General features: G+C 37.0%; 54 protein-coding genes and 1 riboswitch (2 of these 55 running past the window's edge). Of the genes, 47 read left to right on the top strand and 7 right to left on the bottom strand.

What is annotated here, in order from left to right; genetic code table 11:
• From AC2JF9_RS01625 to yihA, 6 genes are all read left to right on the top strand, one after another.
• Positions 1–1,185, top strand: the 3' portion of a protein-coding gene (locus tag AC2JF9_RS01625; protein ID WP_500724955.1) for a ribonuclease J. 600 nt of this gene lie to the left of the window's left edge; 1,185 of the gene's 1,785 nt are visible here — the last part of the coding sequence; its start codon lies beyond the left edge, outside the window; it ends in the stop codon at positions 1,183–1,185.
• 2 nt (positions 1,186–1,187) lie between these two features.
• Positions 1,188–2,021, top strand: a complete 834-nt coding sequence (locus AC2JF9_RS01620) for a tetratricopeptide repeat protein (protein WP_500724954.1) — start codon at positions 1,188–1,190, stop codon at positions 2,019–2,021.
• Positions 2,022–2,205: 184 nt separating this feature from the next.
• Positions 2,206–3,396: an elongation factor Tu gene (tuf, locus tag AC2JF9_RS01615; protein WP_500724953.1), complete on the top strand. Its 1,191-nt coding sequence runs from the start codon at positions 2,206–2,208 to the stop codon at positions 3,394–3,396.
• A 145-nt stretch (positions 3,397–3,541) separates the two neighbouring features.
• Positions 3,542–4,867 carry a trigger factor gene (tig, locus tag AC2JF9_RS01610; RefSeq protein ID WP_500724952.1) on the top strand — a complete coding sequence of 442 codons (1,326 nt, stop codon included), beginning with the start codon at positions 3,542–3,544 and terminating at the stop codon, positions 4,865–4,867.
• A 121-nt stretch (positions 4,868–4,988) separates the two neighbouring features.
• Positions 4,989–6,260, top strand: coding sequence for an ATP-dependent Clp protease ATP-binding subunit ClpX (gene clpX, locus AC2JF9_RS01605; protein ID WP_500724951.1), 1,272 nt, complete (start codon positions 4,989–4,991; stop codon positions 6,258–6,260).
• Complete coding sequence (gene yihA / locus AC2JF9_RS01600) at positions 6,250–6,834, top strand: ribosome biogenesis GTP-binding protein YihA/YsxC (RefSeq protein ID WP_500724950.1); 585 nt, start codon at positions 6,250–6,252, stop codon at positions 6,832–6,834. The genes clpX and yihA overlap by 11 nt, the downstream gene beginning before the upstream one ends.
• Before the next feature lie 29 nt (positions 6,835–6,863).
• On the opposite strand, the gene AC2JF9_RS01595 is transcribed toward yihA, so the two are convergent.
• The gene (locus tag AC2JF9_RS01595; protein WP_500724949.1) at positions 6,864–6,986 is read right to left on the bottom strand and encodes an SPJ_0845 family protein; all 123 of its coding nucleotides are present in this window, start codon (positions 6,984–6,986) and stop codon (positions 6,864–6,866) included.
• A gap of 187 nt (positions 6,987–7,173) precedes the next feature.
• Here AC2JF9_RS01595 and uvrC point away from each other — a divergent pair, with 187 nt between their 5' ends.
• The 8 genes from uvrC to AC2JF9_RS01555 all read left to right on the top strand — a co-directional run bounded on the left by uvrC (position 7,174) and on the right by AC2JF9_RS01555 (position 16,195).
• Positions 7,174–8,976, top strand: a complete 1,803-nt coding sequence (uvrC, locus tag AC2JF9_RS01590; RefSeq protein ID WP_500724948.1) for an excinuclease ABC subunit UvrC — start codon at positions 7,174–7,176, stop codon at positions 8,974–8,976.
• 76 nt (positions 8,977–9,052) lie between these two features.
• Complete coding sequence (obgE, locus tag AC2JF9_RS01585; RefSeq protein ID WP_500724947.1) at positions 9,053–10,357, top strand: GTPase ObgE; 1,305 nt, start codon at positions 9,053–9,055, stop codon at positions 10,355–10,357.
• A gap of 18 nt (positions 10,358–10,375) precedes the next feature.
• Complete coding sequence (locus AC2JF9_RS01580; RefSeq protein WP_500724945.1) at positions 10,376–12,295, top strand: acyltransferase family protein; 1,920 nt, start codon at positions 10,376–10,378, stop codon at positions 12,293–12,295.
• 12 nt (positions 12,296–12,307) lie between these two features.
• Positions 12,308–13,246 (top strand): ribonuclease Z, encoded by a 939-nt coding sequence (gene rnz / locus AC2JF9_RS01575; RefSeq protein ID WP_500724944.1) that lies wholly within the window; start codon positions 12,308–12,310, stop codon positions 13,244–13,246.
• Positions 13,243–14,037: an SDR family NAD(P)-dependent oxidoreductase gene (locus AC2JF9_RS01570; RefSeq protein ID WP_500724943.1), complete on the top strand. Its 795-nt coding sequence runs from the start codon at positions 13,243–13,245 to the stop codon at positions 14,035–14,037. The genes rnz and AC2JF9_RS01570 overlap by 4 nt, the downstream gene beginning before the upstream one ends.
• A gap of 9 nt (positions 14,038–14,046) precedes the next feature.
• Positions 14,047–14,268 (top strand): lipopolysaccharide assembly protein LapA domain-containing protein, encoded by a 222-nt coding sequence (locus tag AC2JF9_RS01565; protein ID WP_500724942.1) that lies wholly within the window; start codon positions 14,047–14,049, stop codon positions 14,266–14,268.
• Positions 14,269–14,382: 114 nt separating this feature from the next.
• On the top strand, positions 14,383–14,574 hold the full coding sequence (gene rpmF, locus AC2JF9_RS01560) for a 50S ribosomal protein L32 (protein WP_046306801.1): 192 nt from the start codon (positions 14,383–14,385) through the stop codon (positions 14,572–14,574).
• Between the two features lie 73 nt (positions 14,575–14,647).
• Entirely contained in the window at positions 14,648–16,195 is a 1,548-nt protein-coding gene (locus AC2JF9_RS01555; protein WP_500724941.1) for a bifunctional metallophosphatase/5'-nucleotidase, read from the top strand.
• Positions 16,196–16,256: 61 nt separating this feature from the next.
• Here AC2JF9_RS01555 and AC2JF9_RS01550 read toward each other — a convergent pair whose 3' ends face one another.
• Complete coding sequence (locus AC2JF9_RS01550; protein WP_500724940.1) at positions 16,257–16,463, bottom strand: YjzD family protein; 207 nt, start codon at positions 16,461–16,463, stop codon at positions 16,257–16,259.
• A gap of 104 nt (positions 16,464–16,567) precedes the next feature.
• Between AC2JF9_RS01550 and AC2JF9_RS01545 the strand changes: the two genes are divergently transcribed.
• The 16 genes from AC2JF9_RS01545 (at position 16,568) to AC2JF9_RS01470 (ending at position 33,728) form a co-directional block, all read left to right on the top strand.
• On the top strand, positions 16,568–19,696 hold the full coding sequence (locus AC2JF9_RS01545) for a DNA polymerase III subunit alpha (RefSeq protein ID WP_500724938.1): 3,129 nt from the start codon (positions 16,568–16,570) through the stop codon (positions 19,694–19,696).
• A 166-nt stretch (positions 19,697–19,862) separates the two neighbouring features.
• A complete protein-coding gene (pfkA, locus tag AC2JF9_RS01540) occupies positions 19,863–20,822 on the top strand; it encodes a 6-phosphofructokinase (RefSeq protein ID WP_500724937.1) in 960 nt (319 codons plus the stop codon).
• A gap of 29 nt (positions 20,823–20,851) precedes the next feature.
• Positions 20,852–22,621, top strand: coding sequence for a pyruvate kinase (gene pyk, locus AC2JF9_RS01535; protein ID WP_500724936.1), 1,770 nt, complete (start codon positions 20,852–20,854; stop codon positions 22,619–22,621).
• Between the two features lie 176 nt (positions 22,622–22,797).
• Positions 22,798–23,685 carry a CvfB family protein gene (locus AC2JF9_RS01530; protein ID WP_500724935.1) on the top strand — a complete coding sequence of 296 codons (888 nt, stop codon included), beginning with the start codon at positions 22,798–22,800 and terminating at the stop codon, positions 23,683–23,685.
• Positions 23,678–24,577: a site-specific tyrosine recombinase XerD gene (gene xerD, locus AC2JF9_RS01525; RefSeq protein ID WP_500724933.1), complete on the top strand. Its 900-nt coding sequence runs from the start codon at positions 23,678–23,680 to the stop codon at positions 24,575–24,577. Before AC2JF9_RS01530 ends, xerD begins: the two co-directional genes overlap by 8 nt.
• Before the next feature lie 12 nt (positions 24,578–24,589).
• Complete coding sequence (locus tag AC2JF9_RS01520) at positions 24,590–24,952, top strand: reductase (RefSeq protein ID WP_500724932.1); 363 nt, start codon at positions 24,590–24,592, stop codon at positions 24,950–24,952.
• A complete protein-coding gene (locus tag AC2JF9_RS01515) occupies positions 24,942–25,682 on the top strand; it encodes a segregation and condensation protein A (RefSeq protein ID WP_500725383.1) in 741 nt (246 codons plus the stop codon). Before AC2JF9_RS01520 ends, AC2JF9_RS01515 begins: the two co-directional genes overlap by 11 nt.
• The gene (scpB, locus tag AC2JF9_RS01510) at positions 25,672–26,277 is read left to right on the top strand and encodes an SMC-Scp complex subunit ScpB (protein WP_500724931.1); all 606 of its coding nucleotides are present in this window, start codon (positions 25,672–25,674) and stop codon (positions 26,275–26,277) included. Before AC2JF9_RS01515 ends, scpB begins: the two co-directional genes overlap by 11 nt.
• A complete protein-coding gene (locus tag AC2JF9_RS01505; RefSeq protein WP_500724930.1) occupies positions 26,277–26,996 on the top strand; it encodes a pseudouridine synthase in 720 nt (239 codons plus the stop codon). Before scpB ends, AC2JF9_RS01505 begins: the two co-directional genes overlap by 1 nt.
• A gap of 28 nt (positions 26,997–27,024) precedes the next feature.
• Positions 27,025–27,139, top strand: a riboswitch (FMN riboswitch).
• Positions 27,140–27,227: 88 nt separating this feature from the next.
• Positions 27,228–27,911, top strand: coding sequence for an ECF transporter S component (locus tag AC2JF9_RS01500; protein WP_500724929.1), 684 nt, complete (start codon positions 27,228–27,230; stop codon positions 27,909–27,911).
• Between the two features lie 122 nt (positions 27,912–28,033).
• Positions 28,034–28,510: a LysM peptidoglycan-binding domain-containing protein gene (locus AC2JF9_RS01495; protein WP_500724927.1), complete on the top strand. Its 477-nt coding sequence runs from the start codon at positions 28,034–28,036 to the stop codon at positions 28,508–28,510.
• 44 nt (positions 28,511–28,554) lie between these two features.
• On the top strand, positions 28,555–29,241 hold the full coding sequence (gene cmk / locus AC2JF9_RS01490; protein ID WP_500725382.1) for a (d)CMP kinase: 687 nt from the start codon (positions 28,555–28,557) through the stop codon (positions 29,239–29,241).
• A 60-nt stretch (positions 29,242–29,301) separates the two neighbouring features.
• Positions 29,302–30,510, top strand: a complete 1,209-nt coding sequence (gene rpsA / locus AC2JF9_RS01485) for a 30S ribosomal protein S1 (protein WP_500724926.1) — start codon at positions 29,302–29,304, stop codon at positions 30,508–30,510.
• A gap of 63 nt (positions 30,511–30,573) precedes the next feature.
• The gene (gene der / locus AC2JF9_RS01480; protein ID WP_500724925.1) at positions 30,574–31,884 is read left to right on the top strand and encodes a ribosome biogenesis GTPase Der; all 1,311 of its coding nucleotides are present in this window, start codon (positions 30,574–30,576) and stop codon (positions 31,882–31,884) included.
• A 181-nt stretch (positions 31,885–32,065) separates the two neighbouring features.
• Positions 32,066–32,341, top strand: a complete 276-nt coding sequence (gene hbs / locus AC2JF9_RS01475; RefSeq protein WP_500724924.1) for a non-specific DNA-binding protein Hbs — start codon at positions 32,066–32,068, stop codon at positions 32,339–32,341.
• A 121-nt stretch (positions 32,342–32,462) separates the two neighbouring features.
• Positions 32,463–33,728, top strand: a complete 1,266-nt coding sequence (locus AC2JF9_RS01470; RefSeq protein ID WP_500724923.1) for a tetratricopeptide repeat protein — start codon at positions 32,463–32,465, stop codon at positions 33,726–33,728.
• Positions 33,729–33,761: 33 nt separating this feature from the next.
• Here AC2JF9_RS01470 and AC2JF9_RS01465 read toward each other — a convergent pair whose 3' ends face one another.
• Complete coding sequence (locus AC2JF9_RS01465) at positions 33,762–34,658, bottom strand: YitT family protein (protein ID WP_500724922.1); 897 nt, start codon at positions 34,656–34,658, stop codon at positions 33,762–33,764.
• Positions 34,659–34,748: 90 nt separating this feature from the next.
• Here AC2JF9_RS01465 and AC2JF9_RS01460 point away from each other — a divergent pair, with 90 nt between their 5' ends.
• On the top strand, positions 34,749–35,948 hold the full coding sequence (locus tag AC2JF9_RS01460; RefSeq protein WP_500724920.1) for a CCA tRNA nucleotidyltransferase: 1,200 nt from the start codon (positions 34,749–34,751) through the stop codon (positions 35,946–35,948).
• Positions 35,949–35,950: 2 nt separating this feature from the next.
• Here the strand turns inward: AC2JF9_RS01460 and trhA are convergent, their stop codons facing one another.
• Complete coding sequence (gene trhA / locus AC2JF9_RS01455; RefSeq protein WP_500724918.1) at positions 35,951–36,616, bottom strand: PAQR family membrane homeostasis protein TrhA; 666 nt, start codon at positions 36,614–36,616, stop codon at positions 35,951–35,953.
• Between the two features lie 121 nt (positions 36,617–36,737).
• On the opposite strand from trhA, the gene AC2JF9_RS01450 reads away from it, so the two are divergent.
• The 11 genes from AC2JF9_RS01450 (at position 36,738) to AC2JF9_RS01400 (ending at position 47,732) form a co-directional block, all read left to right on the top strand.
• Entirely contained in the window at positions 36,738–37,598 is an 861-nt protein-coding gene (locus tag AC2JF9_RS01450) for a DegV family protein (protein ID WP_500724916.1), read from the top strand.
• Positions 37,599–37,600: 2 nt separating this feature from the next.
• Positions 37,601–37,831 carry a YozE family protein gene (locus AC2JF9_RS01445; protein ID WP_500724915.1) on the top strand — a complete coding sequence of 77 codons (231 nt, stop codon included), beginning with the start codon at positions 37,601–37,603 and terminating at the stop codon, positions 37,829–37,831.
• 46 nt (positions 37,832–37,877) lie between these two features.
• Positions 37,878–38,717 (top strand): ribosome biogenesis GTPase YlqF, encoded by an 840-nt coding sequence (ylqF, locus tag AC2JF9_RS01440; protein ID WP_500724914.1) that lies wholly within the window; start codon positions 37,878–37,880, stop codon positions 38,715–38,717.
• Positions 38,714–39,469 (top strand): ribonuclease HII, encoded by a 756-nt coding sequence (rnhB, locus tag AC2JF9_RS01435; protein ID WP_500724913.1) that lies wholly within the window; start codon positions 38,714–38,716, stop codon positions 39,467–39,469. The genes ylqF and rnhB overlap by 4 nt, the downstream gene beginning before the upstream one ends.
• Positions 39,470–39,520: 51 nt before the next feature.
• The gene (gene dprA, locus AC2JF9_RS01430) at positions 39,521–40,351 is read left to right on the top strand and encodes a DNA-processing protein DprA (protein ID WP_500724912.1); all 831 of its coding nucleotides are present in this window, start codon (positions 39,521–39,523) and stop codon (positions 40,349–40,351) included.
• 85 nt (positions 40,352–40,436) lie between these two features.
• Positions 40,437–42,542: a type I DNA topoisomerase gene (gene topA / locus AC2JF9_RS01425; RefSeq protein WP_500724911.1), complete on the top strand. Its 2,106-nt coding sequence runs from the start codon at positions 40,437–40,439 to the stop codon at positions 42,540–42,542.
• 90 nt (positions 42,543–42,632) lie between these two features.
• Positions 42,633–43,949, top strand: coding sequence for a methylenetetrahydrofolate--tRNA-(uracil(54)-C(5))-methyltransferase (FADH(2)-oxidizing) TrmFO (trmFO, locus tag AC2JF9_RS01420; protein WP_500724910.1), 1,317 nt, complete (start codon positions 42,633–42,635; stop codon positions 43,947–43,949).
• 1 nt (position 43,950) lies between these two features.
• Positions 43,951–44,880: a tyrosine recombinase XerC gene (gene xerC, locus AC2JF9_RS01415; protein WP_500724908.1), complete on the top strand. Its 930-nt coding sequence runs from the start codon at positions 43,951–43,953 to the stop codon at positions 44,878–44,880.
• Positions 44,880–45,404 (top strand): HslVU peptidase proteolytic subunit, encoded by a 525-nt coding sequence (gene hslV, locus AC2JF9_RS01410; RefSeq protein ID WP_500724907.1) that lies wholly within the window; start codon positions 44,880–44,882, stop codon positions 45,402–45,404. The genes xerC and hslV overlap by 1 nt, the downstream gene beginning before the upstream one ends.
• 18 nt (positions 45,405–45,422) lie before the next feature.
• Positions 45,423–46,832: an ATP-dependent protease ATPase subunit HslU gene (gene hslU, locus AC2JF9_RS01405; RefSeq protein ID WP_500724906.1), complete on the top strand. Its 1,410-nt coding sequence runs from the start codon at positions 45,423–45,425 to the stop codon at positions 46,830–46,832.
• Positions 46,833–46,850: 18 nt separating this feature from the next.
• Positions 46,851–47,732 (top strand): aldose 1-epimerase family protein, encoded by an 882-nt coding sequence (locus AC2JF9_RS01400; RefSeq protein WP_500724905.1) that lies wholly within the window; start codon positions 46,851–46,853, stop codon positions 47,730–47,732.
• Between the two features lie 186 nt (positions 47,733–47,918).
• Here the strand turns inward: AC2JF9_RS01400 and plsY are convergent, their stop codons facing one another.
• On the bottom strand, positions 47,919–48,554 hold the full coding sequence (gene plsY, locus AC2JF9_RS01395) for a glycerol-3-phosphate 1-O-acyltransferase PlsY (RefSeq protein ID WP_500724904.1): 636 nt from the start codon (positions 48,552–48,554) through the stop codon (positions 47,919–47,921).
• Positions 48,555–48,652: 98 nt separating this feature from the next.
• Here plsY and parE point away from each other — a divergent pair, with 98 nt between their 5' ends.
• From parE to AC2JF9_RS01375, 4 genes are all read left to right on the top strand, one after another.
• On the top strand, positions 48,653–50,611 hold the full coding sequence (gene parE, locus AC2JF9_RS01390; RefSeq protein ID WP_500724903.1) for a DNA topoisomerase IV subunit B: 1,959 nt from the start codon (positions 48,653–48,655) through the stop codon (positions 50,609–50,611).
• Between the two features lie 15 nt (positions 50,612–50,626).
• Complete coding sequence (parC, locus tag AC2JF9_RS01385) at positions 50,627–53,080, top strand: DNA topoisomerase IV subunit A (protein ID WP_500724902.1); 2,454 nt, start codon at positions 50,627–50,629, stop codon at positions 53,078–53,080.
• Between the two features lie 139 nt (positions 53,081–53,219).
• Complete coding sequence (locus AC2JF9_RS01380) at positions 53,220–54,161, top strand: LysR family transcriptional regulator (RefSeq protein WP_500724901.1); 942 nt, start codon at positions 53,220–53,222, stop codon at positions 54,159–54,161.
• A gap of 53 nt (positions 54,162–54,214) precedes the next feature.
• Positions 54,215–55,144 carry a manganese-dependent inorganic pyrophosphatase gene (locus AC2JF9_RS01375; RefSeq protein WP_500724899.1) on the top strand — a complete coding sequence of 310 codons (930 nt, stop codon included), beginning with the start codon at positions 54,215–54,217 and terminating at the stop codon, positions 55,142–55,144.
• 73 nt (positions 55,145–55,217) lie between these two features.
• Here the strand turns inward: AC2JF9_RS01375 and AC2JF9_RS01370 are convergent, their stop codons facing one another.
• Positions 55,218–55,577 (bottom strand): helix-turn-helix domain-containing protein, encoded by a 360-nt coding sequence (locus AC2JF9_RS01370; RefSeq protein WP_500724898.1) that lies wholly within the window; start codon positions 55,575–55,577, stop codon positions 55,218–55,220.
• Positions 55,578–56,543: 966 nt separating this feature from the next.
• Between AC2JF9_RS01370 and lepB the strand changes: the two genes are divergently transcribed.
• The gene (lepB, locus tag AC2JF9_RS01365; protein ID WP_500724897.1) at positions 56,544–57,290 is read left to right on the top strand and encodes a signal peptidase I; all 747 of its coding nucleotides are present in this window, start codon (positions 56,544–56,546) and stop codon (positions 57,288–57,290) included.
• A gap of 37 nt (positions 57,291–57,327) precedes the next feature.
• On the opposite strand, the gene AC2JF9_RS01360 is transcribed toward lepB, so the two are convergent.
• Positions 57,328–57,671: the 3' portion of an NUDIX hydrolase gene (locus AC2JF9_RS01360; RefSeq protein ID WP_500724896.1), read on the bottom strand. The gene runs 292 nt beyond the window's last position; 344 of the gene's 636 nt are visible here — the last part of the coding sequence; its start codon lies beyond the right edge, outside the window — the gene reads right to left on this strand; it ends in the stop codon at positions 57,328–57,330.

Below are 57,671 nucleotides of genomic sequence, written 5' to 3'. Positions count from 1 at the left end.
TTTCCTAATGTTTCGGAGCAAGACATTGGCGATTACGTAACGAATGTTTTTCGAAACGCAAAAGGTAGGGTTATTGTTGCAGCAAAAGCTTCTAATTTGATTAGAATTCAAGAAGTTTTAAATGCGGCTTATAAGACAGGTAGACATGTTCTTTTGACTGGGCGTGACGTTGCTAAAATCGTAAGAACTGCAATGGATTTAGGATACTTAAAAGCACCTAAGAATCTATTAATTCGGGTTAAAGACTTAAAGACTACGCCTGACAATAAAATTGTAATTCTTGAAACCGGTCAAATGGGTGAGCCCCTGAATTCCTTACAAAAAATGGCTAAAAAACGTCATAGTATGATAACTATTCAAGAAGGTGATCTTGTTTTTATTGCAACGACACCATCTCACTCGGTTGAAACGGTTGTGGCACAGACAAGTGATTTGGTTTATCGTGCTGGCGGAACTGTAGTTGAGCTAGGACGTGCTCAGCATACTAGTGGACATGCTACCGGACGAGATTTGCAAATGCTAATCGATATTTTAAAGCCAAAGTTTTTAGTTCCTGTCATTGGTGAATACCGTTTGATGGAAGTACACCGTGATTTAGCAATTCAGGCAGGTGTAGCAAAAGAGAATGTCTTAATCACTAAAAATGGTGAATGCTGGAATTATGATTTTGAGCAAGAGAAATTTTATCGCACTGATCCGGTTCCAGGTGAAGATATTATGATTGATGGTTCTGGTATTGGTGATGTTGGTAACATTGTACTGCGCGACCGTGAGGTCCTATCAGATGACGGAATTTTTATTGCGGTAGTAACAATCGATCGTCGTAAAAAGAAAATTATTGCTCAACCTCAAGTTACTAGCAGGGGTTTTGTTTATATTAAGGCTAATCATCAGTTAATGCATGATAGCATTGAGCTAATCAAAACTACTATTAATAATAACTTTGAGCATAAAAAATTTGATTGGACAGAAATAAAGCAGGATGTTAGGAATGATCTTGAAAAGTTCTTATACAAAAAAACCAATCGCCGTCCAGTTGTTTTACCCGTTGTAATGGAAGTTAATCAAAACCGACACCGTGCAATGCAAAAACGAAATGAAAAAAATGAGGCTGTTAATAATAGTGAATCACAGCATTCGGTTGATGTTCATAAAACTGGCCAAAAAATTATTAAGAAAGACTGATTATGACGTCTTTAAGTCAAAAAAACTTACTTAATTTAGCTCTAAAAAATGAAGCTGAGGGTAATCTAAATTTAGCTATTCAAAATGTCGAAGAAGCACTCCGTGGTGGTAGTAACAAGGAAGTGGTTCTTCGACTTTGCGATTTATACTTAAAAGATAATCAGGAATATTCGGCTTATGTCTTAATTAAAGAAGAAAAAGATCTTTTTTCTGATCAAGATATTTTTGAAATGTACAGTCGAGTTATCCAAGCAAATCACTTTTTGATTGAAGCTCTTGCAGTAAACAATTTGAGTAATCGTAAGTGGAATATTGAGGTATCACCGGTTGAAGTAAACGAACAGCAAAAAATAATGCAGACTTTTAAGCAAACAAAGCAACCGACTAAGTATGATTATGAACAGCTGTTTAAGTTGGACTTGGTCAATTTTAAAAGTTTTGCACAAAGCTTGTTAATCGATCCAAGTTTAAATTTTGCGGTTCGCATAGTGTTGTGCGAGGATTTATCGCGCCTAGGTCTTGATGAAAAATATCAGGTTTTGGTACTAGGTAACATGGAAGAATTTATTCCCAAAAAAGCTGGTTTGTTAGAAAAGGATCCAATTTATCAGGAAGTAGTTTCAGGAATTGGGTCTAAATATTACCACCGTCCAAGTCAATTGCCTGCTGTTTTAGGCGAGGTAAATCTAATTTTGGGCAGTCTTTACCCTAAATTATCAAAGTATGTCGATGAACCAGACAGTTTTGCTAGTGACATTGCATCATATATTGATAATCATGATGGACGAGGCAATCATGCTCTTTTTGAACAAATTGACCGCACCATCCCTAAATAATTTAGACAAAAGGGCTTTACTTTTTTTTCGTATTTAGTATAATATCAAAGGACGTTTTCATTAGGCATGGCTCTATGCATTAAAATACTAGGCATTTGCCAATGAAAGTAGTACAATATTCAACAGAGAACTATCCGTTACTTACTCAACGGACTTCTTGCAAATTTACAGGAGGGTCATTTTAATGGCAGAAAAAGAACATTACGTTAGAACAAAGCCACACGTAAACATTGGTACTATCGGTCACGTTGACCATGGTAAGACCACTTTAACAGCGGCTATTACTAAGGTTTTATCAGAAAAGGGTTTGGCAAAGGCTGAAGATTATTCAGACATCGATGCTGCTCCAGAAGAAAAAGAACGTGGTATTACTATCAATACCGCTCACGTAGAGTACGAAACTGAAAAGCGTCACTACGCTCACATGGATGCTCCAGGTCACGCTGACTACATCAAGAACATGATTACTGGTGCTGCTCAAATGGATGGTGCGATCTTAGTTGTTGCCGCAACTGATGGTCCAATGCCACAAACTCGTGAACATATTTTACTTGCTCGTCAAGTTGGTGTTGACTATATCGTTGTTTTCTTAAACAAGACTGATTTAGTTGACGATCCAGAATTAATTGACTTAGTTGAGATGGAAGTTCGTGACTTGTTATCTGAATATGATTATCCAGGTGATGATGTTCCTGTAATCCGTGGTTCAGCTTTGAAAGCTCTACAAGGCGACAAGGAACAAGAAGAAGTTATCATGAAGTTAATGGACACTGTCGACGAGTACATTCCAACTCCAGAACGTCAGACTGATAAGCCATTCTTAATGCCAGTTGAAGATGTATTTACTATTACTGGTCGTGGTACTGTTGCTTCTGGTCGTATTGACCGTGGTACTGTTAAAGTTGGCGACGAAGTTGAAGTTGTTGGTTTAGTTGAAAAAGTTCTTAAATCAGTTGTTACTGGTTTGGAAATGTTCCACAAGACTTTGGATTCTGGTGAAGCCGGCGATAACGTTGGTGTATTGCTTCGTGGTATTGACCGTGATCAAGTTGTTCGTGGACAAGTTTTAGCCGCACCTGGCTCTATTCAAACTCACCGCGAATTCAAGGGCCAAGTTTATGTTTTGAAGAAGGAAGAAGGCGGACGTCACACTCCATTCTTCTCAGACTACCGTCCTCAATTCTATTTCCACACTACTGATATTACTGGTGAAATTGAATTACCAGAGGGTACTGAAATGGTTATGCCTGGTGATAACACAGAATTTACTGTTAAGTTGATCAAACCAGCAGCCATTGAAAAAGGTACTAAGTTCACTATCCGTGAAGGTGGTCGTACTGTTGGTGCTGGTCAGGTTACTGAAATCCTCGACTAGTTCTTAAAAAAAACAGTTTAAAAAGATGTACTTCTTCATAGAAGTACATCTTTTTTTGCCTAAATTTGTTTTTTGCGAGCGTTTAATGTAAGATAATTTGGTATGTAACGATGCAGTTAAACTTGACATTGGAGGTATTTAATTAATGTCTGTAAATTGGAATAAAACCGGGAAAACAACCGGTGAACTTACTTTTGATATTTCTCAAGCAGAAGTAAAGCTTGGGTTAGATCAAGCTTTCAAGCGAATAAAGAAAAACTTGCGTGTTCCCGGCTTTAGAAAAGGTCACGTATCTCGCGTCATCTTTGATCAGTATTATGGTGAAGAAGCATTATACGAGGACGCCTTAAACATAGTTTTACCTAATGCATATGCAGCCGCCATTAAAGAAGCCGGCATTTCTGCTGTGGGCCAGCCACAAGTAGTTCCTGTTTCAATGGAGAAGGGTAAAGACTGGTCAGTTAAGGCAACTGTTAACGTTGAGCCTGAAGTTAAGTTAGGTGACTACAAAGGAATTGAAGTACCTAAACAAAATACGCGTGTTTATGCTAAGGACGTTGATGCTGAACTTACTCAGGAACGTGAAAAGAATGCTGAACTTGTACTTAAAAAGAGTGCTGCTACTAAAGGCGACACAGTAACCATTGATTACAAGGGTACTGTTGATGGTAAAGCCTTTGATGGTGGCTCGGCAGATGACTATGCTCTTGAGCTTGGTTCCAATACCTTCATTCCTGGCTTTGAAGATCAGTTAATTGGCCACAAAGCTGGTGACGAAGTTGATGTCGTTGTAACTTTCCCTGAAGATTATGGTGCAAAAGACTTAGCAGGCAAAGAGGCCCACTTTGCTACTACAGTTCATGAAGTTAAGACTAAACAATTACCTAAACTTGATGATGAATTTGCTAAAGACGTTGATGATTCTGTTGAAAATCTTGACGAACTAAAAGAAAAAATCAAAAAGGATTTGAAAGCTAAGAAGGAAGAAGCTGCTAAGGCTGCAATTGAACAAGCAGCTATCGAAGGTGCAGTTAAGAATGCATCTATCGATGAAATTCCAGATGCAATGATTCAGGAAGATGTTAATACACAGATGAATCAATATCTTGGCAATATGCAACGCCAAGGTATTAGTCCTGAAACATACTACAAGTTGACTAATACTACGGAAGATCAGCTGCGTGCGCAATTTAGCCAAGATGCTGCTGAAAGAGTTAAAACCAATTTGGTACTTGAAGCAATTGTTAAGAAAGAAAACATTAAAGCTTCTAAAGAAGAAATTGATAGTGAAATCAAAGATCTTGCTGGCGAATACAATATGGATGAAAAGACCGTTCGCAACACCTTGTCAGATGATATGCTTTCACATGATATCAATGTACGTAAGGCCATCGATCTTGTAGCTGATAGTGCAAAACAAGTTGCTAAGGCTAAGAGTAAAAAAGAAGCCGACAAGTCTGAAAAGAAATAATGTTTAACATAATTTAAAAGGTGGTAAAATAACCGCCTTTTTTATTTTATTTAAGCAAATTATTCTGGTACTGCTCACAATTTATGATACTCTTAAACTTGTAGATATGAGGAGGAAGAGAATGGCATCACAATTTACTGATCAGGAAGAAATTAAGTGTTCTTTTTGTGATAAAACGCAAGATCAAGTTAAAAAAATGATTGCTGGCAACGGGGTTTACATTTGTAATGAATGCGTTGATTTGTCAAAAAAAATTATTGATGATGAATTGAAGTCGGATTCATTAAAAAAGGCAAAAGACTTACCTAAGCCAATGGAAATTAAAAAGCAGCTTGATCAATACGTAATTGGCCAAGAAAGAGCAAAAAAAGTTTTGTCAGTAGCGGTTTATAATCACTATAAACGAATCAGTCAAATGGAGGTTGACTCTTCAACTGAGTTACAGAAGTCAAACATTGCTTTAATTGGACCTACAGGGTCAGGAAAAACTTATTTAGCGCAAACTTTGGCTCGTATTTTGGATGTACCGTTCGCAATTGCCGATGCAACAACCTTAACTGAAGCAGGATATGTTGGTGAAGACGTTGAGAACATTTTACTAAAGCTTTTGCAAAATGCGGACTACGACATAGAGCGTGCGGAGCGAGGAATTATTTATATTGATGAAATTGATAAGATTTCTAAAAAGTCGGAAAATGTTTCAATTACTCGCGATGTATCAGGAGAGGGCGTTCAGCAGGCTTTATTAAAGATTCTGGAAGGCACTATTGCTTCTGTGCCTCCACAAGGTGGACGTAAACATCCCCAACAAGAGCTGATTCAACTTGATACCACCAATATTTTGTTTATCGTTGGTGGTGCATTTGACGGTATCGAGCAAATTGTTAAAGATCGTATGGGCAAAAAGATCATTGGCTTTAGTGCAGAAAACAAACTGAACAGTACTTGGGATGATTCATGGACAAATCATCTTACTACTGGCGACTTGGTCAAATTTGGAATGATTCCAGAGTTTATTGGTCGTATTCCGATTGTCGCAACATTAGATAAATTAACTAATGAAGACTTAGTTAGAATTTTAACTGAACCCAAAAATGCGTTGGTTAAACAATATAAGAAGTTAATGTCGCTTGATGATGTTGAGTTAGATTTTTCTAAGGAGGCTTTATCAGCAATTGCTGATTTAGCTATTGAGCGAAATATGGGTGCTCGTGGATTGAGAACTATCATTGAAAACGCAATGATGGGGATTATGTATAAGACTCCGAGTGACCCTGATATTGAAAAGGTGGAAATTACGAAAGATGTGATTACAAATCAATCTGAGCCCACTGTAGTCCGCGCTAAAATAGAACCGGAAAATAAAGAAGTTAAGGCAGCAAATGATCATTAAAACAAGTGATTACGCAATTAGTGCGGTAAGAGAAGACCAATATCCAAAGGACGATTTACCTGAAATTGCTCTAGCTGGTCGTTCAAATGTTGGTAAGTCAAGTTTAATTAACTCTCTACTTAACCGAAAAAATCTTGCTCGTACATCTTCGCAACCTGGAAAAACCCAAACGTTGAATTTTTACATTATTAATCAAGAGTTTTACTTTGTTGATGTTCCGGGTTATGGCTATGCAAAAGTTTCGCGGGTACAAAGGCAAAAGTTTGGAGAGATGATTCAAGATTATCTTGAAACTAGAGAGAACTTAAGAGGCTTAATTTTGTTAACTGATTCTCGTCATGAGCCTACCAAAGATGATGTAGCGATGTACAATTATGCTCTTTACTTAAATGTACCAATCTTAATTGTTTGTACTAAAATTGACAAGGTAAAGAAAAGCCAAGAAAATAAGGTGCTAGCGAATTTAAAAAAGAACCTCGATTTAGGGCACGAAAATGTCAACGTGCTCACATATAGTTCGGTTAGAAAAACACACTTTAATGAAGTGTGGAATTGGATTGAAGATAAGTTGTAATAAAAATGACTCTCAAACGAGAGTCATTTTTATTTATTTTGTTTGTTTTTCTTTTTATCCTTACCAAGCTGCTTCTTTTTATCTTCAGGAACAGTGGCAAACTTATCAAACAATTTTTCTAATTCATCTTGTTTTTTGTACGTTAGACCCATATGTTAAGTTCCTTTCTTTTTGAATAATTATAATCGAAAATTGTTTTACCGGCTAGTAGTAAATTCACAATTCAGCATCAGACTCAACTAAACTGCTAGTGATGAGCATAAAGTACAGTTTAAAATCAAATCATTTGTTCGTATTTTATGTTAAAATTGATAAAGCAAAAATGGAGGGGGTGTGATTTTGACTTCAAAGCTAATTGAAAACAAATTAAAGCTTTTACCTGCTAAACCCGGTTGTTATCTGATGAAAGATGTTAACGGCAAAGTAATTTATGTTGGCAAGTCAAAAAATCTGCGAAGCCGGGTCCGCTCCTACTTTAAAAGCAAGCAAGTTGGTCGACGCGCGGAACTAGTCGAAGAAATTTACGATTATGATATTATTACGGTTTCAACTGATAAAGAATCTTTCTTGCTCGAAATTACTTTAATTAAAAAATACATGCCCTACTATAATGTTCAATTAAAGCAGGGAACGGGTTATCCCTATATTGAAATTACTAATGAAAGGGATCCCCAAACCAAGTTAACCAGTATTATTCGTAAAGATGGGGGTTATTATTTTGGTCCTTATCCTAATGTCTATGCAGCTCAAGCTACATTAAAATTTATTCAAAGAGTCTTCCCGTTGAGACGCTGCAATGGCAAACAAGGCAGACCTTGTCTTTATTACCACTTGGGACAGTGTCTGGGAGCTTGTTTTAAAACCGTACCTAAGTCTGAATATACTGCTCAAATCAAAAAAATAAAAAGCTTTTTAAACGGTGATATTGCTTGGGTTAAGCAAGACTTAAATCAAAAGATGGAACAAGCAGCTCAAAATCTTGAGTTTGAACGGGCTGCTGAAATTAGAGATCAGCTTAAATACATTGAAGAAACGGTCGAAAAACAAAAAATCATCTCAAACGACAGTACCCAAAGAGATATTTTTAATTTTTATGTTGATAAATCGTGGATTTCAATTCAGATCTTTTTTTTACGACAGGCAAAATTGCTGAGAAGCGAAACGAAAATGTATCCGTTAACTGATACCGGTGATCCTGAAGACACATTCACGACGTTTATTGCTCAGTTTTACGGGCAAAAAAATCGTGTATTACCTAAAGAAGTACTGGTTCCTGACGGAATTGATAATGAAGCGCTCAGTGAGGTATTAAATCTACCAGTTAGAACGCCAAAACGTGGACAAAAACGTTCTCTATTAACGATGGCCAAGGAAAATGCCAAACTTAAGCTAGATGATAAATTTCGTTTGCTTGAACTTGGCAATCGGAAGACCAAAGGGGCACAAAAAGAAATATTTGATGCACTTGGTCTACCATACGGACAAGTTATTGAGAGTTTTGACCATTCGCATATTCAAGGAACTGATCCAGTATCAGCGTTGGTGGTTTTTAAGGATGGCGAGCCAGATAAAAATTCGTATCGTAAGTACAAATTAAAAGGTGAGGTTGAACATCAAAACGGTGGAGACGAAGTGCGAAATACCCGCGAAGTTGTTCGAAGACGATACAGCCGACTTTTACGTGAGCACAAAGAAATGCCGGATTTAATTTTAATGGATGGTGGTCAAATTCAAATTGATGCGTGTGAAGATGTTTTACGTAATGAATTGAATCTTAATATTCCCGTTGCTGGAATGGTCAAAGATGACAAACACCGCACAAACCATTTATTATTTGGCGATCCACTTAACGGCGTGCCGATGAAGCTAATCCAACTTGATCCCAAGTCACAAGGGTTTTATTTGATGACTAGAATTCAAGACGAAGTTCACCGTTTTGCCATTACATTTCATCGGAGAACACATGCTAAAAATGCGTTGTCAAGCAAATTAGATTCTATCAACGGAATTGGGCCTAAAAGTCGAAACAAATTATTAAGGCACTTCGGATCAATGAAAAAAATAAAAGAAGCATCAATTGATGAGTTGCGTGAGGTGGGACTAACTTTACCACAAGCCCAAACCATTAAATTGACGCTGTAACTATTTATTTTTGACCCGAAATCCAAGTTTTTTATGGTATAGTATTAAAGTTAGAGAAGACGGAAGGAGAAGATGCATGCCTACATTTGTCGATCAAACTAAGATTGAAGTCCAAGCTGGAAAAGGTGGAGACGGCATGGTTGCTTTTCGCCACGAAAAATATGTTCCCAATGGTGGTCCTGCTGGCGGCGATGGTGGTCGCGGTGGCAGCATTATTTTTGTTGCCGATAGTGGATTAAGAACATTAATGGATTTTCGCTACCGGCGAAAGTTCAAAGCTGATAGCGGAGAAAATGGTCGGATTAAGTCACAATATGGTCGTGGAGCAAAAGACTTGTATTTACGGGTTCCGATTGGAACCACTGTTTACGATTTTAATACTAACGAAGAAATAGGTGACCTAACCGAAAATAAGCAAAAACTAGTGGTTGCTAAAGGTGGTCGCGGTGGCCGTGGCAATATTCATTTTGCTACGAGTGTCAACACGGCACCAGAAATTGCCGAAAATGGGGAACCCGGTGAAGATCGAGTATTACGTTTAGAACTAAAGGTTCTAGCGGATGTTGGACTGGTCGGTTTTCCTTCCGTTGGTAAATCAACACTATTATCAGTTGTTACTAAGGCTAAGCCGAAAATTGCAGCTTACTCATTTACAACCTTGACTCCTAATTTAGGAATGGTGGTTTTGCCTGATGGTCGTGACTTTTCAATGGCTGATTTGCCGGGACTAATTGAAGGTGCAAGTCAGGGAGTTGGATTAGGCATTCAGTTTCTTCGCCATATTGAACGGACTAAGGTTATATTGCATCTAGTTTCAATGGATCCAGAAAATGGTCGTGATCCATTAGAGGACTATCAAAAAATTCGCAAAGAATTGTTGCTGTATGATCAAAGTCTCGAACAAAAACGCGAAATAGTTGTTGCAACTCAGCTTGACATTCCTGGTGCGAATAAAAAACTGACTGAATTTAAGCAGGAATTGGAAAAAGCGGGAATTGATAAAGCAATATATGAAATTTCAAGTGTAACGCACCAAGGTGTTGACCACTTAATGCAGGATACAGCCAGCTTAGTAGAAGAAGTTGAACAAGAGCAAGAAGAAAAAGAAATTAAGCCTAATACCGGAGTTAAAGAATATAAATATGACGCTCCTAAAAAGAATGAATTTGAAATTATTAGGCTTGAAGATCATGTTTTTGAAATTAAAGGCCAAAGTATTGAGCGATTAGTTGAGCGGACAAATCTTGATTACCAAGATGGTATTCTTCGTTTAGCCAGAAAGTTAAAGAACTTGGGTGTAGATGAAGCGTTGCGTGAAAAAGGAGCCATTGATGGCGACGATGTTATAATTGGGACATTCAATTTTGAGTTTGTACAGTAGAATAGAAAAGTTGTAACTATGACAAAAAATCGGTTTATTACGGGATATTCTGGACTTAGAGCATTAGCAGTTATCGGGGTAATTTTATATCACCTTGACCCTAATACTTTTATTGGTGGTTATCTTGGTGTGCCGATTTTTTTTGCTTTATCAGGATACCTCGTTACTTGTCAAATGCTTAGTTCATATGATAAAAAAGGTACATTTGATAATAAGAAATTCTACTTAGGCAGATTAAAAAAGTTATATCCACCTTTAATTGCAATGTTGTGGCTTGCAGCGGCATATATTTTCTTATTTCAGCGCAATTTGCTAGTTAAATTAAGTCAGATTGTTATTACTAACTTACTTAATATCTTTAATTTTTGGCAGATTTTAAATGGACAAAGTTATTTTGAGCGTTTTGCCACTAATGAGTCACCTTTTGTTCATTTATGGACAATGTCAATTAATGGTCAATTTTATGTTTTGTGGCCAGTAATTATCTACCTTTTAGTTAAATACGGAAAAAAGCGAAAAAATATTTTTTTAATTTTAACTAGTTTTTCCATTTTATCTGCTATCGAAATGGCTGTTATGTATAAAACTGGTGTAGACCTTAATCGGATATATTATGGAACAGATACCAGGTTTTTTTCATTAGGACTTGGAGCAGCATTTGCAGTTATCTGGCCAATGGATAAAATGAAATCTCAAATTGAAAGTTCTGATGCTCTGCGACTTGATTTTGTTGGCACATTTGCCTTGCTTGGGATGCTTTTTTTGATTTTTAGTCCCCTAATGAATCCTGAAAAGGCCTTTTCATATTGTGGCGGAATGCTGCTTTTTACGGTGTTGACGGTTATTTTGATTGGCATTATTGCGCATCCCTGTAGTCATTGGAACAAGTGGCTAACTAATCCAATTTTTAATTGGCTTGGCTCTCGTAGTTATGAAATTTATTTATATCAATTTCCCGTAATGATCTTTTTTGAAGATAAAGTAACAAATTTGGCAGATCATGTACTTTTGTACTATGCTTTAGAAATTTTTATTATTCTTCTTTTGAGTGAATTATCTTATCGCTTGATAGAAAAACCGTTTGGTGAAATAAACTGGTTAAAAGTCAAAAAATGTTGCAGCTCTCTTTTTGCTCATAATCCGCGCAGCTACCTGCTTAGGTTTGAAACGGTGTTAGCAGCACTAATTTTTGTTTTTGGAAGTATTGGAATATTGGTTTCACCAACCGTTAAAGCTGAAGATTTTAATAAATCTTCGCTGGCTCTAAGAATAAAAACTAATCGAAAGCGACAAAAAAAGGAAAATAAGTCAGTAATTGCCAAATTGAAAAAGGACAGGCTAAAACAACAAAAAAAGGCTAAACTAATTAGTGAGGCAAAACTAGCTGCAAGAAAACATCCAGTAAATAAGTCATATACTAAGTACAATATTAGTCAGATTGATTTGCAACTAGCACCAAAAGTTCAACTCACTGCCGTAGGAGATTCAGTATTAGCAGGTTCAAGTAATGATTTATCTTGCCTAATGCCTAAAGCTGTTATTGATGCTGCGGTTTCACGACAGCTTGAAGTTGCTTTTGGTCTGTTGAACCAATATAAAGCGCAGGGCGCTCTAGCAGATAATGTCCTAATTGCGTTAGGGACAAATGGACCGTTTCCAATGTCTGATTTAGACAAATTGATGGCGCAACTTGGATCTAAACGGCAAGTTTTTTGGATAAATACTCATGTGCCAAATAAACCTTGGCAAAATCAAGTTAATAACTTGTTAAATAAGGCCGCTAAACGGTATCATAATCTTAAAATTATTGATTGGTATAATTATTCGAAAGATCATCCTGACTGGTTCTACGAAGATAAAACGCACCCAACACCAGTCGGATCAAAGTATTATAGTGCTTTAATTGTCAAAACAATTGTTGAGCACGCAAAATACTAGAACAGGAAACAAATGGAATTACAATTTTTAGGAACGGGAGCTGGCCAGCCCTCCAAACAGCGCAATGTATCAAGTATTGCGTTGAAAATGCTGGACGAAATCAATGAAATTTGGTTATTTGATGTTGGTGAAGCAACGCAACATCAAATACTAAGAACCAATATTAGATTGCGTAAGGTAACTAAGATTTTTATTTCACATAATCATGGTGATCATATATTTGGCTTACCTGGACTACTTGCAACTAGATCATTTCAAGGTGATGTTGGACCAATTACTATTTACGGTCCCCCTGGTTTGGAACAATTTGTCAGAACCGCTTTAAAAGTATCGCGCACAAAAATTTCTTATCCAATCAAGTTTGTTCAGTTAGAAGAAGGCGGCTTAATTTATCAAGGTCAAGGTTTTTCAGTATACGCCGAAAAACTAGCTCACCGAGTTCCAAGTTTTGGTTATCGCGTAGTTGAAGATGATCATCAAGGTGAACTTTTAATGGACAAGTTAACGCCATATAATGTTCCCAATGGACCATTACTTGGTAAACTAAAAAATGGTGATAAAATAACCTTAGAAGATGGGACTGTTTTGGATGGTAATGACTATTTAGGTCCTAATAAACCTGGTAGAATAATTACAATTGTTTATGACACCCGATCAACTCCTGAAATTGCAAAATTGGCAAAAAATGCTGACGTGTTAGTACATGAGTCTACTTTTGCCGGTCATGAAGCAAATCTGGCGCATTCTTATTACCATTCAACTGCGGTTGAAGCAGCCAAGATTGCGCGTGATAATGGGGTTAAGAGCTTATATTTGGATCATATTTCAGCCCGATATTTAGGTGCAAAGGCGAAAAAGTTAGAGAATCAAGCTGAAAAAATATTTCCAAATACAAAATTAGCAAATGATTTTGATCGTGTGGTTATTCCAATGGAAGGTGAAGACAAATGAGTGACTCGTTAAGAAATAAAGTTGTTGTTGTAACTGGCGCATCTAGTGGTATAGGCCATTCTATTGCACTAGAAAGTGCTGGCCGTGGCGCTACTGTCATTTTAATTGCTAGAAATAAGGAAAAGTTAGAACGAGTGGCAGCTGAAGCTCATGAATTGTCAGGCGCTCCTACATATTCCTTTGTTACTGATATGGGTGAGAGCGAACAAATTGATGCTACTTTCAATAACATTGTCAAAGTGACACGTCACGTAGACTATTTAGTTAATTGTGCTGGCTTTGGTAAATTTGAAAATTTTGTTGAAATGAATCGCCGAGAAGTAACGGCAATGTTTCAAGTCAACGTATTGGGTTTAATGTACTTTACACGTTTAATTGGGCGTTTGATGATGGATCAAAAGACTGGTCAAATTATCAACTTTGGTTCGATGGCCGGGAAAGTGCCAACCGTTAAATCAGCTGCTTACAGTGCTTCAAAAGCTGCTGTAATTCAATTCTCTAATGTTTTGCGCTTAGAATTAAAACCCTTTGGCATTAAAGTAATGACAGTGAATCCAGGACCTGTTTACACTAACTTTTTCAATATTGCTGATAAAAGTGGCAAATACGTTCAGAACGTTGAACGGTATATGCTTGATCCGGATGATGTAGCTTGGCAAGTTGTCCATTTCTTTGGCAGCAATCGGCGCGAATTAAACTTACCACTCAGTTTGGCTGCTTTAGCAAAGCTGTATAATTTGTTCCCTGCTATCGGTGATAGATTGTCAATCAAATTTGCTTCCAGAAAGTAGGACATGATAATGAAAGATAAATCGCGACAAATTAAATTAGTCCTTATTTTGTTTTTGGCTTTATTGGCAGTTATTTTTGTTGTTCTTAATACCAATAATGTAGCTATTAATTTTGGATTGTTTAAAGTAAAGGTGCCGTTGATAATCATTTTAGTGCTAATGATTATTATTGGTGTCCTAATTGGCTGGTTTTGTGGTTCAAATGGACGTAATCAAGACAAGAATAACTAATATAGCTTGATTTATTTGAGATACAATAGTATCATTAACAAACGTGAAGTGTTTTTGGGCACTTTTTTGATAGTGACCTGAAAACCAGATTCTACAATAAAGGAGATCAATTAAATGGCAGTTCCTAAGAGACATACTTCTAAGCAAAAGAAACGTTCACGTCGTGGTCATATCAAGTTAGCTGTTCCAGCAATGCACTATGATGCAACTACTGGTGAATACCGTTTGAGCCACCGCGTTTCACCTAAAGGTTATTACAAAGGTCGCCAAGTAGTTAGTGAAACTAACGCTAGCGACAACAACTAATTATGAGGCACCTGAATTCCGGTGTCTTTTTTTTGCCTAAAAATTGAAAAAGCCCAACAGGAAAGGTATAGCGATGAAACTAGTATTTTTGAGTTCAAGCGATATACACGGATATATTCTGCCAACTGATTATCAAGATAATAAAAACTATGAAGTACCCTTTAGTCTAAGCCGGGTTAGTAGCGTCATCAAAAGTGAACGCGCTAAATATGGCAAAGAAAATGTTGTGGTCGCAGATACTGGTGATTGTTTACAAGGTTCGCCGCTAGCGTCTTATGTTCATGATATTAGAGATTATTCTGCACTGAAGACTTATGCAAATTTTTACAATGCGATAGGTTATGATGCCCGTTGTCTAGGAAATCATGATTTTAATTACGGTCTCGATTACTTGAAATATTTTGTTGACCATACTCAAGCTCCAGTTTTAAATGATAATATTTTGGATGTAAAAAACGGGCAGCCAGCATTCGGAAAAGATTTTTTAATTATTAATAAAAATGGTCTTAAGGTTGGACTTTTAGGAATTACAACTCAACGCGTGCCATATTGGGAGCCTAAAGAACATGTGGCCGGGTTAAGATTTGCATCTGCTTTTGAGCAAATTAGGTACTATTCACAAATATTGCGTCCGCAAGTTGACGTATTAGCAGTGCTGTACCATGGTGGCTTTGAAGCAAATCTTAAAACAGGAGAAATAACTGAACCCAATACCGGTGAAAATGAAGGCTATAAAATTCTCGCTGAAATACCAGAAATTGATGTTTTTTTAACTGGTCATCAGCACTTGCAAATGAATCAAGTAGTGCAAAATACTGCAATTGTCCAACCTGGTTATCGAGGCGAAACAGTAGGCAAGGTAATTTTAGATATTGATGACCAGAGTAAAAAAGTCAGGTCAATGGATACGGAATTGATCCGAACTAAAGACTTCGAGCCAGATCCAGAAATTACTAGCCTTGCTACTGAATTGAATAAAAAAACTCAAGAATGGTTAGATCAACCGATTGCCCATATGGCAACGCCTGCTCCTATTGGTAATATTAATCGCGCAAGAATTGAGGGCGCCCCATTTATCAATTTATTACAACAGATGCAGTTGTATTATACTGATGCTGAAATTTCAGCAACTGCCGTGATGAGTGAAACTGCTAACGGTTTTGACACGGAAGTTACTATGCGAGATCTTCTGTTAAACTATCCGTATGCCAATCAACTTTGTCGACTTAAGGTCACTGGTAAAGAACTGCGTGCAATTATCGAACACAGCTTGACCTTTTTAACCAAAAATAAACAGGGGAATATTGTCTTTGAGCCTAAGTTGCAGAATCAGCTTTTTAATTTTGATGTCTTTTATCCGGTAGAATACGAAGGAATAATTGACAGGCCAAAAAACCACCGATTAACCAAATTGAGATTAAATGGTCAACCAATCGAAGATGAGCGAGTATACCATTTAGCTGTTAATAATTATCGGGCGATGGGTGGTGGATTTTATCCTGGTTATAGTCTAAATAAAATAGAAAAAATTCTTGATAAAGACTATGTTCAAATGTTCCAACAATTTTTGACCCAAGTACAACCACAAGTTGATACACAAAAGAACTATCATTTTTATTAATATAAAAAGGTCACTAATAGCACGATGCTGTTAGTGACCTTTTTAACTACAATTATCTACATTATTTAAGCCTAGAGTATTTGCTTTTATCTTTTTTCGAATGAGCAGTAATTGTTGGAATAATAGCTGCAAATAAAATGCCAAAGATTATACCAACAATTACTGCTTCACCTAAATTAAAGACCCGCTGTGTTAACGGTGCGCCAATGAAGCCGACGATTAACATGTAAACTACACTCCAACCAATTGTCACGAGATAACGACTCATAGCATTTCCCTCTTTCTTAGAAGAATTTTAACAAAGTTTGGGCAGGTTTTCAAACTAAAAGAGTTGTTTTTGGTATACTAAATTTAATAAAGGGAGGCTCTAAAATGAAAATTGCTGCGCTACAGAACATAAGTACTTTTACATTATTAGAAAGTCCAGTCAAAATTCGTGACTTGTTGACAACAGCAAAACAAGAAGGATATGAAGCTGTTAGCTTGACTGACGTCAATGTTACATATGGACTAGTCAATTTTTATGAAATAGCGCAAGAAATTGGAATTAAGCCGCTTTTAGGGATGCAACTTCGTTTAAATGGTTTGATTGACAGCGTGAACCAGTATGATCTAGTTGCTCTTGCTAAAACGGATGAAGGATATCGAAATATTTTACGGTTGTCGAGTAGAATAAACTTATTAACTGAAAATGGAACTAATAATAAAGTCTTGACATTAAAACAGCTGACCAAAGACTTAAGTGATTTAGTAATAATTGTTCCATCTAATCAACATAGTGAGTTGCTAAGCTTGCAAAAACAAGATGATCAACTTGGCAATGATTTGATTCGACAGCTAGTAAAACTAATACCTGAAACTAGTTCATTATATCTCGGTGTTTATGGATCAGATAAGCAGAAAGTCTATCTTGATTATGTCCAAAGCATAGCCAAGCAGTTTAAGTTGCCACTTGTTAGTTTAGAAGACACATATTATTTAAAACCACACGATCAATTTCTACGAAAAACTCTGCAGGCTGTAAAAAATGGTATAGTCATGCAAGATATTGAAGAACTAGCAGAGCAAGCTGGCTCACACTATTTGCCATCAACTCAGGAACTGAGTAATAAGTATCATGATTTAAGCCTTGATGAAGCTTTAACTAATACCTGGAAAATTGCGCAAGAATGTAATGCCAATGTTACTTTTCAAACTCCGGTATTACCAAAATACAAGCAAAACAAGTTTCCAACATCTAAAGAGTTTCTCGATGATTTAGCACAAAAAGGACTACAAACCCGCTTTAACCACCAAGCAATCCCAGCTAAGTATCAGAAACAGCTTGATTATGAATTAGGTATAATCGATCAAATGGGCTTTAATGATTATTTCTTAATTGTTTGGGATGTCATTAATTACTGCCATCGTAGTGATATTGTGACTGGTCCTGGACGCGGATCGGCCTGTGGCTCTCTTGTTTCTTATGCACTGCGGATTACTGAAGTCGATCCAATTGAGTATGATTTGTTATTTGAGCGCTTTTTAAATCCTGCCCGGCATGAAATGCCCGATATTGACTTAGATATTCCAGACAATCGTCGTGATGACGTCATTAAATATATGTTTGAAAAATATGGCATGGATCATGCTGCTCAAATTCTTACTTTTGGTACTTTAGCAGCGAAGCAAGTTCTTCGTGATACCGGTCGGGTGTTTGGTCTGAGCGAAGCAGAAATGAGCAAATGGTCGCAAAGTGTTCCTTTTTCCAAAACTAAAATTTCACTTGATGAAGCATATCAGAATTCTTCAAAAATGCGGCTCTTGGTAGAGGCAGCCCCTAAAAATAAGCTTTTATTCGAAACTGCTAAAGGGTTAGAAGGCCTACCGCGGCACTACTCAATTCATGCAGCCGGCTTAGTATTAAGTGATAATTCGATTGCATCAATTTCTGGCTTACAAACTGGTCAACTTGGAATTCCGGTTACGCAACAAACTAAAAAGTATGTTGAATCTTTAGGACTTTTAAAAATAGATTTCTTAGGGTTACGAAATTTAACTATTTTAGGTGATACTGAAGAGCTAATTCGTAGTCAAGGTAAAAAAATTGATGTCAATCAAATTCCTTTAGATGATCCAGAAACAATCAAGACATTTCAAGCAGGTGATACCGAGCTTGTCTTTCAGTTTGAGTCAGGTGGAATTAGAGAGGTTTTGCGCGAGCTTCACCCAGATAATTTTGAAGATTTAGTTGCAGTTAATGCTCTGTATCGTCCAGGTCCAATGCAGAATATTCGTTCCTTTATCGCCCGCAAGCAGGGCAAAGAAAAGGTAACATACCCTGATTCAAGCTTGGAGGAAATTTTAGCTCCAACTTATGGTATTTTGGTTTATCAAGAACAAGTAATGCAAACTGCTCAAATTTTGGCTAATTTTTCTTTAGGTGAAGCCGATATTTTACGACGCGCGATGTCGAAGAAAAACCAAAAAGTTATTGATCAGGAAAGAGAAAAATTCGTTACTGGCACGGTTAAAAACGGGCGTTCTCGAGAAGTTGGCGAACGAGTATACAATTATATTGAGCAATTTGCTAATTATGGTTTTAATCGTTCTCATGCTGTTGCATATACAAAAATTGCATTTTGGCTTGCGTATTTAAAAGTACATTATCCAGCTGAGTTTTATGCAGCCATGCTTAATTCCAATAGCGCTAATCATTTTAAAATTAGTGATTATATTATGCGATCCCAAAGTGCGGGCGTAAAAATACTGCCTCCTGACATTAATCAAAGTGACTTAAACTACAAAATGAGTAAAGGCAAAATTCTAGTGGGTTTTCGTGCTATTAAGGGTTTACGCCTTGACTTTCTTAAGGAAATTGTTAAGCAACGCAATAATCATCAATTTGACTCTTTTAACAGTTTTTTGCGTCAAATTGATTCTAAGTTTCTAAAGCCTAAAATGATTCAAGCTTTGATTAAATCAGGCTGCTTTGACCGTCTTAATGCTAACCGGAATGAACTACTAGAAAACTGCCAAGAAATAATTGAAAATATTGAATTGACCGGAAATAACATAGCACTTTCTGAAAGTCTTGGGGGAGTTCCAATTAAACCTGCAGCTGGACCAACAAAAGCTGAAAAAGCTGATATGGAAGTCGAAGCTCTGGGCTTTTCAACTATGACTTCACCTCTTGTAGCTGTTCAGAAATATGCTGAAAAGTTTAAGGCTAAACCACTTGGTCAATTCGTAATAAGCGATTCTGGAGTGGCTGTGGGTAAACTCATGAAGTTAAAGCTGGTTAAAACTAAGAAAGGCACCACCATGGCTTTTGGTAATTTTGTCGATTCGTCTAGCAGAGAAGATATTGTTATTTTTCCTAGTGTTTATGATAAAATTCAACCGCTTTTGAAAGAAGGCAACATTTATCTACTTAGAATAAAAGTTCAGGGAGATCGATTTGACTCTAGTAAAAAGCAGTTTGTGTTAACAAATTTAAAAGCGGTCAATTTTAATGGCTAAGATCGATTTTGCGCAACCCTAAACAATTAACATCTGTTAGCGCTAACAAGCAAAAAGACTGATAAATCGGGAAAATATATCGTTTTTTATGGGATTTTTTTGGCAAAGAATGTTAAAATTTAAGGGATGTGAGAAATTACACAATAAATAATGATGAGGTGAATTCATGAAGCGAATTGGTATTTTAACTAGCGGCGGTGATGCTCCCGGTATGAATGCAGCTGTTAGGGCTGTTACTAAGACTGCCATTCATAACGGACTTGGTGTCGTGGGTATTCGTTATGGCTTTGCCGGGCTTGTTGCGGGTGACTTTGTTACGCTTACTACTGAAAATGTCGACCACATGTTAAATTTAGGTGGCACTTTTCTTTATAGTGCTCGTTATCCTGAGTTTGCACAAGAAGAAGTGCAACAAAAGGGTGTTGAACAATTAAAAAAGCATGGTATTGATACTGTTATCGTAATTGGCGGTGATGGTTCATATCACGGTGCCTTAGCGTTAACTCGTCACGGTATTAACTCAATTGGGTTACCAGGAACTATTGATAACGATATTCCATGTACTGATTATACAATTGGTCTTGATACGGCTTGCAACACTGCTTTGCAGGCAATTGATAAGATCCGTGACACCGCTAGCAGTCATCACCGCGTTTTCATTATCAATGTAATGGGACGTGACTGCGGTGATATTGCAATGCGTGTGGGTTTAGCCAGTGGTGCTGACGCGATTGTGGTTCCAGAGCGTTCATACAATGTTAAAGAAATTGCTGAGAGACTGAAGCGCAGCTTTGCGGACGGCAAAGATCATGGTATTATCGTATTAGCCGAAGGCGTTATGGACGCCGAAGATTTTAGAACAAAACTTCTAAAATATGGTGATTTTGACGCTAGAGCTAATGTCTTAGGACACATGCAACGTGGCGGTTCGCCAACTGTTCTTGACCGGATCAACGCTACAAAGATGGGAAATTATGCAGTTAAGTTACTTCTTGAAGGTAAAGGCGGTTTAGCTGTCGGCATGAAGAATAACGAGCTTGAAACACATGATATCCTTGACTTGTTTGATGATAAGCATCAAAGCGATGAGACGTTAATAGATATAAATGATGAGATGACTAAATAATTTAGTCGATTTGGGGAGATTTTTACATAATGAAGAAAACTAAAATTGTTAGTACCTTAGGACCAGCTTCCAACGATGTTGAAACTGTTACTGCTTTAGCAAAAGCTGGTGTGAACGTATTTCGTTTTAACTTTTCACACGGTGACCATGCTGAGCATTTATCACGCATGAAGATGGTTCGCCAAGTTGAAAAGGACACAGGACTGGTACTTGGTATCGCATTAGATACTAAAGGTGCTGAAATTAGAACCACTGACCAAGAAGGTGGCAAATTCACTATCAATACTGGAGACCAAATTCGCGTATCAATGGATGATTCTAAGCCTGGTAACAAGGACATGATTCATGTTACCTATGCTGGTCTTTATAATGATACTCACGTTGGCGGTCATGTTTTAATTGATGACGGTTTGGTTGACTTATTAATTAAAGATAAAGACGATGCTAATAAAGAACTAGTCTGTGAAGCTCAAAATACTGGTGTTATCGGTTCTAAGAAGGGTGTTAACGCACCTGGTGTTGAAATTCGCCTCCCAGGAATTACTGAAAAAGACTCTGACGACATTAAGTTTGGGTTAGAACATGGTATCAACTTTATTTTTGCATCTTTTGCTCGTAAAGCTCAAGATATCCTTGACATCCGTAAGCTGTGTGAAGATGCCGGCTGTGATTACGTTAAAATCTATCCTAAGATTGAATCACAAGAAGGTATTGACAATGCTGACGAAATTTTGCAAGTGTCAGATGGTTTGATGGTTGCCCGTGGTGACATGGGTGTTGAAATTCCATTTATCGATGTACCATTTGTCCAAAAAGATTTGATTAAGCGAGCTAATGCACTTGGTAAGCCAGTTATTACTGCTACGCAAATGTTGGACTCAATGCAAGAAAACCCTCGTCCAACTCGTGCTGAAGTTTCTGATGTTGCTAACGCAGTTTTGGATGGAACTGATGCTACGATGCTTTCAGGTGAATCTGCCAATGGTCTATACCCAGTTAAAGCAGTAAAAGCGATGGCTGAAATTGATGAAAGAACTGAGCAAGATCTTCTTAAGCGTAACACTTTAGCTTTACAAAGGTTTGAAGAATACAAGGGTTCTAATGTTACTGAAGCAATTGGTGAGTCAGTTGTCCGTACTGCTCAAGAATTGGGAGTTAAGACAATTATTACTGCTACTAACTCAGGATATACAGCTAGAATGATTTCTAAGTACCGTCCAAATGCTAACATTTTGGCTTTGACATTTGATGAAAAAATTCAGCATTCGCTTGGTATTTGCTGGGGTGTTCAACCTTTGCTTACTGAAAAGCCAGAGTCAACTGACGACATGTTTGAAGTAGCCGCTAAAGTTGCTAAGGAACAAGGTTATGTTAAAGATGGTGACTTAGTTATCATTGTTGCTGGTGTTCCAGTTGGCGATTCAGGTACAACTAACTTAATGAAGCTCCAAATTATCGGTAGTAAACTAGCTCAAGGCTTAGGCGTTGGTAATGGCTCAGTTGTTGGTAAGACTGTGGTTGTAAACAGCGCAGAAGAAGCAATTAGCAAGACCAAAGAAGGTGACATCCTTGTAGCTAAAACCACTGACCCAGATTACATGCCTGCAATTAAGAAGGCTTCAGGATTAGTAGTTGAAGCTTCTGGCTTAACTTCTCACGCTGCAGTTGTTGGTTTATCATTAGGTATTCCAGTTGTTGTTGGTGTTACTGATGCAACTGAAAAGATTGCAGGTGGTACAACTATAACTGTCGATGCTCGTCGTGGTACTATTTACCAAGGTGAAATTTCAACCCTTTAATTAAATGAACTAAATAGGCAAAAGAGTCAGCTTCGGTGCTGACTTTTTTATTGGATAATTATCTGAAACAGAACAAATCTATGACGCAATTTAATTGTATTGGCGATTATCAATTTGACTCGTTAAAATGTTATACTTGATAAAGATAGAATATGTAAAATCAGGAGAGAAAATTTATGCTTGGCTCGATTGCAACGGGGAAAATTATAGATCAAAATGCTGCGGCATACTATGTGCAAGTTGAAGGCATAACTTATGAATTAAAGCGTAAGGAAGTTACTCAAGAAGAGCAGCTAAATCTTGGTGATGAAGTAAAAGGCTTTTTATATGATGATAAGCAGCATAATCGTGAGATGACCCAATTTTTACCGTATGCGCAAGCTGATCAATACGGCTGGGGAAAAGTGACTGATATTAAGTACGACTTAGGGGTATTCATTGATATTGGATTGCCAGATAAAGACGTGGTATTATCAGTTGACGATTTACCTTTTGATAAGGATCACTGGCCGCGAAAAGATGATCAGCTTTTAGTGCACCTCGAAACCGATTCAAAAGAGCGAATTTGGGCAAAGTTAGCTGATGAAAACATTTTTGAGCAACTTTTCGCTCATTTTCCTAATGATATGGTCAACAAAGACGTTTTTGGAACGGTGTATTCTAGTCGAGAAGTTGGCGCATTCGTGATAACTAGCGAATATTACTTAGGATTTGTCCACTCTTCGCAAATGGCGCGGCCGCTTCGACTAGGGGAGCAGTTTAAAGGGCGCGTTATTGGCATTAGTCAATATGGTAGGTTAAATTTAAGCAGTTTACCGCGGGCATTTGAAGAAATTGATGATGATGCCCAAATGATTTTGATGAGCTTACGGAGAAAAAGAGACAAAACGCTGCCCTTTTATGACAAATCTGATGCTCAAGAAATTAAAAACTATTTTGGTATTTCTAAATCAGCTTTTAAACGTGCACTTGGACATTTGCTTAAGGCAGAGTATATCACTGAAAATAAGGACAATGGTACAATCACCATGATTAGTGATCCTGAAGAAAAAACAAATGAATAAACTACACGAAGATGTTGAAGATTATCTGCGATATAGTCAGATAGAACGAGGACTAAGCGATAACACAATTACGGCTTATCGACAAGATTTAACTGACTTTTTAGCTTTTTTAAAAAAAGAGAACCTTACTGCTTGGCCAACTGAGGCTGTTGATATTGATGCCTTTTTAGCTGGACAAAGAGATTTAAATAAAGCAACCAGTTCAATTAGTAGAATGATTTCTAGTTTAAGAAAATTCTATCAGTGGTTGGTTAGACAAAATATTCAGAAATTGAACCCAATGCTTGAAATTGATTCTCCCAAAAAAGAACATCGGTTACCTGTGGCCTTAAGTGTTGATGAGGTTAATAGACTTCTTGAGCAGCCGAATGTAAATGAGAAATTAGGTCTTCGTGACCGAGCCTTGCTAGAAACACTATATGCAACTGGAATTCGAGTAAGTGAGCTAATTAATCTAAAATTTAACGATCTTCATGAGGAATTAAAACTGCTAAAAGTATTTGGAAAAGGTTCCAAGGAGCGACTTATTCCCATTAGTGATGTGGCAGTTTCCTGGATTAAGAGCTATCAAGAAAAAGTGCGTGATCCACTATTGCTTAAAGCTGGCAAAAACAGTGATTATATTTTTCTCAATAATCGCGGCGGTGCCTTGACCAGACAAGCTGTTTGGCAAATAATTAAGCAATACTGTCAGCTGGCTGGCATAAAGAAAAATGTAACTCCGCACACTTTACGTCACACTTTTGCGACGCATCTACTTGAAAATGGTGCGGATTTACGAGTTGTCCAGGAAATCCTTGGTCACTCAGATATTAGTACTACTCAGATTTATACGAACTTGTCGCAAAAACATATTTTACAAGTATATGCCAAAACGCATCCGCGAACTTAGGTAGGTGATTAAATGCTAGTTGAATGTAAGAACGACAAAGAGAAAGTAGCAATGGGACTATTATCGTATCTTCCAGATTTTAAAAATTTGGATAATTTAAAAGATGAAATCCAACTCAATAAAAATAGTGATGAATTTCAGTTATACTTATATCGTGCCAAAAATCCTAACTTTGTTGGAGTAGTTGGAACGCAGTGGAACAATCAGTTTATTGTCATTCGTTATCTTTCGCTTGCTCCTGATTATCGTGGAGAAAAATACGAAGCGCAGATTGTACGTGAATTAGCCGCAAACAATCCTCAGAAGAAAATAACTGCAGTACCGGAGTACATTAATTTGATTAAGTATTTAGCGCAAAATAAGAATCATGAGTAACAATTTAACATTAGAATTACCCAATTTTGAAGGGCCACTTGATTTACTTCTTCATTTAATAAAATCACAAAAGATTGATATCTATGATATTCCTATTGCTCAAATTACTAGTCAGTATTTGTCTTATCTTCACGAAATGCAGCGGTTAAATCTGAAGATTGCAGGCGAATATTTTGTCATGTCATCAATGCTCTTAAGAATAAAGTCACAATCACTTTTACCGCAAAATGATTTTGCTGAAAATGATGAATTAGAAGAAGACCCTAGGGAAGAATTGGTTCAACAGCTAGTTCAATATTCGATTTTTAAAAAAGTATCAGAGTATTTTAAACAGCGTAATGAAGAAATTCCCATTACAGCTGCTAAAGAGGAAAGCACACCGGAAACTAAAAAAGTACAACCACTTCCCTTGGGCCAAATTACTTCTTCTGAATTGGCTAATACCTTTGCCGTGGTTTTACAAAGATTAAAAATTCGTCAGCCAGATGTAGTTTCAGTTGACGTAAATGAAACACCAATTAATGATATGATTGCTTTTTTGCATGAAGAACTTGCTAAAAAACAAAAAGTTAGTTTTTTTTCTTGCAGTGATAAAATGAATAGTTTATCTGATGTAATCGGCTTGTTTTTGGCACTATTGGAACTATGCAAGAAACAAGAAATTAAAGTACAACAAGCCCGTACTTTTGGTGACCTAGAATTAGAAAGAATTGATAAAAATGGCAAGTAAAGTAGCTGAGTTGGAGGCTTTATTGTACGTAGCTGGTGACAACGGAATTCCAAGTGAAAACTTGTGCGAGTTGCTGCAGGTTGGGAAATCGGCTTTGCGCGAGTTAGCTAAGGATTTGACTGACAAATTAAAGCAAAATACTGATTCCGGACTGCAATTATTGCACATCAATCATACTTATAAATTGACTACCAGACCAGAGGTTAGCTCAGTTGTTGCTAGTTTCTTTCAAAAAGATATTACAAAAACTCTCAGTCAGTCTGCCTTAGAAATTTTATCAATAATTGCTTATAAGCAGCCGATTACTAGAATTGAAATAGACAATATCCGCGGAGTTAACTCATCAGGAGCTTTGCAAACATTAATTTGGCGGGGCTTAGTCAAGACTGATGGCAAAAAAGAAGCGCCAGGTCATCCCAATTTATATGTAACTAGTGACTACTTTTTGCAGTACTTCGGGTATCATAGCTTGGCAGATTTACCACTTATCGAAGACTTTGAAGACGATGTCAATTCTGAAGGTGAAATTGATTTGTTTTCAACTAAAGGACAAGCGGATAAGAGTATCTCAAAAGCTCAAAAAGGAGATAAGTAATGGTTCTACAACGTTTACAAAAGGTGATTGCCGAAGCGGGAATTGCTTCAAGGCGTAAGGCTGAAAAGCTAATCATAGAGGGCAGGGTTACAGTTGATGGAGAAACAGTTACGAAACTGGGTACTAAAGTCGATACTTTTAGTAATATTACAGTAGACGGAGAGCCAATTGAACGAGAAAGCCTGCATACATATATTTTCTATAAGCCACGTGGTGTTGTTTCAACGGTAAGTGATGAAAAGGGGCGAAAAACGGTTGTAGATTACTTTAAGGATTTACCTTATCGCCTTTATCCAATTGGACGCCTTGATTATGATACTTCTGGCTTGTTATTAATGACTAATGATGGTGAACTGGCAAACCTAATGATGCATCCTCGTAATAAAGTTGCTAAAGTTTATGTTGCTAAAATTGAAGGACAACTTTTACCTGAAGAAATAAGACATTTATCTAAGGGAGTTGAAATTGAACACCATAAAAGTTCTCCTGCTAAAATTAAAATTATCCGTACTGACAGAAAGAAAAATACTCAAATTGTTCAGTTAACCATTCATGAAGGACATTACCACCAAGTTAAGCGAATGTTCAAAGCGGTTGGTCATCAAGTTAAAAAGCTGTCGCGTGAACGTTATTCATTTTTAACACTTGATTCTCTTATCTCCGGTAAGTACCGTGAATTAACTCATGCTGAAGTTGACAGATTAAAGCATGTAGACTAGTATGTACTTGTAATTAAATATATAAGTTTGTTGTCTTCATGGCAGGGTGAAAATCCCGACCGGTGGTTAAAGTCCACGACCCACGCAAGTGGTGGAATCATTCATGATACCGATAGTTAAAGTCTAGATGAAAGAAGACAGACTAACTAAAAGCAAATAGGGTAATATAATACTCACTTTTAATAGGTCTGTTGCTAGAAGCGACAGACCTATTTTTTGGAGGTAAGTACTTTGAAGAGAAAAAATTCAAGTAATTTAGCTAATATTATTGCCTATGCTCTGATCGGAACGATTTCATTTATTCTAATGGAAATTGCTTTTCCTCTCCCAGTAGCTAGTTTTTTGAAATTTGATTTTTCTGATGTAATTATTGCTATTGGAACATTCTTGTTTGGTGCTGGCCCAGGTATATTTATTGCATTTATTAGAATGATTATTGACTTGATTTATAAGGGCTTTGCGTTGCCAAGCGTGATTGGACAACTTGCAGCATTGCTGGCGTCGATGTCATTTTCATTGCCCTTTTACTACGTCACTAAAGGCATTTCAGCTGATGAAAAAAATGCTTCAAAAAGACATTTAAGACCTATTTTTGGTATTTTGATTGGAATTGTGGCAATGACCGTGGTTTTAGCAACACTGAATGCACTAATTTTGACACCAATTTATGCCGTTTCTACAGTGCCAAATTTACCAGCAATTCATGGTTATACCGGGTTGCTAGGCTTTACTGAAAAGGTCTACCTTGGCCAATTACTTCATATTCCTTCAATGAGCGCATATATTTTCGGGATAATTGTTCCGTTTAACTTGTTAAAAGGTGCCATTAATGGTGTAGTAGTTTACTTATTATTTGAAGCAGTTTTACGAAACTTAAAACCCTTTGTACGTAAGTACTTTAATTTAAAAAACTAATAGTGATTTTAAAACTAAATATTCAAAAAATAATCTAGAAAAGTCTTTTTTTCTAGATTATTTTGTTCAATTAACTATTAAATATGCTAAAATTAATCAAGTTATGTAAAAGGGGTTTTTAGATGAGTCAGAACCAGGAAGGACGATATAAGCACTACGAGCGTCCTCGTGAATCCAGAGCAGCAACTCACAAGGCCAGTTCAAAGGGCTGGGCAACAATTGTTGCTTGTTTAGTTATTATATTAGTAGCTCTAGTACCGATTGTTCATCACTTAGCTTCAGCAGACAAAAAAGCTGATCAGGTGGTTGAATTGCGAAAATCGTCGAAAAAACAAAAGCAGCGTAAAGCTAAAAATTCTACAAAAAAAGTGAACAAAAAGATTGAGAAAAAGCCAGTGGCTAAGTCTCAGTCAAAATCACAAGCTAAGTCGCAATTAAAAGCAAGTGAAGATTCATCTGGTGAGTATGTTGTTCAAACCGGCGACTCTTTAACTAGTATTGCGGCGCAATTTAATACAACGGTTGATGACTTAATACAACTTAATAATCTTGACTCAAATGGCCAAGTTTATGCGGGACAAACAATTAAAGTAAAATAGTCTTTTCAGAAAGGGCAGGGACTTTGGGTCCCTTTTTTATTGGAATGCAGATAGCAATTGATGGACCAGCTTCAGCTGGAAAAAGTACAGTAGCAAAAATTATTGCTGAAAAATTAGGCTTTACATATATTGATACAGGTGCAATGTATCGCGCATGTACAGTTCTTGCACGAGCACATAAGGTTGATTATGGCGATGAATCAAAGATACTGGCTGTTTTAAACAATAATCAGATTAAATTCAAATGGGTTAACAAGGAACAGTATGTTTTTGCCGGAAATACAGACATCACTCAGGAGATTAGAACTCCTGAAATTTCAGCAAACGTATCACAGGTTTCTGCTTTGCCAGCTGTTCGTCAAAAAATGGTCAGTCTGCAACGTGAAATGGCAGCAAGAGATAATGTAGTAATGGATGGACGTGATATTGGTACTACGGTTTTGCCCAATGCTGAAGTGAAAATTTTTCTAGTTGCGTCGGCTCACTCTCGTGCGCAAAGAAGAATGCTTGACTTAAAACAGCGTGGAATTAAAAGCAGTCAAACTCTTGAAGAAATTGAAAAGAGTATTGCCGAGCGAGATTATAAAGACTCGCATCGTAAAGTTTCACCTTTAAAAAAGGCTACGGATGCAGTTGAAATTGATACAACCTTAATGAGTATTGATCAGGTAGTTGATACAATTTTAGCTGAAATCCAAAAATATCAAAAAAATATACAAAAAAGGTGCTAAAACAGTAGAAAAATATCTAACTTTCATTTAAAATTAGGTTATGATATTGGGAGGTAAATAATGTCAGAAAACAGTAATCAATTTTTAGATGCATTAAAGCAAATGCAAGGAGTTGAGGTCGGAGATATCGTAGATGTTGAAGTCTTAGACGTAGAAGAAGGTCAAATCGATGTTGGTGTTGAAAATGCCGGTGTTGAAGGTGTAGTTCCACGTCGAGAATTCACTTCAGATCGTAATGTTGACCTTCGTGAAGCAGTAAAGCCTGGAGACAAGTTTAAAGCTTTGGTTTTGAGAAAAGCTGGTGGTGATAAGGAGAATGGTGAGTTCTTCTTCTCAGTAACTCGTCTTAAGGAAAGAGAAGCTTATGACGAATTGCAAAAAGACTTTGAAGCAGGTAATACAATCGAAGGTACTGTCACTTCCTCAGTACGTGGTGGTTTATTAGTTGATGTTGGTACAAGAGGATTCTTGCCAGCATCCCTAATTTCTAATCGTTATGTTTCTGATCTTAAACCATACATTGGTAAGACAATGAAACTTAAGATTACAGAAATTGATCCAAGCAAGAATCGTTTGATTCTTTCTCATAAGGATTTAATTGAAGAAGAACGTGAAGAAGCCTTTGATAAAGTAGCATCACAATTAGTTGTTGGTGATGTTTTAGAAGGTAAAGTATCTCGTTTGACTAACTTTGGTGCCTTTATTGATGTTGGTGGTGTTGACGGTTTAGTTCACATCTCTGAAATTTCATACAAGCACGTTGATAAGCCTAGCGATGTATTAAAGGCTGGTCAAGATGTTAAAGTCAAAGTAATCGGTATTGATGATGATAGACATCGCATCTCCCTTTCAATTAAGCAAACTGAACCTTCCCCATTTGAACAAGCTACTTCTGAATTGCATGAAGGTGACATTTTTGAAGGTGAAGTTAAATCACTAACTAACTTTGGCGCTTTTGTTGAAGTTGCAGATGGTATTCAAGGTTTAGTTCACGTTTCTGAAATCTCATTTAAACATGTTGACAAGCCTAGCGATGTTTTAGAGGTTGGCCAAACAGTTAAAGTTAAGGTTTTAAATATTGATCCAAATGAACGTCGCATCTCACTTTCAATGAAAGCTGCAGATTCGAAAGGTTCTGAGGAAAACGAAGAATCTCATTCACACAGTTCATACAACAAGAACTCTGTTAATAAGAAGTATATGAGCAATGATGACAGTGGCTTTGCTTTAGGTGACATTATTGGTGACCAATTGAAAGATCGTCGTTAATTGTAATTAAAAGAGCCGACTTTATTAAGTCGGTTTTTTTATTTTATTAAGGAGGCTGAAAATATGGTTTTACCAATAGTTGCAATTGTCGGTCAACCAAATGTCGGTAAATCAACGCTTTTCAACCGGATTATTAATGAACGCTTGGCAATTGTTGAAGATAAGCCTGGCGTTACCCGTGATCGTAATTATGCGCAAGCTGAGTGGATGGGGCAGAAGTTTGATTTAATTGATACTGGGGGAATTACTTGGGAAAACGGCCGCATTGAAGATGAAATTAGAGCTCAGGCGGAAATAGCAATTGATGAGGCAGATGTTATCGTTATTCTAACTAGTGTTACTAATCACTTGACTGATTTGGATGAGCGGATTTCTCAAATGCTTTACCATACTAAAAAGCCAGTAATTTTGGCAGTTAATAAAGCTGATAATCCTGAACAAAGAATGGATATCTATGACTTTTACAGTTTAGGCTTTGGGGATCCAGTACCGATTTCCAGTGTTCACGGTACTGGAATTGGTGACTTGCTTGATCGTATTGTCAGTGAATTACCAAAAGATTTGCACAATGCACCTGATGATCAAATTTCCTTTAGTGTAATTGGGCGTCCCAATGTTGGAAAATCTTCGATTGTCAATCGCTTACTTGGTGAAAAAAGAGTAATTGTAAATAATGAAGAAGGTACGACTCGTGATGCAGTCGATACTCCATTTGTAAGTGAAGATGGAACTAAATTTCGGATAGTAGATACTGCAGGAATCAGGCGTCGTGGGAAAGTATATGAAAAAACTGAAAAATATTCTGTAATGCGTGCAATGAGTGCAATTGAGCATTCTAATATTGTTTGTTTAGTTTTAGATGCAAGCACTGGTATTCGAGAACAAGACAAGCATGTTGCTGGTTACGCTCATGAAGCCGGTCGTGGAGTTATTATTTTGGTTAATAAGTGGGATTTGCCTACCAAAAATAGTAATAGTGGTAAAGAATTTGAGCAGGTGATTAGGGAAGAATTTCAATACTTGGATTATGCACCAATTCTGTTCGTTTCTGCTAAAACTGGGCAAAATCTCAACCAAATTCCCAAAGTAGTAAAGCAAGTTAATCAAAACCAGAGTCAGCGTATTAAATCAAGCGTCTTAAACGATTTACTGCTTGAAGCAAGTAAACTAGTTCCAACACCAATTGTTAAGGGAAAGCGACTGCGTGTATACTATATTACGCAGGTTGCGATTAATCCGCCTACTTTTGTAGTGTTTGTTAATGACCCGGAATTGATGCACTTTTCTTATGAACGATTTTTAATAAATCAACTTCGAGATAATTTTGATTTTTCAGGTACTCCGATAAAGGTAATAGCCCGAAAGAGAAAATAAGTTGTATCTACCAAAAACAAAAAATTAACATTTTTTAACTAAATTGCTTGTTGTACTAAGGGTTTTGTGCTATTTTGAAACAAGGAAAGAATGATTAGTCTTGATCATTGTTTCTTGTTTCTCTTTTGAGGAATAAGTAATGAGTCTTTTATGAGATTCAATATTCGGGAGGTGAAATCCAATGGCAAATAAAGCAGAATTAGTTAGTGAAGTTGCTTCAAAGACTAAGTTAACTAAAAAAGATGCAGCTACAGCTGTTGATGCAATTTTCAGTTCAATCCAAGAGGATCTTTCTAAAGGTGAAAAGGTTCAATTAATTGGTTTTGGTACTTTTGAAGTTCGTCAACGTGCAGCTCGTAAAGGCCGCAACCCTCAAACTGGTGATGAAATTGAAATTCCAGCTAGTGTTGTTCCTGCATTTAGACCAGGTAAAGCTCTTAAAGAAGCTGTTAAATAGCTCAATGGTTTTATCTTAAAAAGATGGTGACTTAGTGGTCATCATCTTTTTTATTTGGTAATATTTTTAAAGCAACTTTTTTATAAATTGATGTTTTAATCAGCGTAAATGGAGGATGAAGATGAGTTATTCGGAACAATTGCTTGATTCGATTGAACGCCAGGATTTTTCTCAAGAAAAGTCCTTGTTAAAGAATGCGTTAGATAATGATGATCCTGAAATTCTAGCTTCTTTAGCGGAAAATTTAACGGGTTTAGGCTTTACTGATATGGCAAAAGAAGTTTATCGTAGTCTGATTGCTCGATTTCCTAACGAGGACTTATTTAAAATTTACTTAGCTGAAATTCTTTTAAATGATGGCAAAGATGATGACGGCTTGTCACTACTTTATAGTATATCTGAGAACTCACCTTCGTATATAGATAGCCTTTTAGTGCAAGCGGATTACTATCAAACAACCGGGTTGCTCGAGACGGCTTATATCAAGCTGCTTAAGGCGTCAAAAATCGCTCCAGAGGAAGATGCCATTAAGTTCGGTTTGGCCGAACTGGACTATTTGAGTGGCCATTACGAGCAAGCTCTTGATTTATATCAAGATTTGCTGAAACGTCAAAAGAGTTTTAGTGAGGTTAGCCTAAATGATCGTCTATTTCAAACACTGGCAAAATTAGGCAGGTACGAGCAAGCAAGTGAAGTAATTGAGCAGCATGGTGGTGATATTTTAGACATTGACAGTAAGTATCAAGCTGCTTTAGTAATGTTAAGTGTTGGCAAGGACGACCAGGCAATTAAATATTTGGAGGAAGTAATTGAGCAGAGTCCAGACTATGTCAATGCCTACCGTTTGCTTGCGACTGCATACGAACACAAACATGACAATCAACAAGTTTTACGTTCAGCTCAAGCCGGAATTGCCTATAATGAACTGGATCCAGTTTTATATGAAAAAGGTGCGGCTGCAGCTGTAAAGTTAAACGACAATAATACGGCCGAGAAGCTGTTAAAAAAGGGGTTGAAATTTCTCCCTGATAACGTTGACTTACGCTTGCAATTATCAAGTTTATTGTTGCGTGAAGGCAAAGATGAAGAAAACTTACAGTTGTTTAAAAAAATTGAAGACAACGAGCTTGAACCACAAGCTCATTGGAATATGGCACTCTCTTATCAAAATTTAGATCACAGTGAAAAAGCTAAAAGTGAATTTTTATTAGCATATCCGGAATTTCAAAATAATGCTGATTTTCTGAAACAAATGATTCGCTTCTTTAATACTGAACCGAATTCAACTGATGTCGTGAAAGAACTGCTTGAGAAGTATTTGAAGCTGGAACCGGAGGATACAGAACTGCAAGAAATGTACAATTACATTTTAAGTAATGAACATTAAAGCTAGCAAAAAACCGCATTTAGTGCGGTTTTTTTATTTACGGATAATGAAGTGCTTTCGCTTTTGTTTATAAGAAAACCCTTCGCCTAAAGCCTCGTGAACTTCAAGTACGCTAACAAATGCCGACGGATCTTCTTGTGCAATTAGTTGCTTAACTGCCGGGATTTCACGTGGAGAAACGACCAAGTATATTACTGGTCGGCGTGTGTTACTGTATCCGCCGCGAGCTTCAAGAAGAGTAAAGCCGCGATCAAGTTTGATATCAACCATTTTGGAAATTTGCTCATATTTATCGGAAATGATCAGCAAACCTCTTGCCGAATAGGCTCCTTGCTGAACCATATCCATAACGCGTGAAAGAATAAAGGATGCTACTAAGGTATACATGATATGCTTAAGGTCAAGATACGAGAGAGAAGCAAATAATATAATTGCATCACAAAACAGCAAAACCTTTCCCGAAGACATGCCGAACTGTATCTGACAAATGCGCGCAATAATGTCAGTTCCACCTGAAGTTCCGTTGTACCTAAAAACTAATCCTAAACCTACTCCAGACAATGTTCCAGCTAGAATCGCTGATAAGAAGAGGTCGTGTTCTAAGTTCAATTGATATATAATAGGTTCTAAGCGCCAAAACCACAAGAAAAAGGAGAGCCATAGAGTTCCCCAAATTGTATAAGCTAACAGACGTTTACCCATAAAGCGGTAACCCAGGATTATCAAGGGAATATTTAGTATAAGAGATGACAGTCCCATGTTAATGCCCCAAAAATGTTTGAGTAAAAGTGTGATTCCGCTGACGCCACCATCAGTTAATTGATTTGGCTCAGAAATCATATCTAGACTTAACCCATATATGGCGCATCCAAGCATTATCATGAACAGTTCATAATAGTTTCTCTTAGTTAGTTTATGGATAAATTGCATAGGTGATTTACTTTCTTTCTAAATTATCTATAGTCTTTAACGTAACATATTTTTGGCAGAAAAACACTAAGCAAATGAGTTGATTATCAAATGAAAAAAACCAAAGAATTACCGGCGATTTTTGTATCAGCAATTCCGGTACTTGAAACATTAATAAATGCTGGCTATGAGGCATATTTTGTAGGTGGTTCAATTCGTGATTTACTGCTAGAACGACATATCCATGATATTGATATTGCAACTAGCGCATATCCCGAAGAAGTTAAGCAACTTTTTCCCAAGACAATTGATACAGGAATAAAGCATGGTACGGTAACCGTCCTTTATAATGGAGGAAGTTACGAAATAACCACTTTTAGAACTGAATCTACCTATCAAGACTTTCGTCGTCCAGATCATGTTACTTTTGTTAGAAATCTGAGTGAAGATTTAAAACGGCGTGATTTTACTATTAATGCCTTAGCAATGAATACCCAGGGAGAAATTATAGATCTCTTTAATGGATTAAGTGACCTTCATGAACACCTTATAAAAGCTGTTGGAGATCCAATGCAACGATTTCATGAAGATGCTTTGCGAATGATGCGCGCAGTCCGTTTTATGAGCCAATTGAAATTTAAGCTTGAAACCAAAACTGAATTGGCAATTAAAGATTGGCACAACCTGCTAACTAAAATTTCGGTTGAACGGATTAGAGACGAATTTGTCAAAATGGGTGTTGGTCCAAATTCTAGAGAAGCATTCCAGATTTTTTTAAACACTGAACTAAGTGAGAGTGTTCCTAATTTTGCAGGTAAAAAGGACTTATTGTCCATTTATCCGGGTTTAAAATTTAGCCCGACTATGGAATCTAGCTTTTGGGCAATCATCATTATTTTGCTAAAAGTTCCTAATGACCAAATATTGCACTTTATGCGTGATTGGAAAAATTCAAATGCAATGTCAGCCAAAGTTGAAAAAATTGTTAACTTATTCGATTTAATTTCTGAACATTCACCGACTGATTTTGAATTATTTGAAGCGGGTAAAGATATTTTATTAAGTACAATTGATGTTGCTCATATATTGGGTCAGCCAATCAACTCTGAAGCTTTAGTTGATCGTTATACTGCTTTACCAATCAAAGAACCATCTGAACTGGCCGTTGATGGTCGTTTTTTAATCAGTGCTGGTATTAATCCTGGACCAGAACTAGGCAACATACTAACAAGTATTAAAGAAAATGTAGTTTCTGGCAAACTGGAAAATTCAGTAGAAGCAATTAGTGTATTTCTAACCGAAAAAAATTAAGCTTATACGTAAAATAATACTGAAAAGTACATTAGTGCCGAGCCCAATATTACAAAAAGGTGCCAAATTACATGGATAAAAGGCACATTTTTCATGGTATACAAAAGGGCACCAACCGTGTAAGCAACTCCGCCCCCAACTAGTAACCAAAAACCAGTTGGACTTAGTCTTACATATAAAGAGTGACCTGCTAAAATTACTAGCCAGCCCATTCCGACGTATAAGATTGTGTCTAAAATGACATGCTTGCCACGATTAAAAATATAGTAGACAATACCAAAAATCGCTACTAGCCAAATTAGGCCAAATAAAATCCAGCCCCATTTTCCTCCAATTGCCACTAAGGAAAATGGAGTATATGATCCAGCTATTAAAAGATAAATCGATGAATGGTCAAAAATCTGAAAAATGTTACGTGCTTTGGTAAAAATTAGACTGTGAAAAAGAGTTGAAAAAAGGTAGAGTAGCAATAAGCAAATGCCATAAACAGTAAAAGTAATCTGTCTTATCTGGCTGTGAGTCGAGTTTGCCTTGATAATTAGTAAGATTAAGCCAATTACTGAAAAACAGAAACCAATTCCGTGAGTGGCAGCACTGAGGGTATTATCTAAAATATAATAATTTTTGGTTCTTTTCTTAGGCTCCTGCCAAAATTCTTTGAATTTCATTATGAAACAGTCAATTCGCTTTCTTTTTTTACTAGTTTTTTTGTTATAATAACTTATAATTGATTCAGCACACATTTTAGCATAAAATATGTGCAGCAATTCAGAATTGAGGGCGAGTAGGTTGTCAGGAATTAAAATTTTGACAGATTCTTCTGCGCAATTAACACCAGAAGAAATTGAAAAATATCATATTACAGTTGTACCACTATCGGTAACAGTTGGTGGACATACATACCTTGATGGTGTTGAAATCTCAAGGCAAGAGTTCGTTAAAAAGATGAGCGAATCGGAAGAACTGCCTAAGACAAGTCAGCCACCAATCGGACGACTCGTTGATACAATTAACGAGTTAACTGCTGATGGCAGTGAAGTCATTGGTATTTTCCTCGGTAAAGTGCTCAGTGGCACGGTCGATGCCGCTAGGCAAGCGGTCAATTTAACAGGTAAGTCTAACCTTGTTCATGTCGTTGATTCGCAGTTAACTGATCGTGCTGAAGGGCTGCAGGCTTTGGCTGCAGCCCGCGATGTTGAAGCAGGTAAGACGGTTTCTGAAATTCTTGATCATTTGGAGAATATTAAGAAAACTCAACGGTTACGCATGATGATTGTTAATTTGGAAAATGTCATCAAAGGTGGTCGTTTGGGGCCAATATCTGGTAAGATTGCCAATATGCTTAATATTAGAATCGAACTGCAGATGCCAAATGGTGAATTGAAAGTCGCTAAAAAGGGGCGCGGCAAGAAGTTTACAATGGCTTTTGACCAACGTGTCTTGGACGATATTGAGGCAAACAAGGAAAAAATAAAAGAAGTTGGTATTTCTTACGTCTCACTTGATGGTGTGCCTCAGAAATTACTTGATTTTGCTCAGAAAATTAAAGATATTAATTCTAGAATTGATGTTTTGGTACGTGAGACTAGTCCAACTATTGCTACCCATGCTGGAATGGATGCCTACGCGATCTTATATTATACGGAGTAGTTATGGCATATCGAGAGAGCTTTTATCGTTATTTAATGACATTACGGGATGCGGACTCAAATGATGAGGTTGTACAATTTGCAAATAATGCGCAAAACGATCAAACCTTTCCTAAGCAAGAGCAAAATTATGAACAACTATCGGAATATCTTGAGTTAAATGCGGGCTATTTGCCGAGTATGAGTATTTTTGATCAGGCTTATCAAATGTACCGCGACAAAATGATGTATTAGTAGGGCTCCTTTTTGGAGCTTTTTTGATGTAAAGAAGGCAAAAACAATGGCTAATATTCAATGGTACCCTGGTCATATGAACAAGGCTCGGAATCAGCTTGAAGACAAGATGGGATTAATCGATGTCTTAGTTGAAGTGCTTGACGCTCGAATTCCTCAGTCGTCAAGAAATCCAATGATTGAAGAATTAGTTGGTGATAAACCGCATCTAATCATTCTTAATAAAGCTGATCTAGCTGATCCCGTAATGACTAAAATATGGCAAAAAAAACTAAGTGGCAAGAAAAAAGTGGTTATGTCATTAGATTCTTTGCATAATACCAATATGGACGTCTTGGTTCACATGATCAAAAAAGCTGCAAATGAAAAAGTAGCGAAATTAGAAGCAAAAGGCGCCTCCAATCCAGTTATTCGCATTGCCCTTGCCGGTGTGCCCAATTGTGGCAAGTCGACTATCATTAATCGTTTGGTAGGTCGCAATGTTGCTGCAGTTGGTAATAAGCCAGGTGTAACTAAGGGACAAACTTGGCTAAAAACTCAATCAAATATTCAAATTCTCGATACCCCGGGAATCTTGTGGCCCAAATTTGAAGATCAAGAAGTTGGCTATAAACTAGCAGCTTTTGGTTCAATTAAGGATAGTATTTTTAGCGCTGATGATGTTGCGTTGTTTTTACTGGCAAACTTGCGTAAAAACTACTTATCCGATATTGCTAAATTTGCCCGCTCGAATAAGGAACAGATTCAACAGATTAATGATACTGACTTATTACTTGCCTTGACCGAAGAATACGGTATGCGAGATGATTATGACCGATTCTCACTATATCTGTTACAACGTCTTCGTAAAGGAAAAATAGGAAGGATTACACTGGATCGCCCATGACAATTGCTGAAATTAAAAAACTATTAGCTGGCGATAAACTTAGTAAGAGTGAATTAGCCGAAATAACTAAAGATCCAAGAGTTGGAGTTCAGAAACTACTAGTTAGTTATCAGAAAAGGCAAGCCAAGCTAGCCAGTAAAAAGGCTGCTTTTATCCAACGCTTTGAGTACGAAAATAACTTTTGGACTAAAGGCCAAATTGTTGCTGGAGTTGATGAAGTTGGACGGGGGCCACTTGCTGGGCCGGTAGTTACTGCAGCAGTAGTAATTGATGACAGTTTTGACTTAATTAATGTCAATGACTCAAAAAAACTTAGTGCGCAGCAACGTTTACAATTGTATCCGCAAATATTTGAGCAGGCGGTTAGTGTTGCCATTGGACTTAAAGATGCCGAAGTAATTGATGACATCAATATTTATGAAGCAGATCGTTTAGCGATGGCGGAAGCTGTTAACCATCTTGATTGTCAACCAGATGCTTTGCTTGTTGATGCAATGCAGATTCCGGTAAATTTACCACAAGTAAAATTAATTAAGGGTGATGCTAAATCGAATTCGATTGCAGCAGCATCAATTGTTGCGAAGGTATTTCGAGATAGCTTAATGGCAGACTATGCTAAGATTTATCCGGAATACCACTTCGAATTAAATGCCGGTTATGGAACTAAAGATCATATTGCAGCAATTAAAAAATATGGACCAACGCCGATTCATCGCAAAACCTTTGCGCCGGTTAGTGAGTATTTTAATTAAAAATAAAATCATTTCCTTCTGTTTACGTACATGTAAGTAGGAGGCTTTTTTATGAAGATAACGAATTTTCTTTTGCACTTGAAATTACAAAAAGGAATTGGATATGTTAAGATGTTACAAATTGCTAGTCAGCTGAATGGCGACGATATTAGCATTCAGATCATTGAGAAAATGAGTCTGCCTAGCGATTTGAAAAAAGCCAGTTTAACGGCTTTTTATGATACTAAGGCTGAAAAAATGCTTGAGTGCATTAATAAACAATGTCAAATTATTAGTTTTTTCGACAAAGCATATCCTGAAAAGTTAAGACAAATTTATCGTCCGCCTCTAATTTTGTTTGCCCAGGGCGATATCAGCTTATTGCAAAGGGAAATTGTAACAATTGTAGGTTCGCGTTTGGCGACATCATATAGTCAACAGGTTTTGGATAAATTGATTCCCCAACTGGTCAAAAACAACTTAGTTGTGGCTAGTGGTTTAGCAAAAGGTGTGGATGTGATGGCTCATCAGACAACGCTTAATTGTGACGGCAAGACGATTGCCGTAGTTGGAAATGGTTTGAATCACTTTTATCCGCAAGCAAATTGCTCTGTACAAAAAGAAATTGTTCAACGTGGATTGCTTTTAAGTGAATATCTTCCTGACACACCACCAAGGCCCTTTCGTTTTCCTGAACGTAATCGTATTCTTGCCGGTATAGCGAAAAGTGTGATTGTTACGGAAGCAAAAGCAAAATCGGGTTCTCTGATTACCGCTAATGTGGCACTACAAGAAAACCGAGATATATATGCGGTTCCCGGTCCAATCAATAGTGCTTTATCCACTGGAACAAATAAACTAATTGCGGCAGGAGCGACTCCAATCACTGATTTATCATTTTAATTTTGAATAAATTTGACAATTAACAGCTAAGTATTCTATTCTCAATCTAGTATTTTTAAATAGAAATTTAATGAGGAGGCTTTTGATGCCTACTAAATCAAAGCCAAAAAAACGTAAAAAAACATTAGTAATTGTTGAGTCTCCGGCAAAAGCCAAGACAATTGAAAAGTACTTAGGACGTAATTACCGGGTAATTGCTTCAAAAGGACATATTCGTGACTTACCTAAGTCGCAAATGGGAGTTGATTTTGATGATAATTACAAGCCGAAGTACATTTCCATTCGTGGTAAAGGCGACACTATCAAAGAATTAAAGTCAGAAGCGAAAAAGGCTAAAGAAGTTTATCTTGCCTCTGACCCTGATCGAGAAGGTGAAGCAATAGCTTGGCATGTGGCTCATGTCCTTAACTTAGATGATACCGCGAAAAATCGAGTAACTTTTAACGAAGTTACCAAAGATGCTGTTAAAAATAGCTTTAATAATCCGCGTGCAATTGATATGGATACTGTTAATGCGCAGCAGGCGCGAAGGATCCTTGACCGAATAGTTGGTTATTCACTGTCGCCAATCCTTTGGGATAAGGTGAAGAAAGGTTTAAGTGCAGGTCGGGTTCAGTCTGTTGCACTTAAGCTCGTAATTGACCGCGAAAAAGAAATTAAGGATTTCAAACCAGAAGAATACTGGACAATTGATGCTGAATTTAAGAAAAAGACTAAGAAATTTAATGCCCAATTTTGGGGAGTTGATGGTAAAAAACAAGATTTACCCGACAATGAGTCTGTTCAAAAAATTCTAGCTAAAATTGACAAGAAAAAAGACTTTGAAGTCAATAATGTATTAAAGCGTGAACGTCGCCGTCAACCTGCGGCTCCATTCTCAACGTCAACTATGCAACAAGAAGCTAACAAGCGACTAAATTATCGAACCAGAAGGACAATGAACATTGCCCAGCAGCTTTATGAGGGAATTAGCCTAGGTAAGCAAGGAACAGTTGGACTGATTACTTACATGAGAACTGACTCGAAACGTATATCACCTGTTGCTCAAGCGGAAGCATCTCGGTTTTTAAATGAAAAATACGGCAAAGAATATGCCTCTAAGGCGGCGAGACATTTTAAAAATCAGGAAGATGCTCAAGATGCCCATGAAGCAATTAGGCCAACCAGTGTTTATCGCACGCCTGAATCACTAAAAACGGTTTTAACAACTGAACAGTATCGATTATATAAGCTGATTTGGTCACGTTTCTTGGCCAGTGAAATGACGCCCGCAATTTACGATACGGTTAGAGCAGATATTGAGCAGAACGGGGTAACATTTAGGACTAACGGTTCGAAAATGAAATTTGCTGGTTTTACTAAAGTTTACGATAATCTTCAAGAGAAAAACGTTGAACTACCTGAACTAAATGACGGTGATCAAGTTAAATTGTTCAAGTCGGATAATAAGCAGCACTTTACTATGCCACCTGCTCGATATACTGAAGCTAGCCTTGTTCATACGTTAGAAGAAAATGGTGTTGGGCGACCATCAACATACGCACCAACAATTGATACGATTCAGCGCCGGTATTACGTCAAACTCGATGGCAAGTCGATTGTGCCCACTGAATTAGGAGAAATCGTTGATAACTTAATCGAGAAGTTTTTCCCTGATATTGTGAATATTGACTTTACAGCTCAATTAGAGAGTGATCTTGATAGTATTGAAGAAGGTAAAAAGAACTGGGTTAAAGTCATTGACGAATACTATCATCCGTTTAAAAAAGAGCTTGATAAAGCTGAAGCAGGGATTCAAAAGGTGCAAATTAAGGATGAGCCTGCTGGATTCAACTGTGATATTTGTGGCGCGCCGATGGTAATTAAAATGGGACGCTATGGGAAATTTTATGCTTGTTCTCGCTTTCCAGATTGTCGCAATACTAAGCCAATTGTTAAGAAAGTTGGTGTTACCTGTCCGAAATGTGGCAAAGGTGATGTAGTTGAAAAGAAATCTAAGCGCAATCGCAAATTCTTTGGTTGTTCTCGCTATCCTGACTGCGACTTTGTTTCTTGGGATAAACCTATTAATCGAAATTGTCCCAATGATGGTCATTTTTTAGTTGAAAAAAGAAGTAAAAAAGGACCGGTAATTCTTTGCCCAAATGGGGATTATAAAGAAGAGCCTAAAGAAGAAAAAGCAGTTAAATAAAGTTAAATTTAATTAAATATCATCAGGTCAGTGTCGATTTGATGATATTCTTTTATATGATTAGTTTTTTAAGTAAAGGAAATATCATATATGCCAAGAAGTGTAACTGTAGTTGGAGGCGGGTTAGCTGGAAGCGAAGCAACGTGGCAATTAGCTAAACGTGGCATTCCGGTTGACTTGTATGAAATGCGTCCCAAAAAAATGACGCCTGCGCATAAAACTGGTGAATTAGCTGAACTGGTGTGTACAAACTCAATGCGTTCAAATCAGTTGTCAAATGCCGTAGGACTACTGAAAGAAGAAATGCGGCAGTTGGATTCGTTAATTTTAGCTGCGGCCGACAAAACGCAAGTACCAGCAGGTGGAGCGTTAGCAGTTGACCGTGATGAATTTAGTGAGTATATAACAAAGAAACTGCGCTCTTTACCTAGTATTACTTTTCATGATGAAGAAATTACGCAGTTACCAGAAAATGGTATTACGATAATTGCAACTGGACCATTAACAAGTGATGCACTGGCAAACCAGATTCAGCAGTTTTCCGGAACAGAAAGTTTGCATTTCTTTGATGCTGCGGCGCCAATAATTGCAGCCGATTCAATTGACATGAATATTGTGTATAAAAAATCGCGCTATGATCGAGGAGATGCAGCTTACTTAAATTGTCCGATGAACCAAACTGAATATGAGAATTTTAGGCAAGAATTAGTAAATGCTGAGACCGCTGAGATGCACAGTTTTGAAAAAGAAGATGTATTTGAGGGCTGCATGCCAATTGAAGTAATGGCCGACCGCGGCGCAAAAACCATGTTGTTTGGTCCGTTGAAGCCAGTTGGCTTAGAAGATCCGCATACTAATAAAACGCCATATGCAGTGGTTCAATTGCGTCAGGATAATGCTGCGGCGTCAATGTATAATATTGTTGGCTTTCAAACCCATCTGAAATATGGTGAACAAAAGCGTGTCTTTTCGATGATTCCAGGTTTGGCGGAGGCTCGCTTTATCCGATATGGCAAAATGCATCGCAATACTTATATGGCCTCACCAGAAATTTTAACTGCGGGTTACGAAGCCAGAAAGCAACCAGGTTTGTTTTTTGCAGGTCAAATGACTGGTGTGGAAGGCTATGTTGAAAGTGCTGGTAGTGGTCTTGTTGCTGGAATTAATGCTGCAAAAGAAGCATACGCTGAAGAACCGGTTATTTTTCCAAAAGTTACGGCTTTAGGTTCAATGGCTAACTACGTTACGACTACAAGTGTCAAGCACTTTCAGCCAATGAATGCTAGCTTTGCATTAATTCCAAGTCTTGAGGGTAAAAAAATCCGTAATAAACGTGAACGACATGAAAAAATCAGTGAGCGTAGTTTAGCAAGACTAACTGAATTTAAGCAGGAAGAACTGGGTTAAAATGACGGATTTGAGTCCAAATGATGAATTGCAGTTGTTTGTTTCTTACCTGCGAAATGAACGTCATTATAGTAAGAAAACAATTACTTCCTATCAAACTGACTTACTTGATGCAAAGACTTTTTGGCAAGATAATGGCGGTTTTAGTGACTGGAAAAGCGTAACGAGGCGTGACGTTGAGATTTTTTTACAAAATCTGGCGCAGCGCAAGCTAGCGCGTTCTACTCAGTCTCGAAAAATGTCTAGCTTAAGATCGTTTTATCGCTTTTTAACTAAACGTAAAATTGTTAAAATAGACCCAACGCAGACAATTGTTCTGCGTACAAAAGAGCATAAACTTCCGCAGTTTTTCTATGCGCCAGAAATAAAGCAAGTATTCGATTCTTTAAAAGATAATAAGCCATTGACGATGCGCAATCTAGCAATGTTCGAGTTGTTTTATACAACGGGAATGCGGGTAAGCGAAGTTAGTGGATTAAAAATTGACCAGATGGATCTGGATTTAAAAATTATTTTAGTGCACGGAAAAGGAAACAAAGATCGTTATGTTGCTTTTGATGATCAAACCAAGAAAGACTTAGCTAATTATTTGGAAAATGCTCGTAGCTTGCTCTTAGGTAGTAACGATGATGATCAAACTGTTTTTCTCAATAATCAAGGACAACCTTTAACTACTCGGGGCATTGAGTATATTATGCAAAAGATATTTAGTAATGCCGGTATTAATGGTAAGGTTCATCCTCATGAGCTGCGGCATTCATTTGCAACTGCAATGTTAAATAATGGAGCCGACTTGCGAAGTGTTCAAGAGCTTCTTGGTCACATCAATTTGTCAACGACTCAAGTATATACTCATGTGACTATGAGTCACTTACAGGCTAATTATGATAAGTTTTTTACTCGAAATGATAAGGAAAACGAGGCAAAATAATGACAACAATATGTTCAGTAAAATATAATGGAAAAACCGCAATTGCTGGTGATGGACAGGTTACTTTAGGAGAAAAAGTAATTGCTAAGTCCACTGCCAAGAAGATTCGCCGAATTTATCATGACCGAGTGGTGATTGGCTTTGCAGGAGGCGTGGCAGATGCTGTCAGCCTTCAAGAAATGCTGGAAGGTAAACTTGAGTCTTTTGGTGGTGATTTGCGTCGAGCAGCCGTTGAAATGGCCCAAGCATGGCGTAAAGATGCTACTTTGCAAAAACTTGATGCCATGTTGATTGCATTTGATGAAAAAGATCTTTTGCTTATTTCTGGTAATGGTGAAGTGCTTGAGCCTGATGAAAATGTTGTAGCAATCGGTTCAGGTGGCAATTTTGCTCAAGCCGCGGCAATTGCTTTGACTCGTCATTCATCTGGAATGGCAGCTGGAGAAATTGCGCGTGAAGCGGTTGAAATCGCATCAGAAATTGATATTTTCACTGATGATCAAATTCATACGGATGAGCTTTAAGAGTAGGTGAATTAAGTAATGGAAACAAAAACGCCAAAGCAAATTGTTGAGTTATTAGATGAGTACATTATTGGTCAAGATGAAGCAAAAAAAGCTGTTGCTGTAGCTCTTTATAATCGATATCGTCGTATGCAGCTACCGAAAAAGATGCAAGAAGATATTACGCCTAAGAACATGCTAATGGCTGGTCCAACCGGTGTTGGTAAAACAGAAATTGCTAGAAGATTAGCTTTAATTGTTAATGCTCCTTTTGTTAAGGTTGAAGCAACTAAGTTTACTGAAGTTGGCTATGTTGGCCGTGACGTGGAATCAATGGTTCGTGATCTGGTTACTGAAGCAGTGCGAATGGAAGAAAAGGATCAATTTGAGCGCGTGAGCATACAAGCCACAAAAGAAGCCAATAAAACTTTAGTACGTCTGCTTGTTCCTGGTATTAAACGTGAGAAACGTCAAAATGAAATGCAACAATTTCAAGAAATGATGTCTATGTTTATGACAAACGGACAAAATGGTGACAAATCACAGGATGCTGATCAAGAAGAAGTTACTGATGAAATTCGTAATGAACGTCTATCTGTATCAGAGCAACTCACTAAAGGTTTGCTTGAAGACCGTGAAGTCACTATTGAAGTCGAGCAAGCTTCTAAAGTTAACCCAATGGGTGACATGATGGGGCAAATGGGTATGGATATGAGCTCAGTTTTGAGTGATTTAGTACCTAAAAAGCGGATTAAGCGAACAATGTCAGTTCGAGATGCACGTGAAATTTTGGTCCAAGAAGAATCTAAGAAATTGGTTGACTACGATTCGATATACCAAAAAGCAATTGAAAGAACTGCCAATAATGGTATTATCTTTATCGATGAAATTGATAAAATTGCAGCTGGAAATAAAAAAACGTCTGGCGAAGTATCGCGCGAAGGTGTTCAACGTGATATTTTACCAATCGTTGAAGGATCAACTGTCCAAACTAAATATGGTCCCGTTTCAACTGATCATATTCTATTTATTGCTGCTGGTGCTTTTTCTGAGTCTAAACCAAGCGACTTGATTCCTGAACTTCAAGGGCGTTTTCCAATTCGCGTTGAACTAAATGCTTTAACTAAGGATGATTTTGTTAAAATCTTGAAAGATCCTGCTGATTCTCTCCTTGAGCAATACGTTGCACTAATGAAAGCTGACGGTATCAAGTTGATTTTTACGCAGGAAGCAATTGACCGGATTGCTCAAATCGCCTATGACGTTAACCAGGGAACTGATAATATTGGTGCTAGAAGGTTATCGACGATTCTAGAAAAATTGCTTGAAGATGTTTTGTATGAAGGACCCGATATGTCAATGGGTGAAATAACAGTGACCGAAGCATATGTGGATGAAAAGCTTAGTGATATAATAACTAATAAAGATTTAACGAAGTTCATTCTTTAAAAAAGGCGATGTATTAGCATGGACTATACAATTAAAAATAGTATTTTAGAAGTTGTTATTTCAACCAAAGGCGCGGAAATTCAAAGTGTCAAAAGCCAACATAGTGGCTACGAGTATATTTGGCAGGCTGATGCTAAAGTATGGAATCGTCATGCTCCAATCTTATTTCCAATTGTTGGCCGGCTAAAAAATGATGAATACACGTATAAAGGCAAAACATATTCAATGTCACAACACGGTTTTGCCCGTGATATGGAATTTAAAGTTGAACAACATACAGAAGAGAGTATTACTTTGCTCTTGACTGATAATGAAAAAACTAGAGCAATCTATCCGTTTAAATTTGAATTAAGAGTCAATTACAATTTGCTTAATAATTTGCTCGAAGAAAACTTTAGTGTTACCAATAATTCTGATGAAGAAATGATTTTTGGTATTGGTGGACATCCTGGCTTCAACATCCCGACAAATAAGACCATGACAAAAGAAGATTTTTATTTTAGTAGTAAACCTTCTCTTGCTCGGGTCCAGATTCCATTAAAAGGTGCTTACTTAGATTGGCCAAATCGTTCGCTGGCATCAACAAACAGCTTGATTACATTAAGTGATCGCTTATTTAAAAATGATGCATTAATTTTTCAACTTCGTGGACATGATAACCGAATTTCACTTAGAACCGACGCTAATGATTTTCACGTGAACGTTTGGCTACGTGACGCTCCATTTGTTGGAGTTTGGTCTCAATATCCGCAAACTGGTGATTTTGTTTGTATTGAACCGTGGTGGGGCATTGCTGATCGAAGTGATGCAAATGGTAAGTTAGAAGAAAAATATGGTATGAATCATCTTCAAACAAATGATACATTTACTGCTGGGTTCAGCATGGCTTTTCATGATTAAAAAAAGAAAAAGGCACAATTATTATTGTGCCTTTTTCTTTTTGTTTTTATGTGACTTGTAGTTAAAAGACAAAGTTGCCAGTATTCCTGATGATAGTTTCAGTATTTACTCTTGCGAACTATTGTTCTTAAAAGCTATAATATAAAAGTCAGCAATATTAGCTTACTGACTAGTATTTATTCTATTTTATAACTTATGATGCCTTTTTTTATACCAGTACCAGAGTCCAAAGGGGATAATATTCTCTTGATGATGAATAAGTCGGTTAATGTTACTGCGATGTCTGATAAAGAGAATAACCATAATGCACCCGACAATTACTTCAAGAAAAATGTCGTGGAAGAAAAAGGTAACGATAAAAATCAAGATTACGGCGATTAGGCTGGATAAGCTAACGTACGAAGTGATAAAAACAAGTGGCAGAAAAATAAGTGCGCAAACTCCAAAGAACTTTAGGTTATAGCCTAAGAAAAGACCAGCACTTGTAGCAACTGCTTTGCCACCTTTAAACTTTAGAAAAATTGAAAATGTATGCCCTAAAATTGCTAATCCACCGGAAATTAAGAGCAAGTATTTGGGTCCTCGAATGTGAAATAAGCGGGGAAGTGAAGTAGCCAGTGTTCCTTTTAGAACATCAGCTATTAAAACAAAAGTACCCGCAAATGGTCCGAGAACACGGAATGAGTTTGTCGTTCCAATGTTACCAGAACCATATTCTCTAATATCTTCTGAGAAAAATATTTTTCCAATAACCACACCGGTGGGGAAGGATCCGATTAAGTATGCTAGAATAAATATCAGTATTAATTTAAGATCTATCATTTATTTCCTACTCTCTTAAATATCTAAAGCTATTTTATCAAAGATTGCTTAGAATGATGATTAAAATAAATAAATGATTTGAAACTGGAGGAGTTTATTTGGCTAAAACAAATAAAAAAACAAGTTCTTACGATGACTCATCGATCCAGATCCTTCATGGATTAGAGGCTGTTCGAAAACGTCCCGGAATGTACATTGGATCGACTGATGTCCATGGGCTAAATCAGCTGGTTTATGAAATCGTAGACAATTCGGTTGACGAAGCAATGGCTGGTTTTGGTCAAGAAATCGATGTAACAATTCATCAAGATAATAGTGTTACCGTTCGCGACTTTGGGCGTGGCATGCCAACAGGAATGCACAAGTCAGGTAGACCAACTATCGAAGTTATTTTGACCGTTTTGCATGCTGGTGGAAAGTTCACGGAACAAAACTATAAAACTTCTGGTGGTTTACATGGTGTTGGTTCGTCGGTTGTGAATGCTCTTTCTAGTTATATGGATGTTAAAGTAGTTCGTGATGGAATAGCCTACGAAGAAGAGTTTAGAGATGGTGGGCATCCAGTTGGAACCTTGAAACGCTTAGGGAAAACAACTGAAAAAACAGGTACAACAATTACTTTTAAGCCAGATGAAACCATTTTCTCAACGACTAAATATAAATATGAGACTATTCAAGAGCGCATCCGAGAATCAGCATTTCTCCTAAAAGGTGTTCGCTTTGTTCTGACAGATGAGCGCGAACCGCAGCATCATGATGATTTTAAATATGACAATGGGATAGAGTCCTTTGTGTCTTATTTAAATGAAGGTAAAGACACTCTAAATGATGTTTTTTATTTTTCTGGAAAGCAGGATGATATTGAAGTCGAGTTCAGTGGTCAATATAGCGATAGCTATTCTGAAAGTTTAGTTTCGTTTGTTAATAACGTCCGTACTGCTGATGGTGGTACCCATGAAGTTGGGGCCCGCAGCGGCTTTACTCGTGCCTTTAATGATTATGCTAAAAAGCAGGGTCTGCTGAATAAAAAAGATAAGAACATCGATGGTTCAGACTATCGTGAGGGTTTAAGTGCGGTTTTATCGGTAAAAATTCCTGAAGAACAACTTGAGTTTGAAGGGCAAACCAAAGGTAAACTGGGAACTCCCCAAGCTCGCTCAATTGTTGATGCAATTGTTTATGAAAAAATGACTTACTATTTGATGGAAAATGGTGAGTTAGCTCAAGAATTAGTTAAAAAAGCCCAAAGAGCAAGAGATGCTCGTGAAGCCGCTAAAAAAGCACGAAATGAAAGCCGTAATGGTAAAAAGCGTCGTAAAAAAGAAGTTTTATCAGGTAAATTGACTCCAGCTCAATCCCGTAATCCTAAGAAAAACGAATTGTTCTTAGTCGAAGGAGATTCAGCTGGTGGATCCGCTAAACAAGGGCGTGATCGTCGTTTTCAAGCAATTTTACCTTTACGAGGGAAAGTTCTAAATACGCAAAAGGCTAAGTTACAGGATATCTTCAAAAATGAAGAAATCAATACCATGATTTATACCATTGGAGCCGGCGTAGGAGCAGAGTTTAATGCTGAAGATTCTAATTACGATAAAGTAATTATTATGACTGATGCAGACGATGATGGTGCCCATATTCAGATTCTGTTATTAACGTTTTTCTACCGGTATATGCGTCCAATGATTGAAAGTGGCAAAGTTTATATTGCTTTACCGCCGTTATACCGCCTTCAAAAAGGTCGTGGTAAAAAGACGCAAGTCAAGTATTCGTGGACCGATGAAGAGTTAAATGAAGATGAAGCAAAAATGGGTCGCGGCTACACATTACAGCGATTTAAAGGTCTTGGAGAAATGAATGCTGAACAGTTATGGCAAACAACAATGAATCCAGAGTCCAGAATGTTAATTCGCGTAAAAATTGATGATGCTGCTTTAGCAGAACGTCGTGTAACTACCTTAATGGGTGATAAAGTCGAGACCAGAAGAAAATGGATCGAAGAGAATGTTAAGTTCCGTATGGGCGAAAATACTTCAATTTTAGAAGAAGAAAATGAATAAAGAGGTTTTTGATTAATGGCTACAAAAGAACGGATTCGTGAAATGCCGCTTGAGCAGGTCATGGGTGAGCGTTTTGGAAGATACTCAAAGTATATTATTCAAGAGCGGGCCTTACCGGACATTCGCGATGGTTTAAAACCGGTGCAAAGAAGAATTCTCTATGCAATGTATCGGGATGGCAATACATATGACAAACCATTTAAAAAAGCGGCCAAAGCTGTCGGCAATATCATGGGTAATTTCCACCCTCATGGTGACAGTTCGATTTATGGTGCGCTCGTTCATTTATCGCAAAATTGGAAAATGCGTGAGACGCTAGTTGAAATGCACGGAAATAATGGCTCAATGGATGGTGATGGTCCTGCGGCTATGCGTTATACTGAATCTCGGCTCAGCAAAATATCCAATATGCTCTTACAAGATATTGATAAAGATACTGTCAATATGGTGCTTAACTTTGATGATACTGAATATGAGCCAACTGTTTTACCGGTTCGATTTCCTAACTTATTAGTTAATGGTTCAACTGGAATTTCAGCTGGTTATGCAACGGAAATTCCGCCGCATAACTTAGCGGAAGTAATTGATGCAACAATTTACCTACTGAAAAATCCCGATGCCACATTAAGCGACTTGATGAAGTTTGTGAAAGGTCCCGATTTTCCAACTGGAGCAATTGTCATGGGGCATAAGGGCTTAAAAGAAGCCTATGAGACAGGAAGGGGTCGTATTCAAGTCCGAGCTAGGTCTTCAATTCATGAGATTCGTGGTCATCGCGAAGAAATTGTGATTACAGAAATTCCTTATGCTGTTAACAAAGCTCTATTGGTTAAAAAAATGGACGAGATTCGTGTCAACAAAGAAATTGACGGGATTGCTGAAGTTCGTGACGAAACCGACCGCCATGGTCTATCTATTGTCGTTGAACTAAAAAAGGGTGCTGATGCTCAAAATATTTTAAATTATTTATTTAAAAACACCGAGCTGCAAGTTTCGTATAACTTTAATATGGTTGCGATTGACCATATGACCCCAATGCAGGTGGGATTAAAACATGTTTTGTCTTCGTATTTAGAGCATGAAAAAGATGTTGTAACTAAGAGAACAAAATATGATCTAAATAAGGCAGAAACTCGTTTAGAAGTAATCCAAGGTCTAATTCATGCCATGGATATTCTGGATGAGGTTATTAAAGTAATCCGAGCATCAAAGAACAAAACTGAAGCTAAAATAAACTTGTCAAAGAACTTTGGCTTTACTGAGCGTCAAGCCGAAGCAATTGTTTCTTTACAACTATATCGGTTAACCAATACTGATGTTGATGCACTTATTGCTGAACAAGCTGATTTGGATCAGAAAATCGATAAATATAGTGCACTTTTATCAGACTCAAAAGTTTTAGATCGAGAAATTGCTAAAGAATTATCAGCCGTTAAAAAGGAATTTGGTAATCCGCGAAGAACTGAAATTTCTACTGAAACTGCAAAAATTCAAATTGATGAAAAGGCATTAGTTGCTGACGAGCAAGTACGTGTCTTAATTAGTCGTGAAGGCTATCTAAAGCGTTCTTCTATAAGGTCATGGCAATCTAGTGATGATGAAGATAATGGTTTGCCTGATGGCGACGAAATTGTATTCGAAAAGACACTGTCTACACTTACCAATCTTTATCTCTTCACTAACCGTGGAAACGTTATTTTTCGTCCGGTAAATGAACTGGTTGAAGCAAAGTGGAAAGATACTGGTCAACATTTATCTCAGGAAATTGGCTTAAATAGTGATGAGCAGATCATTCGGGTATTTGACTTTGAAAAGCTTGATCAGAAGAACAATTTCCTTATTGCTACAGATGATGGTTATATCAAACAGTTACAACTTGCAAACTTGCAACCAACGAGAACATATCGTTCACGAGCTATGACTGCAATGAAGCTAAAAAATGAAGATAGTATAGTAGTTCGTGTTGACTTAATTAAACCTGACTCTGAAGCGGAGATAATCTTGTTTACGCGCAATGCATATGCTGTTCGTTATGATATCAGTGAGATTCCAGAATCAGGCGCCAAGGCTGCTGGTGTTAAGTCAGTTAACCTTAAAGATGATGATTTTGTTGTATCCTACGTGTTGATAAATCCAAAATATATAGATAAAGTTAGGATAGGTTTAATTACTCAACGGGGAGCGTTCAAACAGTTCAAGGCCAACTTGATTAATAAAGTTTCGCGGGCAAAGCGTGGTGTTCTAGCATTACGTGAACTAAAGAGTAATCCACACCGAATCGTTGCCTTGGCTGCGTATGGTCAAGACCATACACTAATAGTTACTACCAGTAGCAAACGGCATATTAAGCTGCAAACAAACGAATTTCCTTTAGGAGATCGCTATTCTAATGGTTCATTTATAGTTGATACTACTAGTGATGGATTACCTGTTAGTTTAAAAGTTGGTAGACCATTGATTTCTAAATAATAACTATTTATTAATACACTGTGCAAGATTTCTAAGAGGCTTGTTGGTCTATGGAATAAACTTTGACATAGATACCTTTTTGACCGATAATAGCTTATAAATGGAGTTATATTATTGTTAAGATAGAAGGATAAATCAAATGCCTAAAACAGATACAATACTCTCAACAAAGTCTTTACATTATTTCTTGCAGCTGATTGATACCATGAATTACACGCAAGCTGCTCAAATCTTGGGAATTTCGCAACCCGCTTTAACTCAGCAGATTAAGAAAATTGAGCATGCAATTGGGACACCGCTGTTCGGGCAAATGGGTAAGAAGCTTTATCTTACTGAAGCTGGTAAGCAACTGCAAACTGGTGCAGTTAAGCTTTTAGGAACAATTAACTCGGTTGTAAATGATATACAAGAATTTACGCAAGCTGATAAAGGAAACATCTCAATCGGAGTTTTAGATAGTGTTGATATAGAAATTTTGCGAAAGTTCTTAGTCCAGTTCAATCGTATTAGTCCTGACATTACAATTAACGTAAGTTACTTTAATCGAAAAGACTTATGGTATAACTTGGATAATAATTTGATTGATCTAGCTTTTCTCTATGTTCCTGATAGTAAGAAAAAGAGTCAAGCTAACTTCCAGAATCAGTATGAAAGTATGGAAATTTTCAAGGAACGTTTAACTATTTTGACTCATGACCAAAATGCCAAAGCAGGAGAATCATATTCTGCTGATGATTTGGTTGAGCGAAAATGGGTGGCATATCCGGATCAATTTTATTTAACGCAACTGATGAAAGAAAAATTGAGCAGCAAGATTAACATCAAAAAAGGTTTTAATATGCCGATGCGTTTTTCAGCAACTAGACAGTTAGTTGCTACCGCAGAAGAGACAAATTATGATACATTTGTTAGCTACTCGTACTACAAGCATCATAAAGATGAAATAAGCTTGACGCCAGTTTATTTGCAGGATGACCCTACTTTTTCAGTTGCGCTCCTTTATCGTAAAGGGAAAAAGGATGTGCCGCGTATTAAGCGCATTTTAGAAGAATTCAAGAGATTTTTGGACGAATTAGATTAATTATGTAAAATAAAGAAGTACAAATTTTAACGTAAAAAGGGGAAGATTAATTAATGGAAAAAGAGTTGATTTTTGGTCATCAAAATCCTGATACGGATGCTATTGGGACGGCGATTGCTTATTCATATTTACAAAATAAATTAGGTTACAATACGGAAGCTGTTGCTTTAGGCGAAGCTAATGATGAAACTACGTTTGCATTGAAAAAGTTTGGTTTTGACGCACCTAGAGTAATCAAAACAGCGGCTAATGAAGTTGATAAGGTAATGCTTGTTGATCATAATGAACCCCAACAAAGTGTTTCTGATATTGACCAGGTTACTGTAACTCACGTTGTTGATCATCACCGAATCATGAATTTTAACACTAGCATGCCACTATTTTATCTTGCTGAACCAGTTGGCTGCACTAGTACAGTTATGTGGAAACTGTATCGAAACTCTGGCATTGAAATCCCTCAAAATATAGCTGGTATTATGCTTTCTGCAATTATTTCTGATACATTGCTTTTGAAGTCACCAACAACTACTGCAGATGATCAGGAAGCTGTTAAAGCACTTGCTAAAATTGCTGGAGTTGATTATGAAAAATATGGTCTTGAAGAGCTAAAAGCTGGAACTAATATAGCAAGTAAGTCAGAAGAAGAATTAATTGACTTAGATGCCAAAAGCTTTGACTTAAACGGTAAAAATGTTCGTGTTGCTCAAATCAACGTTGTTGATTTACCTGAAGCGCTAGAACGTAAAGAGGCATTCTTGAAAGCAATGAAAGAGGCATCAGTATCTGGTAGTTATGATTTATTCATGCTGCTAATTACAAATGTACTTGATTCAGATTCAACTGCGCTTGTAACGGGGTCAGGTGGGGCTGTAAGCACCTTCGAAAAAGCATTTGGCAAAGTTAATGATTCTGAAATTGACTTACCAGGTGTGGTATCACGTAAAAAGCAGGTTGTACCGCAGTTAACTGACGCTTTTAAATAAATTAGATTTTTGAACAAATGAAAACGCGAAATAGGTAAGAGCCCATTTCGCGTTTTTTTGTCGGAATAAGTAATTATTCTTTGTTAATTTCTTTAGCTAAAATAATGAAAGATTTACATACTCGCTCAGCTTTATCGGGAGACATCTTTCTTAATTCGTTAAGAACTTTTTTAATAAACACTGGTGTATTATCTTGATGATTTTCAACTTTAACATCTTTGAAGCGATATGCATTCATGATAATATCCGGAGTGGTGGTATTCAAAGCTCTAGCAATAGAGTCTAATTTTTGAATACTAATATTTTGATTTTTCGTCCGTTCCAGGCGAGAAATGAAGTTTACTGATAAATCACTTAATTCAGCAAGATCTTCTTGTGTCAACTTTTGTTCCCGTCGACGACGGCATATCTCTTTTCCTAAATTTATACTCATGGAATAAATTCAACCCTTTCAAAAATATAATTCCATATTCCATAATAACAGATTAATTATGGAATAAAACATTAAAACAGTAAAAATAATGAATTAAACAGTTTGTTACGACTAAAACTTAAACTAAAAAGTCGAAACAAACTCTTAAACTATACCCCAGATAGTATTGTAGAACAAAATTCTAAAAAATCAAATAAAAAAGGTTAAAAAATGAGCTTAAATTCAAGAGAAATAAAATGGAAAATAATATCTTAGGTGATACAATCGTTTATTACCAAGGCAAAGAGCAATAAACTTAAAAAATAAATTAAGTTATATCATAATAATATATAAATTCAATATGGTAAGCGTTTTATTATACATTTACGAATACCGTAAAAGCAAGCTTATTAGATTTTGAATCAAAATTGGCAAAAACAGAAAGCAATATCTTACTAACAACTTAGTAAGAGAACTTAACTCGTCAAATCATAATTTCTGAGTAGTAAGAATTTTAAAGTGCAAGTCGTATGGATATCAATTCAGCAAATTAATAAGATCAAAAAATTAGTGTACAGCAAAATATGAATAAAAGAGCGAAGATTTGGAATAACCTAAAGTAGCGCTCATTAACTTCGTATAATATATATTATGTAAAGTAAATTGTAGAATTTTTAGATTAACCAGCTAATAAGCGCATGCACCACATTTATCGAAACTTCATTTTCTGGAAATTATAAATTACAATTTTATGCTGAGATTGCAATTCTGTGACTTTTTTGATTACTTTTAATTGGGAACTTAACTACTGGCTAAACTTAATGAGGAGTCTCTCCTTTTGTAAGCTGCTAATGAAAGCAAAGAACTGCGCTAAACAAAATCACAGAAGTTAAAGAAAAAAGTAACGCTACTTTAATACTTGTTAATCAGTAAAAAAGATATACTTGATATAAAATGGTATTAATAAATAAGGAAAGAAAAAAGTTTATGAATAAAAATACTGAAAGTACTGATTCGAAAATAACTTTTAAAGACATCATTAGACTAATTATCGAATTCGCGTTAGTTTTTTTAATAGCTAGATTTGCCTCTTCATACGTTCAACAACATTGGATTAGCCGGCAACCAATTTCTGGAGATTCAATGGCTCCTACAATTACTAACCAACAAACCTTAATTTTGCGACGTACGGAGCGTTATCCCAAACGTGGACAGATAATTGTGTTCAAAGCTAAAGGTACAAATCCTGCTGAAAAAGGCAAAGCGGAGTATATTAAACGAGTAATTGCAACTGAAGGTGACACGGTAAAGAAAAAAGGTGAAAACCTGTATGTCAATGGCAAATTGGTTAATCAGGATTTTTTGCAATATAAATCAGCTAAGTTCGTTAATTCGCAAACTAAGCAAGATGTAACCGCCGATGGTAAGTTTGAACGTAGTACTGGCTCAGGAGTAGTTAAAGTCAAAAATGACAATACTCGAGTAAATGAAACTAACTGGACACTTAAGGATCTTAGTTCATCTGAGAATTGGAACCATTGGTCGCAAAATACCAGTCGTGTTCCCAAAAATTGTTATTTTGTTTTAGGAGATCATCGCTCTATTTCTAATGATTCGCGATATTTTGGTTATGTTCAAAGAAAGGACATCGTCGGAGTGATTTTTGCAGGAGCTTGGGTTAGTAAAAGCGAACAAGCTTTAGTCAACGATCAGTATCAACATTTTTTCATGTAAAATAAAAACGCTGGATTTTGTCCAGCGTTTTTTGATGTTAATCAAACAAGGTTTTCCAGTTAGGGTCATTATGAGCATCAAAGCACAATTTAATTTCTTCTTCAGTGTTCCGGTGAAGTGAAAGTGGTGGCAAGCTGTTTAGGTCAAAGTACTGGCACTCCGTCGTTTCTGTATTTTTAACGAAATCGCCACCAAGTTCGTGGCACAAAAAGACAATGTTGCAAACATTGATTGCCCGCTTTACCCTGTTTTGACCATGAATGTTAGTCTGACTATTCCTTATAGCAATTACTCGGTCGATTGCCACATCGCGACCTGATTCTTCCTTTGCTTCTTTAATGCAGTTTTGGGCAACAGAAATGTTAGGTTCGCACCAACCAC

The sequence above is a fragment of the Lactobacillus sp. C449L genome, from assembly GCF_059900815.1.
The sequence above is the reverse complement of the archived record's forward strand: the minus strand, read 5'-3'. Positions and strand labels throughout refer to the sequence as shown.

Bases quoted from the DNA above. Each gene is read 5' to 3' on its own strand.
- tig (WP_500724952.1), top strand. From the start codon at position 3,542: ATGTCTGTAAATTGGAATAAAACCGGGAAAACAACCGGTGAACTTACT.
- AC2JF9_RS01445 (WP_500724915.1), top strand. From the start codon at position 37,601: ATGGCATATCGAGAGAGCTTTTATCGTTATTTAATGACATTACGGGAT.
- topA (WP_500724911.1), top strand. From the start codon at position 40,437: ATGCCTACTAAATCAAAGCCAAAAAAACGTAAAAAAACATTAGTAATT.
- hbs (WP_500724924.1), top strand. From the start codon at position 32,066: ATGGCAAATAAAGCAGAATTAGTTAGTGAAGTTGCTTCAAAGACTAAG.
- rnhB (WP_500724913.1), top strand. From the start codon at position 38,714: ATGACAATTGCTGAAATTAAAAAACTATTAGCTGGCGATAAACTTAGT.
- der (WP_500724925.1), top strand. From the start codon at position 30,574: ATGGTTTTACCAATAGTTGCAATTGTCGGTCAACCAAATGTCGGTAAA.
- yihA (WP_500724950.1), top strand. From the start codon at position 6,250: ATGATCATTAAAACAAGTGATTACGCAATTAGTGCGGTAAGAGAAGAC.
- AC2JF9_RS01505 (WP_500724930.1), top strand. From the start codon at position 26,277: ATGGTTCTACAACGTTTACAAAAGGTGATTGCCGAAGCGGGAATTGCT.
- AC2JF9_RS01550 (WP_500724940.1), bottom strand. From the start codon at position 16,463: ATGAGTCGTTATCTCGTGACAATTGGTTGGAGTGTAGTTTACATGTTA.
- AC2JF9_RS01530 (WP_500724935.1), top strand. From the start codon at position 22,798: ATGCTTGGCTCGATTGCAACGGGGAAAATTATAGATCAAAATGCTGCG.
- AC2JF9_RS01555 (WP_500724941.1), top strand. From the start codon at position 14,648: ATGAAACTAGTATTTTTGAGTTCAAGCGATATACACGGATATATTCTG.
- rpsA (WP_500724926.1), top strand. From the start codon at position 29,302: ATGTCAGAAAACAGTAATCAATTTTTAGATGCATTAAAGCAAATGCAA.
- hslU (WP_500724906.1), top strand. From the start codon at position 45,423: ATGGAAACAAAAACGCCAAAGCAAATTGTTGAGTTATTAGATGAGTAC.
- xerC (WP_500724908.1), top strand. From the start codon at position 43,951: ATGACGGATTTGAGTCCAAATGATGAATTGCAGTTGTTTGTTTCTTAC.
- obgE (WP_500724947.1), top strand. From the start codon at position 9,053: ATGCCTACATTTGTCGATCAAACTAAGATTGAAGTCCAAGCTGGAAAA.
- ylqF (WP_500724914.1), top strand. From the start codon at position 37,878: ATGGCTAATATTCAATGGTACCCTGGTCATATGAACAAGGCTCGGAAT.
- xerD (WP_500724933.1), top strand. From the start codon at position 23,678: ATGAATAAACTACACGAAGATGTTGAAGATTATCTGCGATATAGTCAG.
- AC2JF9_RS01370 (WP_500724898.1), bottom strand. From the start codon at position 55,577: ATGAGTATAAATTTAGGAAAAGAGATATGCCGTCGTCGACGGGAACAA.
- cmk (WP_500725382.1), top strand. From the start codon at position 28,555: ATGCAGATAGCAATTGATGGACCAGCTTCAGCTGGAAAAAGTACAGTA.
- AC2JF9_RS01595 (WP_500724949.1), bottom strand. From the start codon at position 6,986: ATGGGTCTAACGTACAAAAAACAAGATGAATTAGAAAAATTGTTTGAT.
- trhA (WP_500724918.1), bottom strand. From the start codon at position 36,616: ATGAAATTCAAAGAATTTTGGCAGGAGCCTAAGAAAAGAACCAAAAAT.
- rpmF (WP_046306801.1), top strand. From the start codon at position 14,383: ATGGCAGTTCCTAAGAGACATACTTCTAAGCAAAAGAAACGTTCACGT.
- scpB (WP_500724931.1), top strand. From the start codon at position 25,672: ATGGCAAGTAAAGTAGCTGAGTTGGAGGCTTTATTGTACGTAGCTGGT.
- clpX (WP_500724951.1), top strand. From the start codon at position 4,989: ATGGCATCACAATTTACTGATCAGGAAGAAATTAAGTGTTCTTTTTGT.
- dprA (WP_500724912.1), top strand. From the start codon at position 39,521: ATGAAGATAACGAATTTTCTTTTGCACTTGAAATTACAAAAAGGAATT.
- trmFO (WP_500724910.1), top strand. From the start codon at position 42,633: ATGCCAAGAAGTGTAACTGTAGTTGGAGGCGGGTTAGCTGGAAGCGAA.
- AC2JF9_RS01580 (WP_500724945.1), top strand. From the start codon at position 10,376: ATGACAAAAAATCGGTTTATTACGGGATATTCTGGACTTAGAGCATTA.
- lepB (WP_500724897.1), top strand. From the start codon at position 56,544: ATGAATAAAAATACTGAAAGTACTGATTCGAAAATAACTTTTAAAGAC.
- AC2JF9_RS01495 (WP_500724927.1), top strand. From the start codon at position 28,034: ATGAGTCAGAACCAGGAAGGACGATATAAGCACTACGAGCGTCCTCGT.
- AC2JF9_RS01565 (WP_500724942.1), top strand. From the start codon at position 14,047: ATGAAAGATAAATCGCGACAAATTAAATTAGTCCTTATTTTGTTTTTG.
- AC2JF9_RS01380 (WP_500724901.1), top strand. From the start codon at position 53,220: ATGCCTAAAACAGATACAATACTCTCAACAAAGTCTTTACATTATTTC.
- AC2JF9_RS01520 (WP_500724932.1), top strand. From the start codon at position 24,590: ATGCTAGTTGAATGTAAGAACGACAAAGAGAAAGTAGCAATGGGACTA.
- AC2JF9_RS01400 (WP_500724905.1), top strand. From the start codon at position 46,851: ATGGACTATACAATTAAAAATAGTATTTTAGAAGTTGTTATTTCAACC.
- AC2JF9_RS01620 (WP_500724954.1), top strand. From the start codon at position 1,188: ATGACGTCTTTAAGTCAAAAAAACTTACTTAATTTAGCTCTAAAAAAT.
- pfkA (WP_500724937.1), top strand. From the start codon at position 19,863: ATGAAGCGAATTGGTATTTTAACTAGCGGCGGTGATGCTCCCGGTATG.
- rnz (WP_500724944.1), top strand. From the start codon at position 12,308: ATGGAATTACAATTTTTAGGAACGGGAGCTGGCCAGCCCTCCAAACAG.
- tuf (WP_500724953.1), top strand. From the start codon at position 2,206: ATGGCAGAAAAAGAACATTACGTTAGAACAAAGCCACACGTAAACATT.
- AC2JF9_RS01465 (WP_500724922.1), bottom strand. From the start codon at position 34,658: ATGCAATTTATCCATAAACTAACTAAGAGAAACTATTATGAACTGTTC.
- AC2JF9_RS01570 (WP_500724943.1), top strand. From the start codon at position 13,243: ATGAGTGACTCGTTAAGAAATAAAGTTGTTGTTGTAACTGGCGCATCT.
- hslV (WP_500724907.1), top strand. From the start codon at position 44,880: ATGACAACAATATGTTCAGTAAAATATAATGGAAAAACCGCAATTGCT.
- parC (WP_500724902.1), top strand. From the start codon at position 50,627: ATGGCTACAAAAGAACGGATTCGTGAAATGCCGCTTGAGCAGGTCATG.
- plsY (WP_500724904.1), bottom strand. From the start codon at position 48,554: ATGATAGATCTTAAATTAATACTGATATTTATTCTAGCATACTTAATC.
- AC2JF9_RS01375 (WP_500724899.1), top strand. From the start codon at position 54,215: ATGGAAAAAGAGTTGATTTTTGGTCATCAAAATCCTGATACGGATGCT.
- AC2JF9_RS01470 (WP_500724923.1), top strand. From the start codon at position 32,463: ATGAGTTATTCGGAACAATTGCTTGATTCGATTGAACGCCAGGATTTT.
- pyk (WP_500724936.1), top strand. From the start codon at position 20,852: ATGAAGAAAACTAAAATTGTTAGTACCTTAGGACCAGCTTCCAACGAT.
- AC2JF9_RS01545 (WP_500724938.1), top strand. From the start codon at position 16,568: ATGAAAATTGCTGCGCTACAGAACATAAGTACTTTTACATTATTAGAA.
- AC2JF9_RS01460 (WP_500724920.1), top strand. From the start codon at position 34,749: ATGAAAAAAACCAAAGAATTACCGGCGATTTTTGTATCAGCAATTCCG.